Below are 56852 nucleotides of genomic sequence, written 5' to 3'. Positions count from 1 at the left end.
CCCAGCCCGTGCGCGGACACCCCGGCGATGTGCCGCGCGGCCTCGGCGAACGTCATGTTGATGCCGCCCACGAAGGTGGCCAGCACGTACCGGCCGAACGGGTCCTTCAGCTTCGGGTCGCTGCCGGAGGCCGGACCGAACCGGCGCCACCACTCCACCCAGTACGCCGTGCGCGACAGGATGCCCAGCAGAGTCCGCTCCGGCATCCGCGCCTTGACCTCCGCCTCCAGCGCCTCCGCCATCGCGCTGACGCCCTTGGCGCGCTGCTTGCGCAGCACCGGCACCCCGTTCTCGTCGATAACCAGGTCCGCGTTGTCCGGATACCCGGAATCCACCTCCGCCGCGGTGGCCTCCAGCCGCTGGCGCAGGGCCGCGGTGAAGGCGGCGGCCGTGTCCGGCAGGCCGGTCTCCTCGCACAACTGCGCCAGCTTCGGCCCGCACTCCTCCCACTCGGGCAGCGTCTGAAGCCAGTTGGCGAAGGCGTCCGAGCCGGTGACGGCCACATCGCCGGTCCGCAGGTGCTCGGCCAGGTAGGTGAAGACCAGCGTCTCGAAGCGCCGCCGGTCCAGCATGCCGGGCCTGCGCCGGTCCCGTACGGCCCGCTGCCAGTTCTGCGACGCGAAACCCAGGTCCAGCGGCTCCCCCTGGTACAGCTCGGAGACGTACTCGCGGGTCGCGCTCTGGTGGACCCGCGCGGGCGCCAGCGCGTCCAGCACCCGCCGGTCCTCACTGACCGCCTCGAACTCCAGCGTGCCCACCAGGTCGAACATCGGCGCCCGGTCCCGCTTGTAGAAGCGGGCGACCAGAACCTCGTGATTGTTGCCGTGGTGCGCGGCCACCGCCTCGATGTCGGCCAACTCCGCCGCGAACGACCCGGAGGACAAAACTGCCTTCTGCGCCATCGCCAGCGCGGCGGCCCGCTGCGCGGCCAGCGCCCGCGCCGCCCTGCGGCGGGCCTTCTTCCCCACCGGGAACGCAGCCGGGCCCCGTCCGGGCCGTGCGGCAGAAGGCCGGCGGGGTCGATCCGCTCCAGCACCGTGCGGTAGGTGCCGATCATCCGCTCCACCAGCGCCTGCTGCTTGCGGATCTCCTCCAGCTCGCCCTTCGCGTTCTTCAGCTTGGTCGCCACCCGCTTGCAGAACATCTCCGCCAGATCGTCACGGGCCCGCCGCCGGGCCGCGTGCACCAGGCAGGCCAGCAACGCGATGCGCTTGCCCGCCTCGTAGTCCCGCAGCTCCGCCGCGTCCAGCGCGCCGGCCTCGGCCGCGAAGTCGGCGATCTTCCCTGGCGCGATCCCCTCCAGCCATGTATCGGTGTTCCCGAGCCCGTCCACCCACTGAAGCTGCTTGTGCTGCTCCTTCAGGTGGCTCCAGCTCGGGCGCTTCGCGGGCTTTTTCAGCCGGTTCAGCCCGCTCTTGCGGTCCAGGCCGCCCACCTCCAGCAGCCCATGGAGGCGGGCCCGGTCCTCCATGGGCATGCGGGACCGGACGATGGTGAAGATGTCCTCGTTGACCTCTCGGCGGATCCGGGCGGCCATCTCGTCCAGGGTGCGGAACGCCGGCAGTTCGCAGGTCGCCCGGACCAGTTCCTCCAGTGCGACGTTGATCAGGTCCGGCGGGTTGTTCTTCACCAGCGCCGCCCGCCGGATCGCCTCCTCCGCGATTCTCCGGGCCCGTTCCTGGTCGTAGGAGATGCCCTGCCGCTCACGCACCAGCTTGCGGTGCAGTTTGGCGGTATTGGCCGACTCGTAGTGCGGCCCGGTGCCCTCGGGCAGCTCCAGGGCGCGCACGTGCTCCACCACCGTCTCGGGCACCTCGGCGGCCTACGGGAAGTAGCCCAGCTTCTGGTAGCACTTCAGCGCCAGGGTCAGGGCGAGCAGGTGCTCCCCGGATCGGGTCCGCTCCCGGACCCAGTTGATCTCCTCGCGCTTGGGGGTGAAGAAGACGTGCATCTCCCGCGCCGACATCAGCCGCTTGAACCGCGGGTACGCGGTCCGTTCTATCGAAGTCACCCCGCCGGTTCCCGCCCCTTGGTACGAAAACGATCACTTCCGCGCGGGACCGTACCAGGGTGACCGGCGGCCCTACCGATAGCCGCCCCGGAGACACCGGTCACCCTCTCAAGATCGCGCTGCTATCCCTTTCGGCCGTATCTCGGCTGACCCTCGTCCTGGGCTGCCGTTCGAGTTCGGCGGCGTGGACGATCCCGAGCAGGTGGCGGTGACGGTAGAGGAAGCTGCGGTCTACTCCGGCTTGCCGGGCGATGGCCGAGACGCTGATCGGGGTGCCGTTCTTCGCGTCGTTCTTCACCGCAGTTGCCACCCGCTGGCGGCGGCGCTCGGTCTCGGCCTGGCGGCCGTCGCGCATGGCGGGGATCACGGCAGCCTCCAAGGCCTGACATCGGGAAGTGGCTTGCCGACGCGCGGCATGCCCAGCATCACCACGCGGCCGCGGCGGACCACGGCGACGGCTTCCTCGATCTGGGCGCGTTCTTCCTCTGACAGGTCGTCCAGGTCCGCCTTGACCCGGTTGATCAGGCGGCGGACGCGGCGGAGCGCGCCCCATGCAGTGGTACACCGGCACGTTCTCCTGGTGGCGGGACCGCCTACAGCCGCACCGGCGTCCCCGGCCCGCACGCGGACACCGGCCGGAGCCTGAGGTTCTTCGAGTAGGGCGCGGACACAGAACGCGGACACATGCTGTGCCTCGCGCATCACGTCAGGCCGGCGGGGGCTCCCGCGCTGCGAGATGCCGGATCCGGAACGGCGCACGACGATGAGAACGGCGCGCTTTGCCCGTTGCCCGTGGTGTGGAGGAAGCCATGAAGGACCTGAAGTTCGAGCACAAGAAGGCGTTGTCCCGTATCGAGGCCGCCGATCAGCTCGCGGCGCTGGCCCAGGCACTGAGGGAAGGTGGCGAAGCCGAGCTCGAGCTGGGTTCGGGAGTGCTGAGCCTGCGGATCCCCGACGAACTGCGCGGTGAGGTGGAATTCGAGGTCGGCGGTGGCGAGATCGAGCTGGAGATCGAGCTGAAATGGCCGACGGGCCGGTCCCGTCACGCTGCCGCGCCTGCGGCCGGCACGACTGCGGACGCCGAGTCGGAGCGGGCCCCCGCAAGGTCGGCCACCAAGTCCGCCGCGAACAAGCAATCGGCGTCGCCCACCCCGTCCAGGCGTACCGCGGCGAAGCGTAAGTGAGACCTGCGGGCGCTCCGGCGACCTGCCACGGTCCTGGTGAGCCACCGCGCAGGGCGTAGAGCGAGGCGGCGCGGCCGTTCCGGCTGCGATGTCCGCGCGGGTCGGCCGTTCTGGGGCTGTCAGGCGTGCCGCCGCCGGCGCTCCGACGCGGACGCCCCCGGGCGCCCCCTGCCGTGGGCGCCCGGCCGGCCACCCCGGTGCCGCAGTGGACCCGCGCTGGGGCGGGTCTCGTTGCCACGTTGTGGGTCACGCGGAGCGAGAAGGTTGCGCCTGACCCCATGTGACCGTCGCCACACCCCGCCCCGGACGCTGCAAACGCCCTCGAGATGGTTTAGTGTTCAACCTATTCGGCTACCACCCATTGTCGGCGGGTGCCCCGGATCAGGCACGCAGTGTCACGGCTGACCAGCCATCCCCACGCATCCGCCACCGATCACACGGAGTCCACGTAGTGAACAGCCCCGTCAAGCTTGCCGTCGTCTACTACTCCTCCACCGGCACCGTCACCGCGATCGCCCAGGAGATCGCGCAGGCCGCGGAGAAGGCCGGCGCCGAGGTCCGCCTCCTCAAGGCCGCCGAACTGGCCCCCCAGGCCGCGATCGACTCCAACCCCGCCTGGGCAGCCAACGCGGCCGCCACCGCGGACACCGCCGTCGCCACCCCGGACGACCTGGTCTGGGCCGACGCCGTGATCTTCGGCAGCCCCACCCGCTTCGGCAACATCGCCTCGCAGCTCAAGCAGTTCATCGACACGCTCGGTGGCCTGTGGGCGCAGGGCAAGCTGGCGGACAAGGTCTACAGCGGCTTCACCGCCACGGCCACCACCCACGGCGGCCAGGAGTCCACGCTGCTCGCGCTGTACAACTCCATCCACCACTTCGGCGGCATCCTGGTCTCCCCCGGTTACACCGACGCCGTCAAGTTCGCCGACGGCAACCCGTACGGCACGTCCCACGTCGACGCGCAGGGCAACAACCCGGTGGGTGACACCACCCGTGCCGCGGCCCGCGTCCAGGCCGAGCGCGTGGTCAGGATCGCGGCCGGCCTGAAGGCCGGACTCGCCGCCGCCTGACGCCTGCCCCTTCGGCCGAAGGGGAGGAACCTGGCCCGTCAGCCGCACATCGAGGTGCGGCTGTCGGGTCATCGCGGGTTCGGGACCTCCGCGACGCCACCGGCCGGCCGACGGCCCGCCACTGTGCACACGGTGTGATACATCACGCAGACGTGCGATCATATGGGTCGCCGCAACGTGTCACACCGTCGCGAGAACGCCGGCGCCGGCGGGGCAGCAGACCACGGCTCGCGGCATTCCGCCACGGGTTATCCTGGCCTGTCGCTCAACCGTTCCCGTTGCGTGTCTGGAGCCCGCCGTGCCCACCCCCCTCGCCACTCTGCTCGAAGACCACCCCATCGTCGCGAGCGTGAAGGACGAGGCCGGGCTGAAGGCGGTGCTGGAAGCCGAGTGCAAGGTGGTCTTCCTGCTGTACGGGTCGGTTCTCGACCTGACGGAGACCGTTGCCACCCTCAAGGCCGCGGGGAAGATCGTGTTCGTCAACGTGGACCTGCTGGAGGGGTTCGGCGGCAAGGAGATCGTGGTGCGCTACGTCAAGGAGCGCACCGAGGCCGACGGTGTGCTCAGCTCCAAGGCGCACATGGTGCGTGCCGCGCGGGAGCTGGGACTCTACGCCGTGCACCGGTTCTTCCTGATCGACTCGATGTCGTACCGGAACCTGGCGAAGCACGTCGCGATGTCGAAGGCCGACAGCGTGGAGATCCTGCCGGGCTGCATGCCCCGGGTGATCGGCTGGGTGGTCGCGGACATCGACGTCCCGCTGATCGCCGGCGGCCTGGTCTGCGACCGCGACGACGTGATCGCCGCCCTGGGCGCGGGCGCGGCAGCCATCGCCTCGTCGAACCAGGAGGTCTGGACGATGTGACGGCGGCCACCATTCCAGGGATTGACGCCGCGACGCCCGGAACGTAGCTTTGGCGGCGCTCGGCAACAACTTCATATCGGCCGCGGCCTCGCGACGCGGCAGTTACTAGAGACGAGAGAACAGTAACTCCCTTTCCACAGGGTGTTTGCTGTTCTCTTTTTTTGTTTACATTCGCCGTTCTGTCCGAAATCACCACAAGGGAGTGGTCCATGGCGGAGAAGACCGGCCGATCACGGCGGTGGATCGCCTTTCTGATCCTGTCGATGACCGGTGGCATCGTCTACCAGGTGGCGTACATCCGGTTCGTCTTCCTGGGCCCGACGGCCAAGGCGCTTGAACTGTCGGCCCAGGACTACGGAAACATCGTCTCCGTGTTCGGTGTCGTGGCGATGGTGATGTACTTCTTCGGCGGCTGGTTCGCCGACAAATTCTCCCCGCGCCTGCTGATCACGATCGCGTTGGTGGGAACCGGAATCGCCGACATCTATCTGGCCACCGCGCCAGGATATTTCGGCGCTCTTCTCGTCCACATCGCCTTCGCGGTCCTCGGAATGGGCCTCTATTGGCCCGCTCTGGTGAAAGCGATCGGAATGCTGGGCGACGCCTCGGAACAGGGCCGGCTCTTCGGCTTCCTGGAGGGCGTGCGGGGCATCACCTCGACGCTCGTGGGCCTGGTGGGTACCGCGATCGTCGCCATGGCCGTCGTCCCCGCCCACGGGGTCCTGTGGCTGATCCGGATCTACGGCATTCTCTGCTTCGTGCTCGCGGCGGCCGTCTGGCTCTGCGTGCGGGAGGACAAGGGGAAGCTGGCCGCGCTCGGCTCCTCCGCCGTCACGCTGCGCCAGCTGCTGCTCGCGGCGAAGAACAGGTACACCTGGCTGATCGGCCTCACGGTCATGCTGATGTACTGCTTCTACACCACGCTCGGCTACTTCTCACCGCTGCTGGAGTACCAGTACGGGTTGGCCGCCGGGGTGATCGGTGTCATCGGCGTCGTGCGCACCTACGTGTTCCAGTTCGTCGCCGGCCCGGCCGGCGGAGTCCTGGTCGACAAGGTCACCAAGTCCTCCCCGAAGTTCCTGCGCTGGATGTTCGCCGGCTGTGCGGTGATCGCCGCGGCCTTCCTGGTGATGCCGCGCACCAGCGCGCTGATGTGGGTGGCCCTGACCCTGATGTTCGTGCTGTGCCTCTTCGTCTTCGCCGCCCGGGGGGTCTACTGGGCGACGGTGGGCGAAGTGGAGATCCCGGAGAACGAGCGCGGCGGCGTGATCGGCCTCGCCTCCGGGCTCGCCTACCTTCCCGACGCCTTCCTCCCGGCGCTGGCCGCCTGGTGGATCGGCGACCCGACCGCCGAGCCCGCCGTCCCGGAACGCGGCGGCGGCTACACCACCTTGTTCGCCGTCCTGCTCGCCACCGCCGTCCTCGGCCTGATCGTCACGACTCTCACCCAGCGGGTCCGTGCCCGCGAGGTGGCGGCCCGCATCACCGCCCCCCAGCCGCAGCTCGCTGCCGACTGACCGCCCCGACCTGACACCTTCCCGGAGACGAACTGATGGACATCACCGAGTTCAACCGCGACTTCTTCTCCCTGGACGGCAAGAACGCCATCGTCACCGGTGGCAACACCGGCCTCGGCAAGGCGTTCTCGCTGGCCCTGGCCAAGGCGGGCGCCAACGTGTTCGTGCCCAGCGTGACGCCGGACGACGGCACGACCGCGAAGCTGATCGAGGCCGAGGGCCGCCGGATGGAATTCCTCCAGGCCGATCTCACCCAGCCGGGTGTCCCGGCCGAGATCGTCCAGGGCTGCGTGGATGCCTTCGGCTCGCTGGACATCGTCGTGAACTCCGCCGGCATCTGTAATCTCGCGTCCGTCCAGGAGTTCGGCCGCGCCGAGTGGGACCCGATGATCAACATCAACCTGACCGCGCCGTTCGAGCTGAGCCACGAGGCCATCAAGTTCATGATCCCGCAGCGCTCCGGCAAGATCATCAATATCGCCTCGATGTTCTCCTTCCTCGGTGGCCAGTGGTCCCCGGCCTACGCCGCCACCAAGCACGGCATCGCCGGGTTCACCAAGGCCTACTGCGACGAGCTCGCGCAGTACAACATCCAGGTCAACGCGATCGCCCCGGGCTACTTCGCCACGAAGATCACCGAGGAGACGCGCTCCGACCCCGAGACCAACCAGCGTGTGCTCGACCACATCCCGGCCGGACGATGGGGCGACGTCGCCGACCTCATGGGTGCGACCGTGTTCCTCGCCTCCCGCGCCTCCGACTACGTCAACGGGCACGTCCTGCCCGTCGACGGCGGCTACCTGGTCCGCTGACCCGCCCCCCACCTTCACCCCCCATCAGCCTTCCGCCTCCCCCCAAGAAGCAAGAGGAAGATTCACCATGGCACCGTCCGTCTCCAAGCTGGACCGAGAGAACATCGTCGCCGGGCTCACCGACCTGGTCGGCCCCGAGAAGGTCGTCACCGACGAGGAGCAACTGCGCGAGGCGAGCGTGGACCGCTTCAAGAAGTTCACCTCCGTCCACGGCATCTACGACGGCCCCTTCCCCTGCGCCATCGTGAAGGCCAAGAGCACCGCCGACGTCGCCGCCGTCCTGCGGTTCGCGAACGAGAACCTGATCAACGTGGTCGCCCGCACCGGCCGTACCGGCACCGAGGGCGGTCTGGAGACGGCCGTCCAGGACACGATCGTCCTCGACGGCTCCGGCATCGACGAGATCGTCAAGATCGACGCCGAGAACATGCAGGTCACCGTCGGCTGCGGAGTACCGCTGCAGAAGCTCGAGGACGTCCTGCGCGCACAGGGCCTGACGACCGGTCACTCACCGCAGTCCAAGCCGCTGGCCCAGTACGGGGGCCTGGTCTCCACCCGCTCCATCGGCCAGCTGTCCACTCTCTACGGCGCCATCGAGGACATGGTCGTCGGGCTGGAGGCGGTCTTCCCCGACGGCACCGTCTCGAGGATCAAGAACGTTCCGCGCCGTGCGGCCGGCCCGGACATCCGGCACATCGTCATCGGCAACGAGGGCGCCCTGTGCTACATCACCGAGGTCACCGTCAAGGTCTTCCCGTACCAGCCGGAGAACAACGAGTACCACGGCTTCCTCGTCGACGACATGGCCACCGGTGTGGCCATCATCCGTGAGGTGGTCACAGGCGGCTACCGCCCGTCCGTGGTGCGCGTCTACTCGCCCGAGGACGCCCGTCAGCACTTCGCGCACTTCTACGAGGGCAAGTGCGTCGTCGTCTTCGTCGCCGAGGGTCCGAAGGGTCTGGTCAAGGCGACGAGCGAGGAGATCCGGCGGGTCGCCGGACGGCACGAGCACACCGCGGTCGACCCCGAACTGATCTCCACCTGGTTCGCCAACCTCAACTGGGGCCAGGACAAGATCGACGCGGAGAAGGAGACCATGCTCCGCGAGAACGAGCTGGGCTACACCACCGAGGTCTCCGTCGACTGGTCCCACACCGTCGAGCTCTACGACAACGTCATCGACCGGATCCGCGACGAGTACCCGCACGCCGACGACCTGATCATGCTCGGCGCCCACTCGTCGCACTCCTACCAGACCGGCACGAACCTCTACTTCGTGTACGACTACAAGATCAACTGTGAGCCGCGGGAGGAGATCGCGAAGTACCACATCCCGCTCAACGCGATCATCGTCGAAGAGGCCCTCAAGGTCGGCGGCTCCATGGTCCACCACCACGGCGTCGGCAAGTACCGCACCCCGTGGACCAAGGAGGAGCACGGCTCCGCCTATCACATGCTCGCCAAGCTCAAGGCGGCCTTCGACCCGAACGGCATCATGAACAAGGGCACGATCTTCCCGATCGAGGACTGAGCCGCATCCCGGTGCCGGACCGCTCACGGGCGGTCCGGCGCACCGTCGCATCGCCTTCGACCCCCCTCACCTCCCGCCCGGACGACGACGTCCGGGCCCCGCACCCCCGGAGTGGGCATGTCCCGGTACTTCATCGGCATCGACAACGGCTCGCAGTCGTCCAAGGTCAGCGTCTTCGACGAGCACGGCCGCGTCGTCAGTGAGGGCCGCAGCGCGCTGCGCCCCTACGACACCCCGCGCCCCGGTGTCGTCGAGCATCCGGACGACGACCTGTGGACCTCGATCGGCGCAGCGGCCCGCCAGGCGATGGCGGCCTTCCCCGGTGACCCGGCCGACATCGCGGGCGCCGGCCTGTGCACCATCCGGTTCTGCCGCGCGGTCCTGAAGGCCGACGGCACCCTGGCCCAGCCGGTCATGAGCTGGATGGACGCCCGCGTCTCCGGGCCCTACGAACGCGCGACGCCCGACGCCGCCTATGTCACCACGTCCTCCGGCTACATCACCCACCGCCTGACCGGGCAGTTCCGCGACACCGCCGCCAACTACGCCGGCATGTGGCCCCTGGATTCCGACACCTTCGGCTGGACGACCGACGACGCCCGGGTCGCCGAGGCCGGCCTCGACCGCTCGATGCTCTTCGAGCTCGTCCAGCCCGGCGACATCCTGGGCGCCGTCACCGAGGCGGCCGCCGCCCACACCGGCATCCCCGCCGGGCTGCCCGTCGTCGCCACCGCCAACGACAAGGCCGTCGAAGCCCTCGGCTCGGGACTGCGCTCCGCGGACACCCTCCTCGTCTCCCTCGGCACCTACGTCGCCGGCATGACCACCGGCAGCCGCAACGTCAAGCACGGCACCGGCTTCTGGACCAACTACGCCGCCACCCCGCACGCCTACCTCTACGAGAGCAGCGGTGTACGGCGCGGTATGTGGACGGTCAGCTGGTACCGCGATCTGCTCGGCGAGGAAGTGGCCGCCCCGGCCAGGGAGGCGGGCATCAGCGCGGAGGAGTACATCAACCGGCAGGCGGCCCTCGTCCCGCCGGGCTCCGAGGGCCTGATCACCGTACTGGACTGGCTCGCTCCCACCGAGGCCCCGTACCGCAAGGGCTCCATCCTCGGCTTCGACGGCCGCCAGGGCCGCTTCCACATCTACCGCTCGATCCTCGAAGCGCTCGCGCTGACGATCGGGGAGACGGCGGGCAAGATGGCGGCCGAACTCGGCACCCGGTTCGAGGAGGTCGTCGTCTCCGGCGGCGGCTCCGCCTCCGACGTCATCATGCAGATCTTCGCCGACGTCTTCGACGTACCCGCCCGCCGCGCCGCCGCCGGTGGCGCCGGCCTCGGCGCGGCCCTCACCGCCGCCGTCGCCACCGGCACCTACCCGGACTTCGACGGCGCCGTGGACGCCATGGTCCGCACGGGCGAGGCCTTCACGCCCGTCCCGGCCCACCATGCCCTCTACACGAAGCTCCGGAAGATCCACGCCGAGGCCCGCCACCACACCGACGGCCTCTACCGGGAGTCCCACGAGCTGTTCGGCTGAAGGAAGGGAGCTGGTCCTGTGGGCCGGGGACGGCCCCTGTCCGGTGAAAGGCGCCTGCGGCCAGACCGTCCTAGGACCTGTGGTGGTGGGGTCTGAGGTCCTGTTCGGCCCAGACGACCTTGCCGCCCCAGGTCGAGCGGGAGCCCCATCGGCGGGACAGCTTGCCGACGAGAAGGAGGCCGCGGCCGTTCTCGTCCGTGGTGCGCGCCCGGCGCGGCTGGGGGGCACAGCAGTTGGCATCGAACACTTCGCAGGTCAGGACGTTGTGCCGGATGAGCCGCAGTCCGATCGGTACCGTGCCGTGGGTGATGGCGTTGGTGACGAGTTCGCCGACGATCAGTTTCGTGGGGTCCTCGAGATCTTCCAGGCCCCATTCCTTCAGCTGCGCTGCGGCCAGCCTGCGGGCGTCGCGGACGGCGGAGTGATCGCCGGGCAGGGCCCAGGAGGCCAGTTGGCTCTTGTCGAGGCAGCGGGTGCGGACCAGCATGAGCGTGACGTCGTCGAACGGCGCCTCGTCGGGAAGGGTCTTTGTGGCGATGTCGCAGAGGTCCTCCAGGGAACGGCCCGGTTCCGCGAGGGCGGTGGCCAGGCGGTGCATGCCCTCTTCGATGTCCTGGTCCCGCCGCTCGACCAGGCCGTCGGTGTACAACGCGAGAACGCTGCCCTCGGCCAGTTCCAGCTCCACGGACTCCATGGGCTCTCCGAGACCGACACCCAGCGGTGCTCCCGTGGGCAACTCGGGGTAGGTGACCCGGCCGTGCGGGTCGACGATCGCGGGCGGCGGGTGCCCGGCGGACGCCATGGTGCACCTGCGGGTGGCGGGGTCGTAGACCGCGTACAGACAGGTGGCTCCCGTGGTCACGGGAACCTGCTCCGGGGCGTCACATTCCTCCTCGCCCAGCCGGTGAACCGTGTCGTCGAGGTGGGTCAGCAGTTCGTCGGGAGGCAGCTCCATGTCGGCGAGCGTGTGGACCGCGGTGCGGAGCCTGCCCATGGTCGCCGCGGCGTGCAGGCCGTGCCCGACCACATCACCGACGACGAGCCCCACCCGGGCGCCGGACAACGCGATCACGTCGAACCAGTCACCTCCGACACCGTGGTCCATGTCGGCCGGCAGATAGCGCGAGGCCACGTCGACCGCCGTGCCGCCCGTCAGGTGGCGGGGCAGAAGATTGCGCTGCAGCGTGAGCGCCGCGGTCTGCTCGCGGGCATACCGGCGCGCGTTGTCCAGCGACAGTGCGGCGCGGTTCACGAGTTCTTCGGCCAGGCGCAGATCGGCCTCCTGGAACGACGAGGGCTCGTGACTGCGCAGGAACAGCACCGAGCCCAGCACGGCGCGCCGCGTACGGATCGGCACGATCATCATCGAGTGCACACCGTGCCGGTGGATTCTCCGCGTCAGGTCCGGGCTGCGGTCCAGCCACGTCCCGGCACCGATGTCCAGCATCGGCTCCAGATGGGACCTGCCGGTACGCAGGACGGCGAGCAGGGGCGAGGCCGGTGGGACGACGGTCGGTTCGCCGCGCCGCCATGGAGATTCCGGAGCCCCGTGGCGTACCGAGGCAATACCCGCGCGCCGAAGGCTGGGAAGGCGCTTGTCCGTCGCGCCGATGAGCATCGGGGGGCCCTCACCGAAGGCGGCCGAGAGCTCCAGGTCCACGGCGACGTAGTCGGCGAGCAGGGGTACGGCGAGGTCGGCCAGCTCCTGGCTGGCCTGCATCACGTCCAGGGTGCTGCCCAGCCGCCCGCTGGCCTCGCTGACCGTCGCGAGGCGCTCGCGGACCAGCCGGCTCTCGGTGACGTCGGCCGTGATGACGCAGACGCCGAGCGCCTGGCCGTCGGCGTCCACGAGGCAGTGGAACGAGACCGCGAACGGACGGTCCTGGCCCAGGTCGGTCCGCAGCCACGTCCGGTACTCGTGGACCTTGGTGGTGCCGCTCTGGAGCACCTGCCGCATCATCGCCTCGATGACTTCGGACTCGGCACAGGGCTGCGCCTCGGTGAAACGGTGGCCGAGCCGTTGGTCACGGGGAACGCCGTCGTGATGTTCGATCGTGTCGTTCATCCAGACACACCGCAGCTGCACGTCCCGGATGACGACGCCGATCGGCGCCCGCGCGAGCAGTGGCCCTCGCACCGACTCGTCGATCGTGTCCCCCGACACGCCCTCGTCGGCCAGGGTGACGAGCCAGCGCGTCGCGCCACCGAGTCCCTTCAACTCCGAGATCCGCAGGCTGACGTCGAGCATCCGGCCGTCGCGGTGGCGTGCCTGCGTGGTTCCTGACCAGCCGTTCCGGGCCAGGCACCGCTCCACGAAGGCGGCAGTCGTCGGCACTTCCGCGAAGGCCGGCAACGCGAGCCCGGCCGGCCGGCCCACCGCCTCGGCGGCGGAGCGCCCGACGAGCCGTTCGGCGGCCTTCGTCCACCCCACCACGGTCCCCCATTCGTCGAGCAGGGCGATGGCCGCATCGGACAGGGCGTTCGCGTTCAGCTGCTGTTTTCGTATTGTCACGGGACCGTCGCTGGTTGTGGTCATTGCGTTGCTGCCCTCCAACGGCGGACGTACTACGGGAAGGGACCCGGGAAGATTCAGCCCTTTGCCGCATATGACCGGAAAGATGTCTGACTTGTGACAGTGCCGCGTTGCCGCTGACGTTCGCGAACGCCTCGGGCGAGCCCGGCCGCGGGATGGCTCGTAGATTGGAGTACACGGCATCGCGTTCACAGCCCACGGAGAGCGCGTATGACAGCGGACATCGATTTCACGGCGTTCTTCGACGCCACACCGAGCCCGTATCTGGTACTCGACACGGACCTGGTCATTCGTTACGTCAACCCCGCATACCTGCAGGCCACCGGCCGGACCCGGGAGCAGCTCATAGGCAACTGCTTCTTCGACGCCCTCCCGGCGAGTCCCGCCACCTTCGACGACGCACAGCAAAACGTGAAGGCGTCACTGTGCCGGGTCCTCGACACCGCGAAGCCCGACACCCTGGTGCTGCAGCGGTACGACATCCCGGCGCTCGACGAGCCGGGCGAGTTCCAGGAGCGATGGTGGTCGGAGGTCCATACGCCGATATGCGGGCCCGAGGGCAAGGTGAGGTGGATCGTCCAGTGGGCGGAGGACGTCACCGCCTTCGTCCAGTCACGCTGGGCACGCCGGCTCACCGAGGAATTCACCGAGCGTGAGGAAGGGCTGGCGGCCGAGCTGTACGCGCGGGCCGTCGAGCTGCACCGGCTGAACGAGGAACTGCGTCAGGCCCACGCCCGTGAGCAGCAGGTCGCGGTCACCCTGCAGGAGGCGATGCTCTCCGTTCCCGACCTGGACCGGCACCACGACAACATCGCCGTGCGCTACCTGCCGGCGACCACCTCGCTGAACGTCTGCGGTGACTGGTACGACGTCGTCGACCTGCCGCCCGACCGCTACGCCGCCGCGGTCGGAGACGTCGTCGGCCACGGCCTGCAGGCCGCGGCCGTCATGGGCATGCTCCGCAGCGCCCTGAGCGCGGTCATTCGCGCCCTCCCCAGTCCCGCCCAGGCGCTGGAGGTCCTCGGTCTCTACGCCCGTTCCATGGACGGCGCCACGGCCGCGACCGCGGTCAAGGCGCTCATCGACACCCGCAGCATGCTGATCATCTACAGCAACGCGGGACACCCGCCGCCCGTCCTGCTCCACTCGGACGGGACCTGCGAACTGCTCGACCAGGCGACCGATCCGCCGCTGGGCGCCCGTCCGCATCACGTCCCCCGCCCGCAGGCCGGCCTGCCCTACGCCCACGGGGACACCCTGGTGATGTACACCGACGGCCTGATCGAGCGCCGCGACGAGGACATCGACGCCGGCCTGGCACGGCTGACCACGGCCCTGGCCCAGGACAGGGCCCTCTCCCCCGGTGAGCTGGCCGACGCGCTGCTGGCCCGCCTCGAGGTCGAGCAAGGCGCCGCCGACGACATCGCCCTCATCGTGATCCGCCTCTGACCTTTCCTCACCGGCGGCGTCGGTGCCCCGCTCGGCAGCGGTGCCGGAGCCGCACGACCGCCACGGCGACGGCCGCGAGGGCCGCCGCCACGGCCGCCGCCCGTTTGGCCACCGGCAGCCCGGCCGTGCGCAGCAGATCGAGCGGTTCCGGCTCGGGCCTGCCGGGGGGCGCCTGCTCGCCCTCCGCAGGCCGGGCCGGTTCCTGCTCCGCGGCCGGGGCCGGCCCGGCCAGCCGGTCCGCCAGGCACGCCGCGAACTGGCCCACCAGCCGGTCGCCCACCTCCGCCAGCACCCCACGCCCGAACTGGGCCGGCCGGCCGGTCACCGAAAGATCGGTCCGCACCGACACCGCCGTACCGTCGTCCCGGCCGCCCAGCGAGGCGGTGAGCGTCGCCCGGGCCGTGCCCTGTCCGCGGGTCTCCCGGCCGCTCGCCACGAGCACCATCCGGTGCGCCGACTCGTCCTTCTCCGCGAAGACCGCGGTGCCCCGGTAGGCCACCGTGATCGGGCCGACCTTGACCTTCACCGAACCGGTCACGGTCTCACCGTCGAACTTCTCCACGGTCGCACCCGGCAGGCACGGCGCGACACGTTCGATGTCGAGGAGCGCCTGCCAGGCCTCGTCGACCGGGACGGGAACGGTGAACTCGTGCTGCAACTCCATGACTTCCTCCTCGGCTCGGGGGGTGTGGACATCAGGCACGCCGCGCTCCCCGGCCGGCGTCCGCGGCGTCAGCCGTTCCCCGCACCACGGCCGCCAGCCGTTCCAGTGCCGCGAGGCTGTGCCCCTCGACGAAGGCGTCGACGCTGGGCAGGGCAGCGGCCATGCCGGCGGCCAGGGGCGCGTAGCCGGGGCGGGCCTTGCGCGGGTTGGCCCAGACGACTTGATGGGCCAGGGCGTGCAGCCGGCGCATCTGCGCGCCGAGCAGTTCCGGATCACCGCGTTCCCAGCCGTCCGACAGGAGTACGACGACGGCGCCACGCGCCATGCCGCGCTGTCCCCAGCGGTTGAGGAACTCGCGGAGCAGTTCGCCGAGCCGGGTACCGCCGCGCCAGTCCGGCACGGCGGCGGCGAGGGCCGCCATCGCCACGTCCGGATCGCGGTGCGACAGTTCACGGGTCGCTCTGGTCAGCCGGGTGCCGATGGTGAACACCTCGGTGTGGCCGCCACGCACCGCGGCGTGCGCGAACCGCAGCAACGCGTCCGCGTACGGCGCCATCGAACCGCTCACGTCGACGAGCAGCACGACCCGGCGGGGCCGCTCCATGCGCGCGTGCCGCCGCAACCGGGCCGGTTCGCCACCGCGCCGCAGCCACTCCCGTACCGTCCGGCGCGGGTCGAGTCCGCCGCGCCGGGCGGGCCGCCGCCGCGCCGCGCGCCGGGTCTGCCCCTGGAGCGCGAAGGCCGCGAGCAGGCGCCGCACCTGGGCGCGTTCGGCGGCGTCGAGGCCCGCGAAGTCACGGTGCCGCAGCACCTCGGCGGAGCTGGCCAGGGTGGCCGTGGGGGGACCGGACGGCTTGCGGTCGCCCGTGTCGCGCGGCGCCGCGACGGTCTGCCGCGCGGCGAGGCGCAGCCGGGGCGGGAGGGCGGTACGCGACGGGCGTCGAGCCGAGGCGTCACGGGTGGCGAAGTAGGCCGCGAACACCCGCTCGTACCGGTCCAGGTCGTCGTGGCCGCCGCACAGCGTCGCCCGCCCCGCCCAGTAGACGTCCGCGCGCATGCCGGGCCGCAGCAGGTCGACGGCGCGCAGGAAGGCGTACAGCCGTTCCGTACCGGCGTCGAGGCCTGCCGCCCGCAGCGCCCGGACGAATCCCAGCAGCACGGCGTCCGCCGCGAGCCGCTGGGTGCCCGGTCCCCTGGCCGTCGCGTCCGCCGGGGCCGCATCGCCTTCCGCCGTGCCCATCACGTCACGTCCCCCGGACCGTCAGGGCCGCCGCGAGGTCCAGGTTCCGGGCCCGGTCCATGTCCTCCCGGTACTTCAGCACCGATCCCAGCGTGGCCACGGCGAGCTCCGCGTCCACCTCGTCCGCGCCCAGTGCGTCCAGGGCCTGGGCCCAGTCGATCGTCTCGGCCACCCCTGGGGGCTTGACCAGGTCCGCGCCGCGCAGCGCCTGCACCAGCGCGGTGACCTGCTCGGCCAGCCGCGCGGACACCTCGGGGAGCCGCCGCCGCACGATGGCCAGCTCGCGGTCGAAGGAGGGGTGGTCGAACCAGTGGTACAGACAGCGCCGTTTCAGCGCGTCGTGCACCTCCCGGGTCCGGTTCGAGGTCAGGACCACGACCGGCGGCTGCTCCGCCCGGAGGGTGCCCAGTTCCGGGATCGTGACCGAGTACTCGGAGAGCAGCTCCAGCAGGAACGCCTCGAACTCGTCATCGGCCCGGTCGATCTCGTCGACCAGCAGTACCGAGGGCTGTGTCTGCAGGGCGTGCAGCAACGGCCGCGCGATGAGGAAACGGCGGTCGTACAGCTCGCTCTCCAGACGGTCGGCGTCGGTCACTCCGGACGCCTCGGCAGCCCGCAGGTGCAGCAACTGACGTGGGAAGTCCCAGTCGTACAGGGCCTGGGAGGCGTCGATGCCCTCGTGGCACTGGAGGCGGATGAGCGGCGCGCCGAGCACCTCGGCGAGTGCCGCCGCCAGCGCCGTCTTGCCGACTCCCGCGTCGCCCTCGCAGAAGAGCGGCCGGTGCATCCTCAGGGCCAGGAAGCAGGTGACGGCCAGCCCCTCGTCGACGAGGTATCCCGTCTCCTCCAGGCGTGCCCGTACCTGTTCCGGGTCGTCCAGCCGGGCGATGGGCGCTCACCCCCAGCCGGTGGCGGTCAGCACCGCCCGCCGGGTCAGCACGCGCGCGAGGTGACGCCGGTACTCGGGGTCGGCGGCGAGGTCCTGCGAGGGCCGGGTGCCCTCGGCAGCCGTCTCGGCGGCCCGCGCGACGGCCTCGGGACCGTCGGCGCCGGCCATCGCCTCCTCGGCAGCCGTGGCCCGCAGCGGGGTGGAGCCCATGTTGGCCAGTCCGACGCGCGCCTCGGTGACGTGCCCGTCGTCGCGCCGCACCAGCGCCGCGACGCCCACGATGGGCCAGGACTGGGCGACCGGGTGGAACTTCTCGTAGTGGAAGCTCCAGCCGTCCGTCTTCGGGATGCGCACCTCGACCAGGAGTTCGTCGGGGGCCAGCGCCGTCTGGAGGTAGTCGACGAAGAAGTCCCGGACCGGGATCGTGCGCCGTCCGGTGGGCCCCGCCACCACCAGGTCGGCGTCCAGGGCCAGCGCGACGGCGGGCAGGTCCGCGGCCGGGTCGGCGTGCGCGAGGGAGCCGCCGAGGGTGCCCCGGTGCCGGACGGCCGGGTCGGCCACGGTGGCCGTGGCGGCTGCCAGCAGACCGGCGTGGCGGCGTACCAGCGGGTCGTTGACCACCTCGTGATGCGTGGTCATGGCGCCGATGACCAGCATGTCGCCGTCCTCGCGGACGCCGCGCAGCTCGGGGATCCGGCCGACGTCCACGACGAGTTCGGGGAAGGCCAGCCGCATCCGCAGCAGCGGCAGCAGGCTCTGTCCGCCGGCCAGGACCTTGCCGTCCTCGCCCGCGTCGGCGAGCGTGCGCACCGCCTCGGCGACGGTCTCCGGACGGGCGTACTCGAAGGGGGGAGGAATCATGCCGGGCCTTCCTTGTCCGATGCGCCGTACTGGCCCACGTCGCCCGACCTCGCCGCCTGTGCGGACTGGCCGGACTGCGCGGGACCCGTCCCCGCGTCGTCGCCGGACACGCCGGACACGCCGGCTCGCGCCGCCTGGACGGCCTGCCACACCCGGTGCGGCGAGCAGGGCATCCGAACGTCCCGCACGCCGATCGGCCGCAGCGCGTCGACCACGGCGTTCACCACGGCGGGCGTCGACGCGATCGTCCCGGCCTCGCCGACTCCCTTGACGCCCAGCGAGTTGTCGGCCGCCGGCGTCAGGGTCCGGTCGGTGACGAAGTCCGGCAGGTCCGCCGCCGACGGTACGAGGTAGTCCGCCATGGTGCCGGAGACGAGGTTGCCCTCGTCGTCGTAGACGGCTTCCTCGAACAGTGCCTGCGCGATGCCCTGGGCGAGCCCGCCGTGCACCTGCCCCTCGACGATCATCGGGTTGACGACGGTGCCGACGTCGTCCACGCAGACGTAGCGGCGGATCCGCGTCTTGCCGGTCTCCGTGTCGACTTCGACGGCGCAGAGGTGGGTGCCGTGCGGGAAGGAGAAGTTCTCCGGGTCGAGCACCGTCTCGGCGTTGATGGACGGCTCGATGCCGTCCGGCAGGTCGTGCGAGGTGAACGCCTCGAAGGCGATCTCCTGGATGCTCTTGCGGGCCTCGGGTGAGCCCTTGACGGAGAAGACACCGCCGTTGAACTCCAGGTCCTGCTCGCTGGCCTCCAGCAGGTGCGCGGCGACCTTGCGCGCCTTGTCGACCACCTTGACCGCGGCCCGGTGCACCGCCTCGCCGCCGACCGCCAGCGACCGGGAGCCGTAGGTGTCCATGCCCTGCGGCGCGGTCTTGGTGTCGCCGTGGATCACCTCGATGTCCTCGAAGGGCACGCCCAGCGCGTCCGCCGCGATCTGGCTCCAGCAGGTCTCGTGGCTCTGTCCGTGCGGACTGGTGCCGGTGACGACCTCGACCTTGCCGGTCGGCAGCATGCGGATGCTCGCCGCCTCCCAGCCGCCGGCCGCGTACCTCAGGTCGCGCAGCACCCGGCTCGGCGCGAGGCCGCACATCTCCGTGAACGTCGACACGCCGATGCCCAGGCGTACCGGGTCGCCGCGTCCGTTGCGCTCACGCTGCTCGGCGCGCAGGTCGTCGTAGCCGAACAGGGACAGCGCCTTCTCCGTCGCGGCCTCGTAGTTGCCGCTGTCGTAGGTGAGTCCGGCGATCGTGGTGTAGGGGAACTCATCGTGCCGGATCCAGTTCCGGCGGCGCACCTCGAGAGGATCCAGGCCCAGTTCGACGGCCAGCTCGTCCATGATCCGTTCGATGGCGTACGTGGCTTCGGGGCGGCCGGCGCCGCGGTAGGCGTCCGTGGGCGTGCGGGTGGTGAAGACGCCGGTGCAGGTGAACTCGTAGGCGTCCATCTTGTAGATCGCCGGGTACATGAACGCGCCCAGGATCGGGATGCCCGGGGTGACGAGCATCAGGTAGGCCCCCATGTCGGCGAGCAGGTCCACCTTCAGGCCGAGCAGCTTCCCCTCGCGGGTGGCGGCGATCTCGATGTCCTGGATCATGCCCCGGCCGTGGTGGGTGGCGAGGTAGCCCTCGGAGCGGGACTCGGTCCACTTCACCGGGCGGCCGAGCTTGCGGGCCACCGTCAGGGCGAGGGCCTCCTCGCCGTACACCTGGAGCTTGGAGCCGAAGCCGCCGCCGACGTCGGGGGCGACGACGCGCAGTTTGTGCTCGGGGACGCCGGTGACGGTGGCGAGCATGATCCGCAGGATGTGCGGGATCTGGGTGGCCGAGTGGACCGTGTACTCGCCGGAGGCGGCGAGCGGTGTCACGACCACCGCACGCGGTTCCATGGCGTTGGGGATCAGCCGCTGCTGGTGGTAGCGGCGCTTCAGGGTCACCTCGGCGCGTTCCCGTACCGCCTCGAAGCTCTCGCCGGCGGCGAGCGGCCAGGTGTAGCAGCGGTTGGTGCCCTTGTCGGCGTGGACGAGCGGGGCGCCCTCGGCGAGCGCGGCCTCCAGGTCGAGGACCGGGGGCAGCGGTTCGTAGTCGACCTCGACCGACTCCAGCGCGTCGGCCGCCGCGTACCGGTCGCGGGCGACGACGACCGCCACCGGGTCTCCGGCGTAGCGGACCTCGTCCACCGCGATCGGCGGGTGGTCGGGCAGCACGATGTCCTCGGTCACGGGCCAGGCGCACGGCAGCGAGCCGAGCCCGCCGGCGAGGTCGGCGCCGCTGAACGCGGCCACCACACCGGGACGTGCCAGGGCGGGGCCGACGTCCACGCGGGTGACGCGGGCGTGTGCCATCGGGCTGCGCAGTACGGCCATGTGCAGCATGCCCGCGACCTGGATGTTGTCCGTCCAGTTGGTCTGGCCTGTGATCAGCCGGGCGTCCTCCTTGCGGAGCCGGGAGCGGCCGACCTCGTTCTCTACGGCCTGATCGGTCATGCCGTGGCCTCCTCGCCGGCCTGCCGCCCGGAGGTGGTCTCCTGTTTCAGGATGACCTCTCCTTCGGAGACGGCCTCCTGTCCGGCCGCGGCGAGCACGGCGCGGACGATGTTCTGGTAACCGGTGCAGCGGCACAGGTTCCCTTCCAGGGCCTGCCGGACGTCGCCGGGGGTCGGTAGCGGCTTCTCGCGCAGCAGGTCGCGCGCCGCCATGATCATCCCTGGTGTGCAGAAGCCGCACTGCAGGCCGTGGTGCTCGTGGAAGGCGCGCTGCAGCGTCGTCCACTCGCCGTCCTTCGCCAGCCCCTGGACGGTGGTCACGTCGCCGCCGTCGGCCTGCACGGCCAGCACCGAGCAGCTCTTCACGGTGACCCCGTCCAGGTCCACCGTGCACGCCCCGCAGTTCGAGGTGTCGCAGCCGATCGGGGTACCGGTGAGGCCGAGTCGGTCGCGCAGGTAGTGGGCGAGGAGGAGACGGGGTTCCACGTCGTCCTCGTACGTCGTGCCGTCCACGTTCACCTTGACATGGGTCATGCGCCCTCCAGGCCGTGCGGGCAGGAGTGAGGGAATCAGCCATAGTGGCGTGATGTAGGTCACTCTAAGTCCGCCCCTGGGAAGCGGCGAGTGCTGCGGCAGCATCGCGCTGAACGTTGATCCACTGCGGCCGGGAGAGCGCCCGGCCGCCCCGTCCGGGCGCCGGGCACACCGCGAGTGAGCGCAGGAGGGTGAAGGTGGCGAGGCCCCACCCTCGTCACCCTCACTGCTCCCGCATGCCCCAGGGGGACCCGTACTCGGTGAGAAGGTCCAGGAAGGGCCGCGCCGGGAAGGCCTCCGGCCCGAGGACGCCCTTGCCGGTCCAACGGCCCGACGCGAGGAGCTCCAGCGCGACCACCGGGTTGACCGCCGTCTGCCACACCACGGCCTGGCAGCCGTACTCCGTCATGGACCACTGGTTGTCCACCACGTGGTACAGGTACACCTCGCGCCGCTTCCCGTCCTTCAGGCCCCGCACCAGGGTGCCGGCACAGGTTTTGCCCCGCATGCGCTCGCCCAGCGTGGCCGGGTCGGGCAGACACGCCGCGACGACGTCCCGGGGCGAGACGGCGACCGGGCCGTCGGGACCGGGCACGGTGACGGGCTGCGTGCTGTCGAGCCCCAGCAGATGCAAGGTCTTCAAGGTGTCGATGAAGTCGCCGCCCAGGCCGTACTTGAAGGTGACACGCCGCGCGTCGATCCACCGTGGCACGAGGAGGACCTCTTCGTGCTCGACGTTCACACACTCGACGGGGCCGATGCCCTCGGGAAAGTCGAACACCTCGGGTTCGCTGAACGGCGCGGTGGTGAACCACCCGCGCTCCGCCTCGTAGATCACCGGCGGATTGAGGCACTCCTCGATGGTCGTCCAGATGCTGAAGGACGGGGCGAACGCGAGGCCGTCGACGGTGAGGTCGGCTCCGTCCCGAATGCCGATCTCCTCGATCTCGTCGAAGAGTTCGTCGGCCGCGTGGCGTGCGAAGACGTCGGAAAGGCCCGGCTCGACGCCCATGCCGACCAGCGCCAGGGCGCCACTCTGCTCCCACTGTGCCGCCTGCGCGAACTGCGTGTCGCCGAGCTTCACCCCGCACTCCTCGTACGGGCGCTCGGGATGCGGCCGGGACAACGACATCGCCATGTCCAGGTAGGTGACGCCCGCGCCGCGCGCCGCCTGGAACAGGGGCATGACGAAGCGGGGGTCGGTGGCGTTGAGCAGTACGTCGCACTCGTGGCGGCGCAACAGCGCCGTGACCGCCTGTTCGTCCTGGGCGTCCACCTGCTCGGCCCGGAAGCGATCGCCACGATCCCCCAGGGACGCGACGGCCGCCTCGGCCCGCGAGCGGTCGTAGTCGGCCACGACCATGGTGTCGAGGAACTGCCGGCGGGCCGCGATCCGGGTGATCGCCGTGCCCACGCCACCGGCTCCCACGAGTAGTACGCGCATGATCGGTATCGCCTCTCGGTCGGGTGTCGATCGGAACGGGAAGGGGCCCTTGGCCGGAATCAAATGCGCCCCGCCCACATAAGGTCAATGACGTTGGCATAAGACACACCCGTTTCAAGGAGCCGAAGTGCCGAAGCCCGTCGTCCGTGAGGAACACCGACGGCGGCGCCGCCCCACCAGGAGCGGCACCGTGCTGTCCGGCAGCGCGTTCGTCGACGCGGCCCTGCGGCTGCTGCGCGAGCATGGCGGCGCGGGGCTCACCGCCCGCCGCCTGGGCCTGGTCCTCGACTGCGACCCGAGCACGCTGTACCGCTACTTCCGGGGGATGGACGACCTGATCCTCGCCATCGGCGACCGGCTCATCGGGCAGGCGCTCGACGGCTGGCGGCCCACCGGGAACTGGCGGAACGATCTGCGCGGCGTGGGCCTTCGTATCCACGCCGCGTACACCGCCCACCCCCAGGCGGCCGTACTGACCGCGAGCCGCGTCTCGGGACGCGCCAACGAGCTGGCCGCCGACGAAGCGGTCCTGGACATCCTGCGTACGGCGGGCTTCCCCTTGCCGGACACCGTGCGCATCTACCACGCGTTCATCGACCAGACCCTGGCCTTCGCCGCCCTCGACGCCGCGTCGCTCGCCCTGCCGAAGCAGTCGCTGCGCTCGGATGAGGAGATGTGGCGCTCGACGTACGCGACGCTGCCCGCCGACGCGTATCCCCGCATCGCCGAGGCGGCGCCCCTGCTGGCCTCGCGCATGCCCACCAGCGCGTACCCGACCGCCCTGCAGATGATCCTGGACAGCGTGGGTGCCCAGCTGGACAGGCTGGGAGGCCAGGGGGACCGGTGAAGCAGGCGGCGAAGCGGCCCTGCGCGGTCCACTCGTGGGCCGCCTCCGCATCGGACCGGTCATCCTCGGCCGCCTCCGCCTCAGCCCCAGCCTCCAGCTGATCATTGCCGGCCGTCGCCCCGCCCACGCGGATCGCGGCCGCCTGCTGCGGCCCGACGAGAAGGTGCCGGCGACGGGTCGTCCACCTTCCGACGAGCGGTAGGGCGGTTTTCGCGAGACGCTGAGATCAGGGGACGGACCCGGCAGGCGCGACGGGCGGCATTGGAGCGCGCCCTGCGGCGGCGAGGCACAAGCAGCAGACACCCGCACCTAACGAGGAAGGCGGGCCGTTATGACCTCATCGGACACGGGCTCCACCGGGCGGAGCCACGACGGGACGGCTCCGGCCATCGCGGTCAGGCTGAGCGTCAACGACCAGGTACGACGGCTCGAGTTGGATCCACGCACCTCCCTGCTCGACGCGCTGCGCGAGCATCTGCGCCTGAGCGGGACCAAGAAGGGCTGTGACCACGGCCAGTGCGGCGCCTGCACGGTGCTGATCAACGGCCGGCGCGTCAACTCCTGCCTGACGCTGGCCGTCATGCACGAGGACGACGAGATCGTCACGGTCGAAGGCCTGGGCACTCCCGAGAACATGCACCCCATGCAACGCGCCTTCGTCGACAGCGACGGCTTCCAGTGCGGCTACTGCACGCCGGGCCAGATCTGTTCGGCGGTCGGCATGCTCGCGGAGGTGGCGGCGGGCTGGCCCAGTCACGCCACCGCCGACGTGGCCTCGCCGCACATCGCGTTGACGGACGAGGAGATCCGCGAGCGGATGAGCGGCAACATCTGCCGGTGCGCCGCCTATCCGAACATCGTCGCGGCCATCCGGAGCACGGCGGAAGGCGGCACGCCATGAGGTCCTTCACCTACGAGCGGGCGACGGACGCGCAGGCCGCCCTCGCCGCGGTGTCCAGGGACGGCGCCAAGTTCATCAGCGGTGGCACCAATCTGCTCGACCTGATGAAACTCGACGTCGAGACGCCGAGCCATCTCGTCGACATCAGCCGGCTGCCCCTGCGGAGCATCGAGGAACTTCCGGACAGCGGACTGCGTATCGGCTCCCAGGCGGCCAACTCCGACGTGGCCGCGGACGAACGCGTGCGCGCCCGCTATCCGGTGCTGTCGGAGGCGCTGGTGGCCGGCGCCTCGGGCCAGTTGCGCAACAAGGCGTCCACCGGGGGGAACCTGCTGCAGCGCACCCGCTGCCCGTACTTCTACGACACCGCCGCAGGCTGCAACAAGCGCGAGCCCGGGTCCGGTTGTTCCGCCATCGGCGGGTTCAACCGGATGCACGCGATCCTCGGCGCCAGCGACTCCTGCATCGCCACCCAGCCGTCGGACATGGCCGTCGCGCTGACCGCCCTGGAGGCGGAGATCGAACTGCTCGACGCCGACGAGGCGGTACGCCGCGTCGCCATCGCCGACTTCTACCGGCTGCCGGGCGACACGCCGCACATCGAGACCGAGCTGCGGCCCGGCGAGATGATCACGGGCGTCGTCCTGCCACCGCCCCCGCCGGGCCGGCAGAGGTACCGCAAGGTGCGCGACCGGGCCTCCTACGAGTTCGCGCTGGTCTCCGTGGCCGCCGTCGTCTCGGTCGAGCAGGCAACGATCCACGGGGCGCGCGTGGCGTTCGGTGGTGTGGCGCACAAACCGTGGCGGTCGCTCGAGGCGGAGGCCGCGCTGACCGGGCGCCCGGCCACGATGTCCACCTACCGTGCGGCGGCCGAGGAGGCCCTGCGCGACGCGGTCGGGCAGGGACACAACGACTTCAAGATCGACCTGGCGAAACGCACGCTGTGCCGCACGCTGGCGCAGGTGGCCGGGGCGAGCTGAGGAGGCCGCATGATCGGGCGAGCAGTGAACCGGGTCGACGGCCCGCTGAAGGCGACCGGCCGGGCAGCCTACGCCTACGAGCACTGGGAGGCCGGGCAGCCGCTGTACGGCTTCATCGTCGGTGCGACGATCGGCAAGGGCCGCATCACCCGGATCGACACGGACAGCGCCGAACGCGCACCCGGCGTGCACTGGGTGATGACCCATCTCAACGTCCCGGAGCAGGGCCCGCGCGACGAATCCATCTCGTTCGAGTACTGGCGCGCCCAGCCGGAGATGACCGGCCCCGAGATCCACTACTACGGCGAACCGGTCGCCCTCGTCGTCGCCGAGACCTTCGAGCAGGCCCGCGGCGCGGCCGAACTCGTCGAGGTCGAATACCGGGAAGGGCGGGGCCGTTTCGACTTCGGCGAGTACGAGGACGACGCGTACATCCCCAAGGTGGTCAACGCCGGCCTGCCCACCGACACCGCGGTGGGCGACTTCGACGCCGGGTTCGCCGGCGCGGACGTCCAGGTCGACCAGCGGTACTCGACGCCGTACGAGTTCTCGCTGCCCATCGAACCCAACGCCTGTCTGTCGGAGCCGCGTGGCGAGGACCTGATCGTCTACGTCAGCTCGCAGATCGTGGACGCGGCGCGGGCCTCGGTCGCCGGCACGCTGCGGATGGACCCGGAGCGGGTCCATGTCGTCGCCCCGTTCGTGGGCGGCGGGTTCGGCTCCAAGCTGGGCATCCATTCCGAGACCGTCCTGGCGGCGCTCGCCGCCCGCACGTTGCGCCGGCCGGTCAAGGTCGCGATGACCCGCCAGCAGGTCTTCCAGCTCGTGGGCATGCGCCCGATATCGAGCCAGCGGGTCCGGCTGGGGGCGGGGCGCGACGGACGGCTTACCGCGATCGCCCACGACGTCACCATGCACACCAACCCCGACATCGAGTACGCCGAGCAGACCGCCGCCACCGTCCGCAGCCTCTACGCCGCTCCCCACAGGCTGACCAGCCACCGGCTCACGGCACTCGACCTGCCACGGGGCACGGACGTCCGCGCGCCGGGCGAGGCACCGGGCATGCTGGCGGTCGAGTCGGCCATGGACGAGCTGGCCGACGTGCTCCGGATGGACCCGGTCGAGCTGCGGATCCGCAACGAGCCCACCGTCGATCCCGAGCGGGACGTGCCGTACAGCGACCGGCACATGGTCGAGTGCCTGCGCGAGGGCGCGCGCCGGTTCGGCTGGGAGAACCGCCCACTCACCCCGGCGAGCGTCCGTGCGGGACGATGGCTGGTCGGCTACGGCATGTCCGCCGCCATCCGGGGACACTTCCAGGGGCCGACCGCCGTCCGTGTGCGGCTCGACGCCGACGGCACGGCGGTCGTCCTGACGGACATGACCGACATCGGTACGGGCACCTACACCGTCCTCACCCAGGTCGTGGCCGACGGACTCGGACTTCCGCTGGAACGGGTGCGCGTCGATCCCGGCCGTTCCGACAATCCCACCAGCTGGGGGTCGGGAGGCTCGTGGGGCGCCACCAACTCGTGCACCGCCGCACATCGGGCGTGCCTGGCCCTGCGCGAGAGGTTGCTGGACGCGGCACGCCGCGACACCAGTTCCCCGCTGCACGGCCTGGATGCGGCCGACGCCGTGTTCTCCGACGGCGACGTGTCTGCCGGCGGCAGGTCGCAGGCGCTGAGCGCGATCGTCGCGCGCAGCAGTCCCGAGGGTATGGAGGCGGAGGGTCAGGTCCGCTACATGGGCGACGATCCGAACTACTCCGACTACTCGATCAACACCTACGGGGCCCATTTCGCCGAGGTCGGGGTCGACGCGGACACCGCCGAGATCCGGCTGCGGCGCATGCTCGGCGTGTTCTCGGTGGGCCGCGTCTTCAACCCCAGGACGACCCGCTCGCAGCTGATCGGCGGCATGATCTGGGGCGTCGGCGCGGCACTTGAGGAGGAGGCCGTCGTCGACGCGCGGTCCGGCGCCTTCGTCAACCGCGATCTGGCGGGGTATCTGGTGCCGGTCCACGCCGACATTCCCGCGGTAGAGGCCGTGGTCCTCGACGGGTACGACGACAAGGCCAACCCCCTGGGCGCGAAGGGCGCCGGTGAGCTCGGCATCTGCGGGGCCGGTGCGGCTGTCGCGAACGCGGTCTTCAACGCCACCGGAGTGCGGGTGCGCGACTTCCCGATCACCATCGAGAAGGTGCTGCCGGGTCTGCCCCTGCTGGATTCCTGAAACCGGGCCGGTCCGGCCCACCGTCCACGGGCGAGGCCCCCTTCAACGGTCTGGCCAACTGGCGGGCGGTCTTCGCCGACGAGTTGTTCGCCGACGCGCTGTGGCACACGGCGCTCTTCGCCCTCGGCTCGCTGCTCGGCCAGTTCACCGTCGGTCTCGCCCTCGCCGTCTTCTTCTCCCGCCGCTTGAAGCGGTGGGTGCAGTTCGGGCTGCTTTCGTCGCACAGCCGGCTGCACGGCAGCAAGTCGTACCGGGTGCCGTGGACTACGACGACGAGGCGGTCGCCGTCACGCGCGACTTCACCCGGCTGAAGCACCGGCTGATGCCGTACCTGTTCCGCGCGGCACGCCGGGCCGCCGAGCACGGCACTCCCCTGATGCGCGCCATGGTGCTGGAGTTCCCGGACGACCCCGCCTGCCAGTCACTGGACCGGCCGTACATGCTCGGCGACGATCTGCTCGTGGCGCCCGTCTTCTCGGTGGACGGCGAGGTCGAGTACTACGTCCCGGCGGGCACCTGGACACATGTGCTGTCGGGCGACCAGGTCCAGGGGCCCGGGTGGCGACGCGAGCGGTACGGCTTCGACAGCCTGCCGCTGCTCGCCCGCCCCCGGGTCGGTGATCCCGTTCGGCGCGAGCGGCGACTCGGCCGTCTACGACTGGGCGGACGGTGTGACGCTGCGCGTCCACGCACCGGCCGGCGGCATGACGACGGTCACCACGATCCCGGCCCGGGACGGCTCGGCGGGCACCGTGTTCCGTACCCGCCGGGACGGTGACGTGGTGGAGGTCGAGGCGGAGGGCGTGGCGGGTTCTGCTGGTGGGCGCGGAGGCGGAGACCGGCGCCGGGTCGGCCTCGCCGGCCGCCGTCGACCCGGAAACGGTCACGAAGGCCCGTGACCGCTACCGGTGGCAGGACTGACCGACCGTCCACGGGCCGGTCCGCGACTCCCGCACACGGTCGGACGTGTGAGCGAGGATCAGAGAAGAGCACACGCTGTCACACGGGCGGCACATGCGCGGTCATAGTGTCAAAAGACGCTGCCCCCAACCCTTCAGAGGCGGACTCATGTCACTCATGTCCGGACGCACCGTTTCGGTCAGTGAAGGCCCTCGACTCGCCCGCTCCATGGCGATCGGGCCGCACACCCTGACGGCGGACGAGTCCGAGCCGCTGGGCGCGGACACGGGGCCCACGCCCGTGGAAGTGCTCCTCGGCGCCCTCGGGTCCTGCACCTCCATGGCGGTCCGCGCCTCGGCGGACCGGCACGGGTGGCCACTCGACCGCGTCGACGTGGACGTGCGGTTCGACGCGGAAGGGCAGATCGTCAGACGCATCACGCTCGCCGGCGACCTGGACGCCACACAGACGGAGAGACTGCTGGCGACGGCCGGCCGTTGTCCCGTGCACCGCCTGCTGACCGGGGACGTCACGGTGATCACTGTGCCCGTCGTGATGGCGGCGCCCACCGGTTCCGGGGACGGGGCGGCGCGGGAGCGGGGCTGACCTCGTCGGCTGCGGATCGCCGCAGGCAAGGCGGCGGAGGCCGTGCGGAAACGGGGCACGACGAGCTGTGACAAGGCGGAGCGGCGATTCATCGCCTTCCGGATGTCGGGGACCGGTGTGCTTGCGGGTATGAGCGTCAATGTGTGGGACGTGGTCGACTCGATCCGTGCCCTGGTCCTCTCCGGGACCGACGTCGACGAGGCCCGCCTCTGCGACCCGGGTGTCCCCCTGGACACTCTCGTCACCTGACGGCGTTCCGCCCCCGGCCGCCGCGCCGGCAGTCCGCTCGTCTGTCACAGATACCTCGGTCGTCCGGTCGTACTCGGTGACCAACAAGCCGATCGGAGCAATCGTGTCTCTCACCGAACAACGTCTCTCCACCATGGTGCTGGTGATCGGCACCGGTGGTGCCGGCCTGCGGGCGGCGATCGAGCTGGCCGAGGCCGGTGTCGACGTACTCGCCGTCGGCAAACGCTCCAAGGATGACGCGCACACCGCCCTCGCCGCCGGGGGAATCAACGCGGCCCTCGCCACGATGGACCCCGGCGACAGCTGGCAGCAGCATGCCGCGGACACCCTCAAGGAGAGCTACCTCCTCGCCGATCCCCACACGGTCGAGATGGTGACGCAGGGCGCCGCCCGCGGCATCGACGACCTGGAGCGCTACGGCATGGCCTTCGCCAGGGAGGAGGACGGCCGTATCTCGCAGCGGTTCTTCGGCGCGCACAAGTTCCGCCGCACCGCCTTCGCCGGTGACTACACCGGTCTGGAGATCCAGCGCACGCTCGTCGGGCGGGCCGGCCAGCTCGGCGTCCCCCTTCTCGACAGCGTCTACATCACCCGGCTCCTGGTGCACGACGGGGCCGTCTTCGGGGCCTACGGGTTCGACCTGACGAACGGCAAGCGCTACCTCATCCACGCCGACGCGGTGATCCTCGCGGCCGGCGGCCACACCCGCATCTGGCGGCGCACCTCCTCCCGGCGCGACGAGAACACCGGTGACTCGTTCGGGCTGGCGGTCGAGGCCGGGGCCCGCCTGCGCGACCCGGAGCTCGTCCAGTTCCACCCGTCCGGGATCATCGAGCCGGAGAACGCGGCCGGCACGCTGGTCAGCGAGGCGGCGCGTGGCGAGGGCGGCATCCTGCGCAACGCGCTCGGCGAGCGGTACATGAACCGCTACGACCCCGAGCGCATGGAGCTGTCCACCCGTGACCGCGTGGCCCTCGCGTCCTACACGGAGATCAAGGAGGGCCGCGGCACCCCCAACGGCGGAGTGTGGCTCGACGTCTCCCACCTCTCCCGGCAGACGATCATGAATCGGCTCCCCCGGGTCTACCAGACGCTTCTCGACCTGCAGATGCTGGACATCACCCGGGACCCGATCGAGGTCGCACCCACGGCGCACTACTCGATGGGCGGTGTCTGGGTCCGCCCCGAGGACCACAGCACCGACGTACGCGGCCTGTACGCGATCGGCGAGGCGTCGAGCGGACTGCACGGAGCCAACCGCCTCGGCGGCAACAGCCTGATCGAGCTGCTGGTCTTCGGCCGCATCACGGCGCAGGCCGCTGCCGCCTACTCGGAGTCACTGAAGGCGCAGCCGCGCTCGGCGGCCGCCGTGGCCGCGGCCCGCGCGGAGGTCGACGGCCTGCTCGCGGCCGACGGGCAGGAGAACGTCCGGGCCCTGCAGCGCGCCATCCGCAACACCATGACCGAGCATGCCGGCGTCGTACGCGACGAGGAGGGGCTGCGCACCGGTCTGGCGGAGCTGAGCGCGATCGAGAAGCGGATGGATGACATCGGTGTCCATCCCGACATCGCCGGCTACCAGGACCTCGCGCACGCCTTCGACCTCAAGGCCGCGGCGCTCGCCGCGCGGGCCACGCTCGAGGCGGCGCTCGAACGCCGGGAGACCCGCGGCTGCCACAACCGCAGCGACTACCCGGACATGGATCCCGCACTGCAGGTCAATCTCGTGTGGTCCCCGGCCACGGGGGTCACCCGCGAACCCATTGTCTCCATCCCGGAGGAGATCTCGTCCCTGATGCAGGAGGTCTCGACCGAAGGCAAGCTCGCCGAGTAGCGCGCGGGGCGGCCACCCCTGTCACAAGCGCGATCGACGTCCTGTCTTGTCTCCAACAGAGCACGGACGCAGCGCCACGTGCCTGGCCCAAGTGCACGCACCCACAAGGATTTCGAGGTAGATCGCATGAAGGTTGTAGTGATCGGCGGGACCGGTCTCATCGGCTCGCAGGTGGTCGAAAAGCTGAGGAAGCTCGGTCACGAGGCGGTGCCCGCCGCGCCCAGCACGGGCGTCAACACACTCACCGGTGAAGGCCTGGCTGACGTCCTGAAGGGCGCCTCGGTCGTGGTCGACGTGTCGAACTCTCCCTCGTTCGCGCCCGACGCGGTCATGGAGTTCTTCCGCACCTCCACCACCAACCTGCTCTCGGCCGAGGCGGCGGCCGGCGTGTCCCACCATGTCGCCCTCTCCGTGGTGGGCACCGAACGGCTCGAGAAGAACGGCTACTTCCGCGCCAAGCTGGCGCAGGAGGAACTCATCAAGGCGTCCGGGGTCGCGTACTCCATCGTCCACGCGACACAGTTCTTCGAGTTCGTTAAGGCCATCGCGGACTCGATGACCGAGGGCGACACCGTGCGTGCCCCCGCCGCGAAGATCCAGCCCATCTACTCCGGTGACGTGGCCGAGGCCGTCGCCCGCGCGGCCGTCGGCTCGCCTCTGGACGGCATGGTGGAGATCGCCGGGCCGGATGCGTTCGACTTCAAGGAGTTCCTCGACACGGGCCTCGCTCCGGGCAACGACACCCGCACCGTGGTGTCGGACCCGCACGGGCAGTACTTCGGCTCCGAGCTGGAGGAGCGCGACCTCCTTCCCGGCCCCGACGCACAGATCGCCGCGACCCGGTTCACCGACTGGCTCGCACAGCAGCAGTAGCAGTAGCAGTAGCAGTAGCAGTAGCAGTAGCAGTAGCAGTAGCAGCACCCTCCTTGCGGGTGGCCTCTGTACGTCAGGGGCCACCCCTTCCCTCTCTCGGGCCCGATCCGGTACCCGTCGCACAAGGAAAGCGGTCAGTCATGCGCAGGAAAAGCCGGCAGGACACTGTTCTCGGCACCGCCCGGCACGAGGTACTGGCCGGTGTGTACACCATTGACCCGGCTCGCAGCATCTTCGGCTTCTCCGTCCGGCAGGCCGTGGTCTCGCACGTGCACGGGAAGTTCGAATCCGTCGAGGGCTTCCTGGAGTTCGACGCGGCCCGACCCGGCCGGTCCGCGGCCCTGGTCAGCATCCGGACCGACAGCCTGGACACGGGTCTGCGGGCGCGCGACGCGTACCTCACGGGCCCCGACCTCTTCGACTCCTCGACCTTTCCCCTGATGACCTTTCGCTCCACCGGGCTGGCACCGGTCGGAGACGCCGAGTTCCGTATGTCCGGCAACCTCAGGATCAAGGATGTCGAACTGCCGCTCGTCGTCGACGTCGAGTTCGCAGGGGCGACCAGGGACAGCCACGGGCGGAACCGTGTCGGGTTCGAGGGCACCGCCACTCTGCAGCGCTCGGACTGGGGACTCACCTGGGCCCAAGGGCCGGACGCAGGCGGAGTTCTCGTCAGCGACACGGTGAGGCTGACCCTCGGTATCTCGGCCGTGCGGGTCGGCCAGGAGGCCCCGTGGTGATACCACCGTTTCGCGAGAACCCCGTCGCCTTCGCCGCCACGGTCGAGGCACTGACCAACAAGGCCGCCGAGCTCGAGACGCGTGTCAACGAGATTCACCAAGCCCTGGCGGAGATCAACGAGCAGATGCAGTCCGTGTCCGACGCGCTGCACCGCCTGGCTCGCTCGGCGGCCGCCTCCCCCGCCACCGAGGACGAACCTCGATGACGTGTGCCGCACCTCCACGCGGCGGATTCCGGCACGCCCCGCCGTAACAGCAGTTCCGCAGAACGCGTGACACCGGCTCAGCCGGACCGCGGAGGCGGCTCGACCGGCCCGATGTCACAAGGACCGTGTCCATCCGGTCACTCGTCATATACACGAAACATGGGACGAGAACCTGCCGACGAGGCTCCGGCTCTGCCGAGGCTCTCCTTATTCCGATCCAGGTCGGTGGAAGCTGCGGCGTATGACGCCGTGCGAGAGAGGGAGGCTGCCGTATGAACCGTCCCGACGACGCGGTGCCGATCGTGGAGTTGCTGGACGAGCGACGGCATCTGCTGGACATGGCACTTGGGATGCTGGGCGACAGCAGCGAGGCCGAGAGCGCCGTCGACGAGACCTACCGGCGCTGGTACGAGCTGTCCGGTCCGGCGCGGGCATCCATCGTGCATCCAGGTGCCTGGCTCGCCGCGGTCGCCGGCGGCATCTGCATCTCCCGGCTGGCCCGGCCCGTCTGGGGCCAGGGCATGGCAGCCGGGCAGACGGCCCCCGGCGCGCGAGCGGATCCGCACGAGGCGCTCGGGAGAGAGGTCGGTGCGGTTCTGCGGAGTGCCCTGCACTCCTTGTCCCCGGCCGAACGGGCGGCGTACATGCTCAACGAGGTGATCGGATCGGCGCCGCGCCCGGTGGACGACCTCATGGGGCAGCCGGAGCGCGCCGAACCGGCCCAGCCCGGGGCGGGCGGTCCTGCGGTCCGCCGTGGGGACGACGCGGTGGTCCATGCCGTGCAGCAGGCGTGGGCCACGCAGGACGAGGCTCTTCTGGCATCCCTGCTCACGATCGATGCCAGGGCGTGCTTCGACGGCGGCGGCAAGGTCAGGGCCCTGGTCACGCCGGTGTACGGTGACCGGCGGATCGCCCGCAGCCTGATGCTGCTGCTGCCCCACAACCCGCGCACCAGCCTGCACACCCGGAACGTCAACGGACGGACCGGCCTCGTGGTGTACATCGACCGCAGGGTCGCGGCTGTCATCAGCCTGGACATCGCCCGTCACCGGGTCCGGCAGATCTGGGTCATCCTCAATCCGGACAAGCTCCGCAGCTGGAACGACCACGTCTGACGTGGGTACCGGCGTGTGACAGCGCAGTGGTCAGGAGGGCCGCGGGCCTGCCGCACCGGCAGGCCGGGGGCCGGGCGGGCTCGCCACTTCGGCGGAGCCGGGATCACCTGTGCCGGCAGCGCCCTCCACGCACACAGCGCCGGACCGGCGGAACTCGTCCGGCGTCAGCAGTGCCTCCAGCGAAGCGACATTTCCCGTTTGCGCCGCGCCTACGAAGGCGTCCAGGAGCCGCCGATGATCCTCCATGTCGACGGCCCTGCGCCCCTTGCCCGCGAGCCGCCTGCGGGCCCTGCTCACGATCTTCCGTACGTTGACGATATTGGTCTGGAGGATCTCGGCGATCTCCTCGTAGGAGTAGACGAAGGCCTCACGCAGGACGTATGCGGCGCGCTCGGTGGGGTTGAGCTTCTCCATGACGAGGAGCAGGGCGAGTTCGAGTGCCTCCGCCCGCTCGGCGCCGACCTCCGGGTCGGCGCTCGTGTCGATGGGCTCGGGCAGCCACGGCCCTATGTAGGTTTCGCGGCGCACCCGGGCGGACTGAGCCACGTTGATGGCCAGCCGGGTGGCTGTGGTCGACAGGAACGCCACGGGGCTGACCACGGCCGCACGGTCGGTCTTCTGCCAGCGCAGCCACACCTCCTGTACGACGTCTTCCGCCTCGACCGCGCTTCCCAGCACCCGGTACGCGATACCGAAAAGGCGTGGACGGCACTGGACGAAGGCGGCAACGGCCTCCTCAAGGGAGCTCTCCGCGGACGTTCTGAGGTGCATTCGCCCTGCTGTCTCCGTTCCTCCGGGAAATCCGTGCCGTCGGGTGACGCGTTCACGCGGCCCCGGCGTCATGGCCCGCTCGCCCAGTGAGTTCCTGGCAGGGTTCGGCCGTGGGCAGCCACTCCGGATCCGTGGCATCTACATCTACGACCGAGAAGGCGCACATTGTGTGACAACGTCTTGTGCCGGTTACGTGTCAGACGTGTGGTGCGTTCTTTCCCGACGCGGCACCATGTTCACGTGCGCATGACATGAACCGTCTGTATTCAGAGGTTCGCTTTGCCTATGATGAGGGCGCCGACGTCGGTGCTCGGCCGAACGGCGCCGAAGACAAGTCGGTCAGGGACGCGACACAATGGGTCGAGGATGAGAGGAACACATGGTCTCCGGCGCCCACGCTGCGCAGTCCGTCGAGGTCACCGCTGAAAGCCTGCACAAGGACCTGGCCCGCCTCGAGCTGCAGAAGCAGGCGCTGGAGCGGGAACTGGCCGCGGTCGTAGCCCATCTCGGCTCCGTCCAGCGCGCGCTCAATGCCATCGACACCCTGATGCGCAACCCGGCCGCGGAGCTACGGGCCGAGGCTCCATCCGCCGGCCCGGCGCCGGAAGCGAGGACGGCGAACGAGCAAGCCGGGAGCGGGCAGGACGCCGAAGCGCCGGTCCGCTCGGACGCGTCCGCCGACGCGGACGGGAACCGGAAGTACGGTCAGCTCACCGAGCAGATCCTCGAGTACTTCGCCACGGCCGGCCAGGCGGATGTCCGGGCGCGCGACGTGGCCGCGGCCCTGGGCCGCGACACCGACAGCGGGAGCATCAACGCCGTCCGCAGCACCCTGGATCGTCTGGTCGGCACTTCCCGGATCCGCCGGACCGGGCGGGGTCTCTACCGCGCCAAGCGCACCTAGCACCGCTTGACACAAGATGTGACACTGTTTCGCCGGTGACGCGCCCGCCGCCCTGCCCCCGCGGGCGGGGCCGTCACCCGGCGGTGCCGAGGATCACGACGACGCACAGGGCGAGCATCAGCGTGGTGAGCAGGGTCGAGGCGGCGTAGGCACCCCGGCGCAGCTGCGAGTAGCGCTGGGCATGGTGCTCTTCCACCGCTGTGATGTGGTCGGTGATGTGCTGCCTCATCGAACGGCAGACGCACAGTTGCTCCTGCACGTACCACCACTCGATCTCGGCCTTCTGTTTCTCGCTCAGTCCGGACACACGTGCGACGAAGTCAGCCGCGCGGCGGCGAGCTGAGCGGTGATGGGCCTCCCAGTACAGGAAACCCTCGATGTCGGTCAGGCCGCGAGCGGCCTCATGGGAGGCGTCCACAAGATCCTCAGGGCAGGTAATGATCGTCGGCAAGCGCCGCGGGACGGGCACACCGGAATGCTCGGCGAAGCCTGGCTGAACTGCCCCTCTGGGTGATCCTCCGGGCGGACCCGACCCGCGAATCGAGCATAACTCGCGGGAGCGCCGGCGGCCGGATGGTCCCACCGTGTGAAACGTCTCGTCAAGGAAGTCGGGCACCGTGTCGCACAGCAACCTGTCACACCGTGCTCATAGCGTGGACAAGGGTCCCCTCGCGCCCACAGGCCGCGACACCTGTGGGCGCCGAGGATCCCGCCGCCTTCCGCTACTGCTGCCGCTGCAGCCAGTCCTCGTAGCGCGTCGGGGCGAGCTCCGCCCCCTCAGGCGCGGTCAGCACGTCCCCGTTGACCACGGCGAACATCCCCGCCTCCTCGTCCGTGACGACCTGCCGGCCGTCCGAACGCGCCGCCAGTGTGATCCGGCCCAGCTCATCGAGGGCGTAGACCTGCGGGCCCGCGACGTTGCGGATCCCCCGCAACGGGGCTTCCGACGCGGCCTTCGTGACCGCCGCGGCCACGTCGGCGGCGGCCATCGGCTGTACGGGAGTGGAGGGCAGATGAACGGAGTCGCCCTCGGTCGTCCAGGACATGATCGCTTCGACGAACTCGTAGAACTGGGTCGCCCGGACGATCGTGAACGGTGTGGGGCCTTCCCGGAGGAGCTTTTCCTGGAGCATTTTCGCCCGGTAGTACGCGAGCTCCGGCACCTGGTCCACGCCGACGATCGAGGCGATCACATGGTGACGGACACCGGCCGCGTCGGCCGCCCTCAGCACGTTGTTCATCGACGTCTCGAAGAACTCGATGGACGAGTCGTCGAACGTCGGGGAGTTGATCAGGTTGACCACCACATCCGCGCCTTGCAGAGCCTCCTCCAGGCCCTTTCCGGTGATCACGTCGACTCCCGTGGAGAGCGAGGCGGACACCACTTCGTGGCCGGCCGCTGTCAGTCGTTCCCCCACCTGTGAGCCGATCCGGCCGCTTCCCCCCAGAATGGTGACCTTCATGACGCACCCTCTCGCCGAGTTGCGCAAGCGCCCGACCGCTGGAGCCGTGCGCTTCACACGTCTGGTTGTTCTGTACAGAAAAAGAGTAATCTGTCCAGGTATGTCCCACCGCGCGGCGGCACCAGGAGCGGACAGGCGGTCGCGCCCACCCGACCTCGTCCTCCAGTTCGAATAATGATGTGTGAGCCCGGCAAACCCATGCTCGTCCTCGTCGGCGAGGAGGCGCGAAGACGTTCCTGCGCCTGCTGCGCTCCTCCGACACGGCGGACGGCGCCCAGGCCTCCTGCGTGATCCCGGGCTGCTCGACGGGCAGCCCGGGATCACGCACCGGTACGCTCGGCGTCAGGTCACCGCAGCGGCTGTATCCGGATGTTGCGGAACCGGACCTTGTTGCCGTGGTCCTGCAGCCGGATCGCGCCCGCCGCGGGCGTCTCGGGCCGGCCCGACGCGGTCGGCCCGTCGAGAGCGACATCGTCGTGGACCGTCCGGCCGTTCCACACGACCGTCACCCGGGCGTCCGCGGTCTTGCGGCCGCCGGCGTCGTAGCGAGCCGCACGGAACACGATGTCGTACGTCTGCCAGGTCTCGGGCGCCGTCGCCGCGTTCACGTCGGGCGCCTTCTTCAGGTAAAGGGCTCCGGCCTCGTCGGTGCCCGGTGAGGTGTCTTCGTAGGAGTCGAGGATCTGGAGCTCGTAGCGGTCCTGGAGGAAGATGCCGCTGTTCCCGCGGTCCTGGCCGGTCACGTCCGCGGGGAGCAGCGGGACCCGGAACTCCACGTGCAGCGCGAAGTCCTGGTACGCGTCCTTGGTGCGGATGTCACCGCAGCACACCTCCATCGACCTCTCTCCGGTGAGCGGCCATGCGAGCGGGCGCCCGTCCGTGTGCTGCCACCGGGTCTGCGAGGCGGTGGTGCCGTCGAAGAGGCCGACCGGGGCGCCGTGCGGGTGCACGGTGATCAGGTCGAGATTGACGTGGCCGGTGTCGCCGGGGTCGTACCGGTAGGAGATCTCGTTGCGGCCGGAGCGCAGGTTCAGGCGTTCGGTCCGGGTGGACCAGGTGTCCCAGTCGCCGGTGGAGGGCAGTTCCGTCTGCCGCACCTTCTTCCCGTTGGCGTACAGCGAGAGGGACTTGGTGCCCTGGAACGGGTTCGGGCCGTTGGAGTAGCGCAGGTTCACGTCGTAGGCGCCCGTCTCGGGGACCGTCACGTCGAAGGTCGTGGCGGCCTTGCCCTCGGTGGCGTAACGGTCGACGAATCCGCTGCCGGAGTAGCCGGCGTGGTCGGTGTTGATCCCGGCCTTGCCGGTCAGACGTGCCTCCTCTGCCTCGTACAGGGTCGGGGTGGGCGGCTGCTCGCCGGGCATCGCGTTGAGCGTGTACCAGGCCTCGGTGCTCCACAGCGCCTCACCGGCCGCGGATGTGAAGGGGCGTGGGGACCGCACGTGCACCACATGGCCGGGTTTCAGGCCGTCCAGCCGCAGCCGGACGGTACGGCCGTCCTTCGACAGCGTCGCCGAGCGTACGGCGAGCCGCTCCTCGGCGATCTTCGGGCCGCCGTAGTCGGCGGTCGGCGTGTAGCGCCACTGCTCGGCGCGGTAACGCTCGGCGAGTTGCCCGGCGGTCTCGGCGGACACCGGCTGCGTGTACGTCAGGTCGAAGCCGCCCGGTACGGCGCGCATCGTCTTGATGTCGAAGGTGTTGCCACCGTTGGGTGTCAGCTTCTGCAGGCCGAATCTGAGCTTCCCCTCCTGGCCCCAGTTGCCGTCGGCGCCCAGACCGCCCGCGTAGATCGCGCCGTCCGGACCGAGGCTGATCCGGTTGACTCCGGCCTCCAGGCCCTGTGTGTAGCGGAAGACGGCGCCTTGGTACTGCCCCTTCACCTTCTCCAGGTAGGCACGCTGGAGGCCGCCGTAGGTGACGTCGCCGATCAGCATCTGGCCCGCGAACTGACCCGTCTTCAGATACAGGGGTGTGGAGGGCGAGTTGGCGATCTCGTTCTGCGGGAGCCAGAGCACGGGCGCGGTGACGGGTGAGTTCTCGAACGGCCCGGCCGGCTCGGTGTAGTGGTTGAAGAAGCGGTCCTGCTTGATCTGGACGAGCTTTGACGAGGGCAGCCAGCCGCCCTGGTTGTCGGTGGTGAACAGGCCGCCGCCCGGTCCCCACCCGATCCCGTTGGGCGTGCGCAGCCCGCCGGCGACCGGGCTGATCCGGCCGGTCTCTTTGCTCACCTTGTACGTCGTCCCACGGCCGGGCGCCGGCTGCGGAGTGGTGGTCGCGCCACCGTGGTCGATGGCGACGGACAGGTTCACGTAGAAGTACCCGTCGTGATGGAGCAGGCCGAACGCGAACTCGTGGAAGTTGCCCCCGTAGGGCCAGGTGGCGACCGTGCGGTACTCGTCGGTCACGTCGTCACCGTCCCGGTCGACCAGCCGGGTCAATTCGTGCTTCTGCGAAACGTACAGGGAGCCGTCGACGTACTTGATCCCCATGGGCTCGCGCAGCCCGGTCGCGACCTTCTCCACGGTGACCTTGTCACGGCTGGTTTCGCCGGTGACGTTGTCCAGCAGGTACACCTCTCCGGCAACGTTGTCGCTGCCGCCCCAGGTGCTGATCGCGAGACGTCCGCCGGGCAGCCAGTCCATGCCGGTGACCTGGGGCTCGAAACCGTCGGGGCGCAGGTCGGTGAGGGTGAGGTCGGGGCGCACGGAGGTGAGCGGCAGTCCGTCGCCGGGCGAGTCCGCGCCCGCCTCGCACTCCTTGCGGCCCGGTGCCGTCACCCGGACCACACCGGCGTCGGTGCTCAGGGCCTCGCGGGGCACGACGGTGAACTCGTCCGCGCCCGGGGGCTTCCAGGAGAGGTGCAGCTGCTGCCCGCCGTCGCGCTCGAAGTGCTCGATGCGCAGCGGGTGCGAGCCGGCCGTGAGGTGGACGGTGCCGTCCTTCGGTTCGGCTCCGTGGAGTCCGTCGTGGTCGATCACCGTGGTGCCGTCGAGGGTCAGCCGCGAGCCGTCGTCGCTGGTGAGGCGTAAGACGTACGAGCCGTCGCTCGGAGCGAGGAGGTAGCCGCTCGCCTCCGCGACGAAGTGGTCGTCGAGTCCGCCGAAGTCGGTGGCCGTGGACCAGTCGACCGTCGGCATGAGCTTGTCGTGGTTGGGGGTCTGCCCCGGCTTGAGGGTGCACAACTCGCTGAGCGGGGTCTGCACATCGAACACGCGCAGTGTGACTCCGGGCTCCTGCGGCGGGATGCCGGCGGGGGCGGCGGTGGCCGCCGGGGCGGCCAGGGCACCGGCGGCCAGGACGGCCGGTGCCAGCAGCGGAACGAGGGCTCTTCGGGCGAGGGGGAACAGCCGTTGGCGCATGGGTCCTCCTGTGCTGGGGGACCGGAGCGTGCCGGACGTCGTTCCGGTCTTCCGTGACGGAGCCTGCGGTTTCGCCGCAAAGGTAGGAGCCTTCCGCTTGTCATGTCCATACTTTGTCATCGATGTGTTCAAAGTCCGTCGCGTGGCGGCGACATGAAGGCCAGGTGCGGCGGGACGGCACGGGGACGGCGGGCCGCTCCCCTGACGGGCGCCGCGACCGGAACGCATGCGGTGGCCGGTGACCCCGCCGAAGGGGGCCCTTGCTCGGCGGGCACGCCCGGCTCCGGCGTGCCCGTTCGCGGTACTTCGCGTGTCTGCAACCGCGAGCGGCGTTCAGGCACTCATGATCCATGCGTGCCCGCTGCCGGCCACTCGCGGGTGCCGGGGGTCGAGCACCGCGCCGAACCCGTCGAGGAAGAAGTCGAGGAGTCACCGTGTCCCTGTCGCCGCACCGACGTCTGACCGTGAGCGTCACCGTGATCGCCGCACTCGCCGGGGGGTTCGCTCCCCTCACCGGTGCGTCGGCCGCTCCCGTCGCGCCCGGCCCCGTCCCCGCCGCCGTCGAACCCACCACGCACGCCCCCGACATGGACGGGGTGGCCGCCGCGCTCGACGCCGCGATGGCCAAGGGCGCGCCGGGCGCGATGGCGCGCTACACCGCACCGGACGGCGTCAGGAGCCGCGCCGTCGGAGTCCGCGACAGAGTCTCGGGGGCACCCATGGACATCGACGCGCGGTTCCGGGTCGGCAGTGTCAGCAAGACGTTCTCCACCGTCGTGCTGCTGCAGCTGGCCGACGAGGGCAGGGTGGAGCTGGACCGTCCGGTCGGTCATTACCTGCCGGGGCTGCTGCCCGACGAGCGCATCACGGTCCGTCATCTGCTCACCCATCGCAGCGGCCTGGCCGACTACACCGAGGCCATGTTCGAGCAGACCGTGCCCGGCTTCGAGGCCGTGCGGAACCGGGTGTTCGGCTACCGCGAGCTCGTCGGTCTCTCCCTCGCCGAGCCGCCCACCACCGAGCCCGGCGCCGCGTACAAGTATTCGAACACCAACTTCGTGGTCGTCGGCATGCTCATCGAGAAGCTGACGGGCCGTCCGGTGGGCGACGCCTACCAGCGCCGCATCATCAAGCCGCTGGGGCTGCGTCACACCTCGTACGTGCATCCCGACACCCGCATCAAGGGGCTGCGCGTACGTGGCTACCTGCACCCGGACGAGGCCGGCGCGCCGCTCGTGGACTCGACCGAGCAGACCGTGTCCTGGGCGCAGTCCGCCGGGGCCGTGATCTCCAGTGCCGCCGACCTCAACACCTTCACCAGCGCGCTGATGCGCGGCCGGCTGCTGTCCCCGGCCATGCGGGAGGCCATGACGACCGTGACACCGACGGACCCGACCAACACCCGCTTCTACGGGCTCGGTCTGCGCCGTTACGACCTTTCCTGCGGTACGCGGGTGTACGGCCACACGGGCACGGTGCAGGGCTACTACACGTACGCCTTCGCCACCCGGGACGGCCGCCGCAGCCTGTCCGCCATGGCGAACACCTCCAACCGCGGCGAGGCCAACACAGCGCTCGGCGGCACGCTGGAGGCCGCGTTCTGCGGGACACGGCCGACGCCGCTGCCGTCCGCCCGCAACGCCACCACGGTCACGCCCGGCGCGGGGTCGCTGCCCGCCGAGCGCGACCTGCCCGAGCGGCGCTGAACCGCCGCGCGTGAAGCGCACGTCGGCGGGGTGGTGACGGAGCACCTCCTGCACCACCCCGGCCCGGCGGCACGGCTGCGGGCCGGCCTCGGCGCGGCGCCTGGCGCCACCGGCGGCACCGTCCGAGGCGGTCTTCCGGTCGTGCCGTCCATGACCCCGGAAATCGGGGGCACCCGCCTGTCAAGCCATACAGGGAGGGGAAAGCCCGTGCTGATGCTCGCCATCCTGCTGCTGCCCGGACTCAGCCTGCTGCTGATCGTCATGAGCCGTATCGAGGACAAGCTCCACGAGGCCCCCCGCCCCGCCCGGCACGCCCGGCCGGGCCATCTGAGGCTCCTGCGTGGTGGCGCGGCGGCCGCAACCCCCGCGAGCGAGACCGATCAGCGGTCCGCGGCGCGCAGCACCGCCGCCTGACCCGTCCCCCCGGGGGGAGTCGTCCCCGCGGTCAGGCCTGCTCGTCGCGCAGGGTCACGTGCTCTCCGACGTCGTCGGCGACCGCCGCGGACAGCAGCGCCGGCAGGAGGCAGGGGGAAGCGGGCGTCGAGGGTCTCGCGTCGCAGCGTCACGTAGCACCGGGTGCCTTCCTGGCGGGTCTGCGTGACGCCCGCCTCGCGCAGCACCTTGAGATGGTGGCTGAGGGTGGATTTGGCGACGGGGGCGCACAGCTGGCCCCACCCCCGTTCGGCGCCGTCGGACAGCACCCGCACGATCCCGATCCAGGTCGGATCGCTCAGCGCTCCCAGCAGGCGCGGCAAGGTGATCTCGCTGTCGGGGGGTGACGAGTGGTCCGGCATGCCACGAGATGACGTCGTCCGATTGCGGTCGAACGCCCGTCCAGACGCGCGCACTTTCCGGTGCCGGTGACGCGGGACACACGCCGTCGTGTCACATCGGGCGGGGCTGTCCGGTCAGAAGTGTGTAACCGCAACTCGACCAGGAGATGGCAATGGATCCGCGTCTGAACTTCTTCGGCAACGCCTTCGCGGGCAAGGTGCTCAAGCACATCAACTCGGCGAACAAGGTGGTGTCGGAGTCCGGCCTGCCGCACACCACGCAGGAGCTGGTCAAGATCCGCGCCAGCCAGATCAACGGCTGCGGCTTCTGCACCGACATGCACACCAAGGACGCCACCGCCGCCGGCGAGACCCAGCAGCGGCTGAACCTGGTGGCCGCATGGCGGGAGGCCACCGTGTTCACCGACGCCGAGCGCGCCGCGCTGGAACTGGCCGAGCAGGGCACCCGGCTCGCCGACGCGGCCGGCGGGGTCACCGACGAGGCATGGCAGAACGCCGCCAAGTACTACGACGAGGAGCAGCTCGTCGCACTCATCTCGCTGATCGCGCTCATCAACGCCTACAACCGCATCAACGTCATCAACCAGCAGCCGGCCGGCGACTACCAGCCGGGCCAGTTCGGCTGAACCACCCGCTGCGCCCGGGCCGACGTGCGGCCGGCCGTCTCCGCGCCACCCCGGCCTCCGGCGCGGAGACGGACGGCCGCACGTCGGCCCGGGCGCACACCTTTGGTACGTTGTTCGATGGTTGATGCCCCTGGCGGAGACCGACCGGTCCGTCATCGCCAAGCTGTTCGAGCTGAACGTGACGGCACCGAGCCTCCTCCCTCACGCGGCCTTGCCGTATCTGCGGGAAGCCTCCGGCTCCATCGTCAGCGTCTCCAGCACCTACGGCCATCGGCCCCTGGCCGGAGGGGCGCACTACGCGGCCACGAAGAGCGCACTCGAACAGCTGACACGAAGCTGGCCACTCGAGCGCGCCCGCGACGGAGTGCGGGTGAACGCCATCGCGCCCGGCCCCACCGAGACCGGCGTGCTGGCCGCGGCGGGCCTGACCGAAGAGGCGATCGACAAGGTGCGGTCCTACGAGCGGGAGCGCATCCCCACGGGCCGTCTCGGCGACCCTCGGGACGTCGCGGAGTGGATCCTGCGACTCGCCGACCCTCAGGGCACCCACCTCACCGGGCAGGTGCTCACGATCGACGGCGGGCTCGAACTCTCCTGATCCGACCGGTGGTTGCGACCCACCGCCCCGAGCCCCCGCGTCCCCCGCGGGCGGCCCTGGACACGACTGGACGCGGTCTCGGGCGATACCGTATCGAATGAGACGGTCGCTGGTAGTGTGCCTGCATGGCCGCCAACGCTGCTGACAAGCCCACCGCCTCGCGTGCCACCGGCCGCCACGGGGACACATCGCCTTTCGCCCTCGGGCTGCTGCTGCGCCGTGCCCACTGGCGCGCGGCGGCGATGGCGACGGAGGCGCTCCGACCGCTCGGCATCGAGCTGCGTCACTTCGCCGTGCTGATCGTGCTGATGGACCGCGGGCCCACGATGCAGCGGGATCTGGCCGCCGCCACGGGGGCGGACAAGGCGGGAATCATGCGGGTCGTGGACGACCTGGAACGCAGGGGGCTCGCCGAACGCAAGGCCGTCCCCGGGGACCGGCGGGCTCGGGCGGTGGAGATCACGCCCGCGGGCATCGAACTCTTCGACGCGGCGCATGTGTCGGCGCAGCCGCTGGCCGGGCGGCTTGTCGCCGAACTGGGTCCCGGTGAGCCCGAGAAGCTGATGGATCTGCTGACCCGCTTCGCCTATCCCGCGGACGAACATCCCTGAGCCCACTCTCGCCACGGGCGGGCGCGCGGCGGGCGGCTCCCCGGCGTCGCGTTCGTCCTGAGCTGCCGTAGCAGCCGCAACCGAGGGTGCGCGACGAGGACCCCCTGGCGTCCTGGACCAACCGGCAGACGGTGCGTCGGCCCGGTGAGCCAAGGGCCGACGACAGGAGTGTCATGTACGCGGCAAACACACGGGTTCACTGCTGGCCGAGCCGGGCGGGCCGGGACGGCTGCACGGCAGAGATCGTTACACGCGAGATTGTATTGAATGATACTATCGCAAGTGCAACGAGCTTTGGCTCCTGAGCAAATGGGAGGTGGACGATGTTGGATGTCTACGAGGCGGTCACCAGCCGGCGGGCGACACGGTGCTTCACCGACCAGCACGTCCCACGGGAGGTGCTGGAGCGCGTGCTGTCCGCCGCGGCCTGGGCGCCCTCCGCGTCGAACCTCCAGCCGTGGCAGTGCTACGTGCTGACGGGCGAACCGCTGGCCGAGCTCAAGAAGCGCACCGGCAGGCGCCTGGCCGCGGAAGACCCCTGGGACGAACCGGAGTACCAGCAGTACCCGCCCGTGCTGAAGTCCCCGTACTGCGAGCGCCGAGCCGCCTTCGGTGCGCAGCGCTACGGCGCACTCGGCATCGCACACGGGGACCTGGAGGCCCGCCAGCGTGCCGCCGCGGCGAACTGGGACTGCTTCGGCGCCCCCGCCGCCCTGTTCTGCTACGTGGACCGCGACATGGGTCCGGCTCAGTGGTCCGACGTCGGCATGTATCTGCAGACGGTCATGCTGCTGCTCCGCGCCGAGGGACTGCACAGCTGCCCGCAGATGGCGTGGGCGAAGTATCACCGGACCCTCGCGGACGTCCTGGCACCGCCGGACGAGCTCATGCTCTTCTGCGGCATGTCGATCGGCTACGCGGACGCCAGGGTGGAGCACCCCCGTACAGGCCGGGCGCCACTCGGCGAAACGGTCACGTTCGTCGACTCGGTGGCCGCCGCGCCCCGGTCGCGCGCGCCGCAGCGGACGGCGGCGACCGGCTCCTCCTCGCGGTCTCAGCCCCACCGCCCGGGAGGCACGCATACGGAGGGCACCAGGCACCCCGCACCCCGCTCGCGGGGACTGCGGGGTGTCGTCGCACGCCTCAGCGACGCCTTCACCAGGCGCGCCGGGCGGTTCGTCTCCCAGATCGGGTTGCCGCCCTGAGCCGGTCGCGGGACCGGTCCGACTGCTTGCCTTGGTGAGAAAGGTTGATCATGACGAATGCCTGTGGCCGGACTCCGGTCTCATGGGCACGCCGGAGATTCAGCGGGGGCGGCTCGACGAGAGGTCGTGACCACGCGAAGCGCCGGACCCCGACGGGCGGCGGGCGGACGCCTTCCCTGCCGGGCCCGCTGCCCGAGAGAGAGATGCCGCCCGGTCTGCGCGCCCTTCCCCGCCCGGTGGCCGTGGTGGTGAGCGCGGGCGGCGTGCTCGGGGCGGCGCATGTGGGCGTGGGATACGCGCTGTCGGAACGCGGATTCGCCCCGGACATGATCATCGGTACATCCGTGGGCGCCCTCACCGGCGCCATCGTGGCCGCCCACCCCTCCGGGGCCGCGCCTTGGCTGGACGGCGTGTGGACCCGGTTGCGACGCCGTGAGGTCTATCCGCTCGGCTACCTGCCCTCCCGGGCAAGCATCTTCACCGATCGCGGCCTGCGCCGGCTCATCGCCCGCTCCGGACTGCCGTCCCGGATCGAGGACCTCCCCGTCCCCTTCACCGCCGTAGCCATGGATCTGGCCACCGGCGCGCCGGCGCTGCTCGACCACGGGGACCTCGAGTCCGCGCTGCTTGCCAGCGCGGCCGTGCCGGGGATGCTGCCCCCGGTGCGTCGCGAGGGCAGAACGCTCGTCGACGGCGGCCTGATCGCCCACGTGCCCGTACTGGCGGCACTTCGGGCCGGGGCGGCCAGCGTGGTGGTGCTGTCGACCGGGCCGGGGGGCTCGGTGTCGCGGCGGGCCGTCCCGCACCGCCGGGCCGGCGCGATCGCCGCCAGGGCCTGGATGCTGGCACTGCATCACCAGATCGAACGCGATCTCGACTCCGTGTCCCGGCACGTGCCGACCGTCGTCCTGCCGACCGGCATCGAGACCTGGCCCGCCCCGTGGGACTTCGGCCATGCCCAGCGGATGATCAGCACCGCGCACCGCTCGGCGGGACAGTTCCTCGACGGGCTGCGCGTGAGCGGGCCTGGCCTGTACCGACTCGAGGGCCCTTCGGCCGGGTCTCCCGGCGCGGGCGGGGCAACGACTCCTTCCCTGTCGCGGAGCGCTCTGTGAGTACCATCGCCTTCCTCAACATCGCCATGCACGGGCACGTGAATCCGACGCTGCCGCTGGTGGCCGAGCTCGTGCGGCGCGGCCATTCCGTCACGTACCACACCCTTCCCGCCTTCCGTGCGGAGATCGCGGCGGCCGGCGCACAGGTCTGCCTCTACCCCGGCGACGACCAGCCGCTCCCCGATCCGCCGACGCCGCTCACCCTGATCGAGCGACTGACGGGCGCCACCGGCCGCCTGTTGCCCGCGGTGCTGAACGACCTGCGACGCATCCGGCCCCACCTGATCGTCCACGACAGCACCTGTCCGTGGGGAGCGGTCGCGGCCCGCGAACTCGGGGTGCCGGCGGCATCGTCGTTCACCACGTTCGCGTACAACCGCCGGGTGCCGAGCCCCACCCGCGTCTCGCGGGACCTGCTGGCCGCGGCAGCGGCCCGGCCACACAGCTTGCGCCATCACCTGCGCTCCCGCCTGTGGCTGCGACGGCACTTCGACACGAGGGGGCTGCCGTGGTTCGACATGGGGAACATCCGCCAGCCGCTCAATCTCGTCTACACCGCGCGGGCCTTCCAGCCCTTCGCCGCGGACTTCGACCAGAGCTACCGGTTCGTCGGCCCGAGCATCGGCGGCCGCCCGGCGGATCCGTCGTTCCCGGCCGACCGGCTGCGTGACCCTGTGCTGTACGCGTCCCTGGGGACCGTGTTCAACGCCGCTCCGCGGCTGCTGCGGAGTTTCGCCACCGCGCTCGCGCCTCTGGGCGGCACCGTCGTCGTCTCCACCGGGCAGACCGATCCCGCCGCGCTGGGCCCGTTGCCGGCCAACGTGCTCGCCCGCCGATTCGTCCCGCAGCCCGAGGTGCTCGACCGTGCGGCGCTGTTCATCACCCACGGCGGTATGAACAGCGTCAACGAGGCCCTGTACGCCGGGGTTCCCATGCTGGTGGTGCCCCAGGGGGCGGACCAGCCCGTGGTGGCCCGCCGCGTCGTGGAGCTCGGCGCGGGACTGTCGATCCGTACCCAGGACGTCACCGAAGGCTCCGTGCGTGCCCTCGCCCGGCGACTGCTGCACGACCGCCACTTCCGGGCGTTCGCCGGGGCCCTGCAGGTCGCGCAGCGCGAGGCCGGTGGGCATCGGCGCGCCGCGGACGAAGTCGAGCGGTACCTGCGCGCCGTCCGGCCGTCCGGCCGGCGCACTCCCGGCGGACAGGCGCGGCGAGGCTGAGAGATGTCACTTGCCGTCGCCCTGCTCCTGCTGCTCGCCGGGGTGTCCGAGGCCGCCGGGCGCGTCCTGCCTCTGGTGGTGCGCCGGCCTGGCATGCCGCGGGGTCTGGTGGCCTCGTGGCTGCTGGCCGGTGGCCTCGTCGAAGGTGCCGTGTTCGGGCTGTGGCCGCTGACCGCGTGGACCCTGGCCGAGTTCGTCGTGTCTTCTCCACCGCCCGGCGACGGGCTGGTATGGACACCCGGCCTCGTGGCTCCCCTGGTGCTCGCCGCCGTCCTCGCGTTCCCCTGGCTCGGCCCCGGACTGCACCTGCTGCTCTTCGTCGGGGTCGGGGCGGGCCTGGCCGACCCTCTCGCCACCGCCTCCGGGCTGGGCTGGTGGAGCGCCGTCGGCTGCGTCGCCCTTGCCGGGGCCGGGCTCGGTGTCGCCGTGGAGGCCGTTCGCCGGCTGGTCGTCGGTCTCAGCGCCGCCGACGCCCGGGAGGCGATCGCATGAACGGTTTCGTGCTCTGGGCGTTCGCCATCGGGCCGGCCCTGCTCGCCGAAGCGCTGCTGGCCCGCTACGAGGTGCTGGCCTACGGCGCCGGCTGGCGGGCCCCCGCCAGCGTGCTCCCCAAGGGTGTGCCCTACGCCCGGGGCGCGGAGCCCGACGCTCCCCCGGGTGCCTACCTGGTCTACCTCGACGGCATCGGCAAACGGCGCGTCCGCGACAGCCGGGACGGCGGCCAGCTGGTCAAGGCCCTGCTCGCCGGAGCGCCGGAGCTGCGGGTGCTGGGCCAGGTGCTGCCCTACTCCCCCCTGGCCGACCCGCTCGCCGACCGGCCGGTGTGGGCGTGGCTGCGCCGCCGCGTCGGGCTGCTGCTGTTCCTGCACAACGTCATGCAGATCTTCGTTGCCGCCGACCGCCGGTACCGCCCGCTGTACAACCGGGCCGTCGGCTCCCAGATCGCCACGCAGCTCCGCCTCGCCGGCTACCGGGCCGACAGCGGTGTCCCCGTGGTGCTGCTCAGCTACAGCGGCGGCGCGCAGGTCGCCGGAGGGGCTGTCGGCGAACTGCACGCACAGCTGCGCTCCCCGCTCGTGCTGATCACGCTCGGTGGGTTCCACAACGGGGCCAACGATCTCTCCCGTGCCGAGCACCTCCATCGGCTGACCAGTGGGAGCGACCGGATCGAGCGGATCGGCACCTGGATCTTCCCGCAGCGCTGGCCGCTGTTCCGCTTCAGCGCCTGGAACCGGGCCCGCCGCTCCGGCAAGATCACCGTCCACCGGCTCGACCCGGCCACGCACGTCGGGCCGCTCAGTTACATCAGCGCGGCGGCGCACCTGCCCGACGGCCGCAGCCACCTCGCCCGGACGGCCGACACCGTGATCGCGCTGGTCCGGGCCCACTACAGGGCGAGTGCGAGGACGGACGGGCCGGAGCACAGGGTGGGCACGGCCCGAGCAGGCGGGCCGGTCGGGCCTCCCGGGGCCGGGGCCGGGCCGTGACGCGTGAGAACGGGGCCTCGCCGAGCCGGACATGACGAGATCGAGGACCCCATGGCGGCGGCCTCAGGCCTCCGGTCCCGAAGGTGAGTCGAGGGCGGAGGCCGTGCAGGAGCGGGCGCGGGGGGCGACGACCGCCGGCCCGGATCCGTCGGGTTCCTGACGGATCCGGGCTCGTGTCACCCGCCGGTACGTGGACGGGCAGTCGCGAGTTCGTGCACCGCGGTGAGCCAGTGACGGCCGAGGCCGTCGATGCCGGTGAGGCCGTCATCGTGTACGACCGTCAGCCGGGCGTTGTCGTGGTAGGTCGTCAGGGCGGTGTAGCAGCGAAGTCCGCCGGCCAGGGCGATGAACATGGCGGCGCGGGTGGCCTGCCGGCCTTGGTGGGTGAGCTCGGGCCCGACTTCCATGGTGGACGCCAGGGCCGGGACCGCCCGGGCGTCGGCCAGACGCAGCGCCGCCCGCATCCCGATCGCCGCGGGCAGGCCGCCGAGCATGAGACGCGCGGCGTGGCGGTGATGGCTGCGCCTGAGGGGTTCGGTCTGTGAGATGACGTGCTCGAGCGCCCTGCGCGGATCGCTCTGCGCACAGGGCAAGGTCACCCGGGCCGTCACCAACGCGTTGCCGACCGCCAGTTCCTGGCCCGGCGCTCGCACCGACAGCGGCATGGAGATGGGCATCGGGGGGTGCGCCCGGCCGCTGTCCTCCTCGTGCCAGCGCCGGACGGCCTGCGAAAGGGCGGCCAGGTAGACGTCGTTGACGGTGCCGCCATGGATCCGGCGGGCCGTGCGGAGGTGGTCGAGGGCGGTGTCGGCGTGGAACATGCTCTGCGTCGCGGCGGGGCGGGCCGCGAAGGCCGGGGGGACACCGGGGGAACGCAGCGCGCGCAGGGCTTGTCCCGTCACCGACGCGAAGCCGCGCGGACCAGGGGTGACCGCGGGGTGCATCCGTGGTTGCCAGCCGGGCCGGTCGTCCAGGAGCGCACGGGTGATGCCGACGGCGGCGGCCCCGTCCCTGAGCGCGTGGTCGGACCGGAAGCACAGGGAGTGGCCCTTCGCCCTGGGGATCAGCCACAGGTCCCACGGCGGCCGGCCGGTCGCGGGCAGTGCGCTGATCATCATGCGGTCGGCTGCCCGGCCCTCTCCCTCCGGGCCCGTGTCCCGGCCTTGCGGCAGGCCGAGCTGGTGTACGTGGTCGTCCACCACCAGTTCCCGGACGGCCGTGAGCCCCCTCCCGTCCCTGTCGACCTCGTAGTGCAGGGACGCGATGTCCGGGAGGCGCTCGGCGACCCGGGCCCGCACACTGGTCAGCGACGGTGCCGGGCCGTCGAAGTCCAGCATGATGCCCATCGTGAGAGGACCGGCGGCGACCGCCCGGAAGGCACGGTCAACTGCCCCCAGCCTCTTCGGTGGAGGAGACGAGGCAGCGGGGTGGGAACGCATGGCGGACCTCTCGGGGCGGGGGTGGTGGATCTTCGCGCGAGCAGCCTGTCAAGCATGTCCGGCGAGCGAGCGGAGCATGCGGCCCGTACGGGCGAGCGGCACGCGTGGCCGCGCCGGCCGGGGCTCGCCGCCGGGCGGTGGGTCGGCGAAGATGGTGGGGTCAGCCGTTCCCGTTCGCCCGGAGTGTCCGCGCAGATGACTCCGTCCGCCCCAGGTCCGAGGCCGCCGACGATCGCGGATGTCGCACTCGCCGCCGGGGTTTCGCGTACCACCGTGTCGCACGCCCTCAACGGGCTCGGCAAGGTCGACCCACGGACCCGCATCAAGCAGGTCGCGGCGGAGCTCGGCTACCGGCCCGATCTGCGGGCGCAGCGGCTGCGGCGCGGGCAGGACAAGGCCATCGCACTCGCCTCCTCGATGCCGTTCGCGGTGGCGGGCGGGCCGTCCAGGCTCGGTTTCCACAGGGAGGTCGCCGCGGCTGCCGCGGAGAGCGCCCTGCTGCACGACTACGCGCTGGTGCTCGTGCCGCCCGTGCAGTCCGAGAGGGCGCTGTACTCCGTCGACATCGACGGCGCCATCGTGGTGGAGCCCGACGTGGCGGACGCGGCGGCGGCCCAACTACGCGCCGCGTACGAGCGTCTCGCCGAGGAGTACGGCTGGACACCGGCCGCTATCCGGCCCTGGACGGAGAGCCAGTATCTGAGGCCCCGCACCCACCGTCAAAGGCGCCGTCCAGAACGCCGGCTCGGCCGCGCCACGCCGACGGGCGGGACCGCCGGCCGCGGTCCCGCCCGTGTGCGTACTGCAGGGAGACGTCAGCGCAGCCCGAAGGCCCGGATGATCGTCTGTGAGACGGTGTTGCCCGCGCTGTCCCGGGCGCCGACCCGGAGGCTGACGAAGTCCGCTGCCCTCGGGGCATGCAGACGCGTGCGCCATCCGTCGCCGTGCCGGTCCGGTTCGGCCCGGTGCCAGGTCGCCCCGTCGTCGTAGGAGACCTCGACGGCGAGCCTGCCGACGCCGGCCGTCGTCCCTGGCATGTGCGAAGCCGAGACCGACATGCCGGTGCGCCGGTCCGCACGGCCCGCCTGGTCGGTGTCCACGTCGTAGTCGAGCTGGATCAGCGGCAGGGGTTCGGCCGCCTCGGTGCCCGTGACCCCGGAGGTGAAGTTCCACTCGGTCAGCGTGCGGGTCGAGTACGGGTGTTCCCAGGCACCGCGCTTGTTGTCGACCACCAGCCGGTACGGCAGGCGCTCCGGCGCGAGTTCGCCGGTCGTCAGCCGCTCGGCGTTGCCCCAGTCGAGCTCGCGGCCACCCTGGTGGAGCGACACCCGGTTGTCGGCGTCGTAGTTGGCGTAGGCGTCTCCGACATGGCCGGCGCCCGAGTCGCCCCAGCCCGGCGCGGGGATGTACATCGTGTCGAGATAGCGCACCGGCTGGAAGCCGCGGGCCATCCGGGGCCGCTGGACCGGACCGAACCAGCCGACCTCCGCGGTCTTCCTGGGCGCGTAGCGCAGGATGTCGATCGACTGCTGTCCGGTCTCCCCCGTGATGCCGGCCGCCTCCACCCAGGAGGCGCCCGAGGTGACCCAGTCGGTCCGCTCGCCCTGGGCGGGAGCGATGAGCCGGTTGCCGGCGGTCCAGCCCTCCCAGAGGTCGTAGCGGTACTCGTTCGCCTTGCCGGGCCGGTGGTTGCGGAACGAGACGTCCACCCGGCCCAGTTCGCCCGGCTCCACCCGCCAGGTCGGGTCCGCCGGGACCGCGCCGGACCAGTGGCGCACCACGTCGAAGACGTACGCGGTGGTGGGATGCGAGGTCACCTTCAGCGTGACGCCGCCGCGCCGCAGCCGCTGGATCAGGTCGCCGCCCTGGTCGGCGTCGAGCGTCGCCACCGTCAACGGCGCCGGGCTCAGCGGGCTGTACGCGTGTTCGTCCCAGGGCTCGAGCCGGCCGATGCCGTCGTTGACGACCAGGAGCAGGCGCGCGCCCGCGGCCGCGGCCGCCTCGGCCTGCTCACGGATCGCGGCGGTGTCGCTGCGGCGCACCACCACGGCCTTGCCGCGCACGTCGTGGCGGGCCGGTGACCCGGCCGTGCCGTCGTCGGCGAGGACCGCGGTCAGGGTCCTGGTGCCGGCCGGGAGCGGCTGGGCCGCGCGCTTGACCAGGAGGTCGTCGTAGGTCCGCGTACCCGTCGCCACGGTCAGGGCCGGCTGCGCGAGGCGGAAGCGGGCACCGAACGCGAACGCGCCGTCGGTGACCTTCCTGCCGGTGGGCAGAGCCCAGATGCTGTCGTAGGACGGGTCGGGCAGCATGGAGGACGCGAACAGGCTGTCGCTGAAGGACCGCTGGACGTCCAGCCGTGGCGCCACGGCCGTGGTCTGCCTCGGTGCGCGCGCGAGGATCCGACGTGCCTTGCGGCCGTCCAGGGTGACGGTACGGTCCTGGTCGAGCCGCACGTCGTTGAAGCCGAGCAGCGCCATGCCCCGCGAGTGGGGGCCGCCTGCCCCCTGTACATCGGCGACGGTCCATCCGCTGTAGTCGCCCTCGGGGAGCCGGGCCGTACCGGTTCCGGACGCGTCGAGGTCCATGACCTGGAAGCGGCCCTCGGACAGGAGGTAGACCCTGCCGGTCAGGGGCGCGCCCGACCGGTCCCTGGCGACGACGGTCAGGTCCCGCCGCGCTCCTTCCCTGGCGCCGCCGATCAGGGTGCGGGCCCGTACCTCTCCGGAGTCGTCCGTCGCTCTGATCATGCCGCTGACCGGCTTGTCGGCGGGCAGCCGGGCCAGGTCCGCGGTGAGGGAGACCGAGGTGGTGCCGTGGGCGGGAACGGTGACCCGGGCGTCGGAGAGGCCGAACAGCCCGGCCGGGGCGGTGGCGGCGTCGATCGCCAGGTCGAGGCCGACGGGGGTGTCGCCGACGTTGGTGTACGTGACCTTGCGGACGTCGGTCTCCCCCGGCTTCGGCGGCCAGAGGTGGAAGCCGGAGTGGACGCTGACGGTCGCGAAGACCGAGGCACGCACCGCCGCCTCGGCGTCGAGCCGCCCGGCACCGGCCTGGTGCGGGGTGTACGACGGGGTGGCCTTGGCGCTGCTGACCAGTGCCTCCTTCAGCCGCGCGCCGGTCCAGTCCGGGTGGGTGGCGGCCAGCAGCGCGGCAGCACCGGCGACGTGCGGTGTCGCCATCGACGTACCGCTCATCGTGGTGTAGTAGCCCGAGCCACGCCGGTAGTGGGTGCGCGCCGCGAGGATGTCGACGCCGGGTGCGGTGATCTCGGGCTTCAGGCCGGCGTCTCCGTCACGCGGTCCCTGGCTGGAGAACTCGGCGAGCCGGTCCTCGGAGTCCACGGCGCCCACGGTCAGCGCGGAGTCCGCGGCACCGGGACTGGTGATGGACTTCGGGCCGCCGTTGCCCGCCGCGACGACGAACAGCGCGCCCGTCTCGCGGCTGAGCCGGTCGACGGCCTCGCTCATCGGGTCGGTGTGGTCTCCGGCGCCGCCCAGGCTCATGTTGATGATCTTGGCCTGCTGGTCCCGGGCGGCCCATTCCATGCCCGCGATGATCCAGGACTCCTGGCCCCGGCCCTCGTTGTCGAGCACCTTGCCGATGCCCAGCCGGGCACCGGGTGCGACGCCCCGCTCCTTGCCCTCGGAGGCGCTTCCCGTGCCGGCGATCGTCGAGGCGACGTGCGTGCCGTGACCGTGGTAGTCGATGACGTCGGCCTCGTAGGGGACGAAGTTGGCCCCGGCGTCGATCTGTTCGGCCAGGTCGGGGTGTTCGGGGTCCACCCCGGTGTCGAGGACGGCGACCTTCACGCCCTTGCCGGTGTTGCCCTTCGCCCAGACCTGCTGGGCGCCGATCTGCGCGGTCGAGTCGGACAGGTCGGCGCTCACCTTGCCGTCCAGCCACACCTTGGCGATGCCGTTCGTGAAGGCCGGCTTCGCGCCGCGGGCCGCTGCCGTGGCCTTGCCGCCCGTGAGTGCGGACCAGAACGCCGTGGCCTTCTCGCGGGGCTGCGCGAGGGAGGCGCCCCGCATGCTGTTCAGCGGGCGGACGACCGTCGCCCCCGCCATCTTCGGCCGCGTCCGTGACCTGGCCGCGGAGTCGGTGTAACTCACGATGAGCGGCAGCCGGTCGGCGTGGGCGTCGTCGTAGCCGTCGGCGATCAGCTGTGTCACGTTGAACAGCCGCTTGTCGAGCGTTCCGGCGCTGACGTAGGGCAGGACGGCGTCGGGATACACGTACGTCGCGCCGTCGAGGACGGCGCGGTGGAAGCCGGTGGTGGTGCCGTTGGCGCCTTCGAAGGACCGGATCACGGTGCCGTCATCGGCCGTACCGATCGTCACCTTGTCGCCCGTGATCAGAGTGACGGTGTGCGTGCTGCCGTTGCCGGGTGACCGTTGTGCGGTGCCGGAGAGCGGCACCGCATCGGCCGGGTGCGCGGGTACCGCGGTGGCGGCCGGTATGACCCCGAGTACCAGGGCCGTGACCGCGCCGAGCGCGATCAGCCCGGGTCTGGGGAGGGGGACCATGCGCAAGGGGGCTCCTCGGGCTCCTGTGCAAGGGAAAGAACCTTGATCGTCCGGCCGGTCCCCACCCCGCTCAAGGGCCTGGTCGCGTCGCGGTTGTGCCATGGCGCAGTTGTGACGAGGTTCGCCGCCGGTCGGGTTCGGGGTACCTGGACCGCGAAGGGTCCGCCGACGGCCGGGAAGCAACCGGGCCCGAGAGACAGAAAGGGTGTGAGCATGCCGGACATGGACGCGTTCACCGACCGGCTCGATCCCGACATGTGCGTGGTGACCGCCGTCGCGGGCGGGGAGCGCGCCGGGTGCCTCGTCGGGTTCGCCTCGCAGTGCTCGCTGCGCCCGGTGCGGTTCGTGGTGTGGCTGTCCGAGACCAACCGCACCTTCCGGGTGGCGCGCTCCGCGGAGTTCCTGGCCGTCCATCTGCTCGCCAGGGACCAGTTGGGGCTGGCCGAGATCTTCGGGGGGCGGACCGGCGACGACGGGGACGACAAGTTCCAGGACGTCCGCTGGCGGCAGGGCCACGGCGGCGCCGTCGTCCTCGAGGACACCGAGGCATGGTTCGTCGGCCAGGTCGTGGAACGGGTCAGTGGCGGCGACCACGTCGGGTTCGTCCTCGACCCCGTCGAGTGGGGGGCGCGGAAGCGATCCGGCGGGCCGCTGCTCCGGCTCAGCGACGCCTACCGCATCGAACCCGGTCATCCCGTGGACTGACCCGGCGCCGCCCCTCTTCCCGGCATCCCGGCGGCGCCGGTCCGGCGGACCGTCAGCAGGGTTTGCGCCAGGTCCCCAGCTCCGGCTTCTTCAGCATCGACGACAGCCGCATCTCCCGTGCCGCCGGGCAGAATCGGTCCGTGGGCTCCGCGTACTCCACATGGAAGACCGCCTTGCCCGCCGCGATGAAGGGTGCGAGGCGCGCGC

Annotated in this window: 48 protein-coding genes and 5 pseudogenes (2 of these 53 only partly in view); 34 read left to right on the top strand and 19 right to left on the bottom strand. The window is 71.0% G+C overall.

Annotation, left to right across the window (positions count from 1 at the left end; genetic code table 11):
• From ACIHCM_RS10360 to ACIHCM_RS10350, 3 genes and pseudogenes are all read right to left on the bottom strand, one after another.
• A protein-coding gene (locus ACIHCM_RS10360) for a transposase (RefSeq protein WP_399892153.1) crosses the window boundary here: on the bottom strand, positions 1-968 show its start. The gene continues 1078 nt to the left of window position 1, outside the view; the window shows 968 of its 2046 coding nt (coding positions 1-968); the start codon lies at positions 966-968; its stop codon lies beyond the left edge, outside the window.
• Positions 969-1537: 569 nt separating this feature from the next.
• Positions 1538-2011 (bottom strand): annotated as a pseudogene (locus tag ACIHCM_RS10355) (DUF4158 domain-containing protein); the annotation flags it as partial.
• A 100-nt stretch (positions 2012-2111) separates the two neighbouring features.
• Positions 2112-2378, bottom strand: coding sequence for a DUF6262 family protein (locus tag ACIHCM_RS10350; protein WP_399892150.1), 267 nt, complete (start codon positions 2376-2378; stop codon positions 2112-2114).
• Between the two features lie 442 nt (positions 2379-2820).
• Here ACIHCM_RS10350 and ACIHCM_RS10345 point away from each other — a divergent pair, with 442 nt between their 5' ends.
• The 7 genes from ACIHCM_RS10345 to ACIHCM_RS10315 all read left to right on the top strand — a co-directional run bounded on the left by ACIHCM_RS10345 (position 2821) and on the right by ACIHCM_RS10315 (position 10534).
• On the top strand, positions 2821-3195 hold the full coding sequence (locus ACIHCM_RS10345) for an amphi-Trp domain-containing protein (protein WP_399892146.1): 375 nt from the start codon (positions 2821-2823) through the stop codon (positions 3193-3195).
• A gap of 451 nt (positions 3196-3646) precedes the next feature.
• A complete protein-coding gene (wrbA, locus tag ACIHCM_RS10340) occupies positions 3647-4267 on the top strand; it encodes an NAD(P)H:quinone oxidoreductase (RefSeq protein WP_399892143.1) in 621 nt (206 codons plus the stop codon).
• A gap of 298 nt (positions 4268-4565) precedes the next feature.
• A complete protein-coding gene (locus ACIHCM_RS10335; protein ID WP_399892140.1) occupies positions 4566-5132 on the top strand; it encodes a glycerol-3-phosphate responsive antiterminator in 567 nt (188 codons plus the stop codon).
• A 209-nt stretch (positions 5133-5341) separates the two neighbouring features.
• On the top strand, positions 5342-6649 hold the full coding sequence (locus tag ACIHCM_RS10330) for a nitrate/nitrite transporter (RefSeq protein WP_399892136.1): 1308 nt from the start codon (positions 5342-5344) through the stop codon (positions 6647-6649).
• 35 nt (positions 6650-6684) lie between these two features.
• Positions 6685-7461 (top strand): SDR family NAD(P)-dependent oxidoreductase, encoded by a 777-nt coding sequence (locus tag ACIHCM_RS10325; RefSeq protein WP_399892133.1) that lies wholly within the window; start codon positions 6685-6687, stop codon positions 7459-7461.
• A 67-nt stretch (positions 7462-7528) separates the two neighbouring features.
• Positions 7529-8992, top strand: coding sequence for an FAD-binding oxidoreductase (locus ACIHCM_RS10320; RefSeq protein ID WP_399892130.1), 1464 nt, complete (start codon positions 7529-7531; stop codon positions 8990-8992).
• A 117-nt stretch (positions 8993-9109) separates the two neighbouring features.
• A complete protein-coding gene (locus ACIHCM_RS10315) occupies positions 9110-10534 on the top strand; it encodes an FGGY-family carbohydrate kinase (protein WP_399892127.1) in 1425 nt (474 codons plus the stop codon).
• 70 nt (positions 10535-10604) lie between these two features.
• Here the strand turns inward: ACIHCM_RS10315 and ACIHCM_RS10310 are convergent, their stop codons facing one another.
• A complete protein-coding gene (locus ACIHCM_RS10310) occupies positions 10605-13070 on the bottom strand; it encodes a SpoIIE family protein phosphatase (protein ID WP_399892124.1) in 2466 nt (821 codons plus the stop codon).
• Between the two features lie 207 nt (positions 13071-13277).
• Here ACIHCM_RS10310 and ACIHCM_RS10305 point away from each other — a divergent pair, with 207 nt between their 5' ends.
• On the top strand, positions 13278-14516 hold the full coding sequence (locus ACIHCM_RS10305) for a SpoIIE family protein phosphatase (protein ID WP_399892121.1): 1239 nt from the start codon (positions 13278-13280) through the stop codon (positions 14514-14516).
• Between the two features lie 7 nt (positions 14517-14523).
• On the opposite strand, the gene ACIHCM_RS10300 is transcribed toward ACIHCM_RS10305, so the two are convergent.
• The 7 genes from ACIHCM_RS10300 to ACIHCM_RS10270 form a co-directional block, all read right to left on the bottom strand.
• The gene (locus tag ACIHCM_RS10300) at positions 14524-15180 is read right to left on the bottom strand and encodes an SRPBCC family protein (protein ID WP_399892118.1); all 657 of its coding nucleotides are present in this window, start codon (positions 15178-15180) and stop codon (positions 14524-14526) included.
• 31 nt (positions 15181-15211) lie between these two features.
• Positions 15212-16420 (bottom strand): VWA domain-containing protein, encoded by a 1209-nt coding sequence (locus ACIHCM_RS10295; protein ID WP_399892114.1) that lies wholly within the window; start codon positions 16418-16420, stop codon positions 15212-15214.
• 4 nt (positions 16421-16424) lie between these two features.
• Positions 16425-17207 (bottom strand): AAA family ATPase, encoded by a 783-nt coding sequence (locus tag ACIHCM_RS10290; protein ID WP_399892111.1) that lies wholly within the window; start codon positions 17205-17207, stop codon positions 16425-16427.
• A 108-nt stretch (positions 17208-17315) separates the two neighbouring features.
• The gene (locus tag ACIHCM_RS10285; RefSeq protein WP_399892108.1) at positions 17316-18170 is read right to left on the bottom strand and encodes an FAD binding domain-containing protein; all 855 of its coding nucleotides are present in this window, start codon (positions 18168-18170) and stop codon (positions 17316-17318) included.
• On the bottom strand, positions 18167-20653 hold the full coding sequence (locus ACIHCM_RS10280) for a xanthine dehydrogenase family protein molybdopterin-binding subunit (protein WP_399892105.1): 2487 nt from the start codon (positions 20651-20653) through the stop codon (positions 18167-18169). Before ACIHCM_RS10280 ends, ACIHCM_RS10285 begins: the two co-directional genes overlap by 4 nt.
• Positions 20650-21186 (bottom strand): (2Fe-2S)-binding protein, encoded by a 537-nt coding sequence (locus ACIHCM_RS10275; protein WP_399892102.1) that lies wholly within the window; start codon positions 21184-21186, stop codon positions 20650-20652. Before ACIHCM_RS10275 ends, ACIHCM_RS10280 begins: the two co-directional genes overlap by 4 nt.
• A gap of 223 nt (positions 21187-21409) precedes the next feature.
• Entirely contained in the window at positions 21410-22630 is a 1221-nt protein-coding gene (locus tag ACIHCM_RS10270) for a saccharopine dehydrogenase family protein (protein ID WP_399892099.1), read from the bottom strand.
• Between the two features lie 127 nt (positions 22631-22757).
• Between ACIHCM_RS10270 and ACIHCM_RS10265 the strand changes: the two genes are divergently transcribed.
• The 13 genes and pseudogenes from ACIHCM_RS10265 (at position 22758) to ACIHCM_RS10205 (ending at position 34119) form a co-directional block, all read left to right on the top strand.
• Positions 22758-23477 (top strand): TetR/AcrR family transcriptional regulator, encoded by a 720-nt coding sequence (locus tag ACIHCM_RS10265; protein WP_399892096.1) that lies wholly within the window; start codon positions 22758-22760, stop codon positions 23475-23477.
• A 331-nt stretch (positions 23478-23808) separates the two neighbouring features.
• Complete coding sequence (locus ACIHCM_RS10260) at positions 23809-24378, top strand: 2Fe-2S iron-sulfur cluster-binding protein (RefSeq protein ID WP_399892093.1); 570 nt, start codon at positions 23809-23811, stop codon at positions 24376-24378.
• Positions 24375-25358 (top strand): FAD binding domain-containing protein, encoded by a 984-nt coding sequence (locus ACIHCM_RS10255; RefSeq protein ID WP_399892090.1) that lies wholly within the window; start codon positions 24375-24377, stop codon positions 25356-25358. Before ACIHCM_RS10260 ends, ACIHCM_RS10255 begins: the two co-directional genes overlap by 4 nt.
• A 9-nt stretch (positions 25359-25367) precedes the next feature.
• Positions 25368-27596, top strand: a complete 2229-nt coding sequence (locus ACIHCM_RS10250) for a molybdopterin cofactor-binding domain-containing protein (RefSeq protein WP_399892087.1) — start codon at positions 25368-25370, stop codon at positions 27594-27596.
• A gap of 26 nt (positions 27597-27622) precedes the next feature.
• Positions 27623-27781 (top strand): annotated as a pseudogene (locus ACIHCM_RS10245) (sugar ABC transporter permease); the annotation flags it as partial.
• Between the two features lie 74 nt (positions 27782-27855).
• A complete protein-coding gene (locus ACIHCM_RS10240; RefSeq protein WP_399892084.1) occupies positions 27856-28374 on the top strand; it encodes a hypothetical protein in 519 nt (172 codons plus the stop codon).
• Between the two features lie 299 nt (positions 28375-28673).
• The gene (locus ACIHCM_RS10235; protein WP_399892081.1) at positions 28674-29102 is read left to right on the top strand and encodes an OsmC family protein; all 429 of its coding nucleotides are present in this window, start codon (positions 28674-28676) and stop codon (positions 29100-29102) included.
• A gap of 42 nt (positions 29103-29144) precedes the next feature.
• Positions 29145-29351 carry an oxidoreductase C-terminal domain-containing protein gene (locus tag ACIHCM_RS10230; RefSeq protein WP_399892078.1) on the top strand — a complete coding sequence of 69 codons (207 nt, stop codon included), beginning with the start codon at positions 29145-29147 and terminating at the stop codon, positions 29349-29351.
• A gap of 133 nt (positions 29352-29484) precedes the next feature.
• Positions 29485-31185 (top strand): L-aspartate oxidase, encoded by a 1701-nt coding sequence (locus tag ACIHCM_RS10225; protein ID WP_399892204.1) that lies wholly within the window; start codon positions 29485-29487, stop codon positions 31183-31185.
• A gap of 126 nt (positions 31186-31311) precedes the next feature.
• Entirely contained in the window at positions 31312-32058 is a 747-nt protein-coding gene (locus ACIHCM_RS10220; protein ID WP_399892074.1) for an SDR family oxidoreductase, read from the top strand.
• A gap of 140 nt (positions 32059-32198) precedes the next feature.
• Positions 32199-32798, top strand: coding sequence for a YceI family protein (locus ACIHCM_RS10215; RefSeq protein WP_399892071.1), 600 nt, complete (start codon positions 32199-32201; stop codon positions 32796-32798).
• Positions 32792-33004, top strand: coding sequence for a hypothetical protein (locus tag ACIHCM_RS10210; RefSeq protein ID WP_399892068.1), 213 nt, complete (start codon positions 32792-32794; stop codon positions 33002-33004). The genes ACIHCM_RS10215 and ACIHCM_RS10210 overlap by 7 nt, the downstream gene beginning before the upstream one ends.
• A gap of 272 nt (positions 33005-33276) precedes the next feature.
• The gene (locus ACIHCM_RS10205) at positions 33277-34119 is read left to right on the top strand and encodes an RNA polymerase subunit sigma (protein ID WP_399892065.1); all 843 of its coding nucleotides are present in this window, start codon (positions 33277-33279) and stop codon (positions 34117-34119) included.
• Positions 34120-34197: 78 nt separating this feature from the next.
• Here ACIHCM_RS10205 and ACIHCM_RS10200 read toward each other — a convergent pair.
• Positions 34198-34890, bottom strand: a pseudogene (locus ACIHCM_RS10200) (sigma-70 family RNA polymerase sigma factor); the annotation flags it as partial.
• Between the two features lie 379 nt (positions 34891-35269).
• Here ACIHCM_RS10200 and ACIHCM_RS10195 point away from each other — a divergent pair.
• A complete protein-coding gene (locus tag ACIHCM_RS10195) occupies positions 35270-35794 on the top strand; it encodes a hypothetical protein (protein ID WP_399892062.1) in 525 nt (174 codons plus the stop codon).
• A gap of 73 nt (positions 35795-35867) precedes the next feature.
• Here the strand turns inward: ACIHCM_RS10195 and ACIHCM_RS10190 are convergent, their stop codons facing one another.
• The 3 genes from ACIHCM_RS10190 to ACIHCM_RS10180 all read right to left on the bottom strand — a co-directional run bounded on the left by ACIHCM_RS10190 (position 35868) and on the right by ACIHCM_RS10180 (position 40613).
• Complete coding sequence (locus tag ACIHCM_RS10190) at positions 35868-36212, bottom strand: hypothetical protein (RefSeq protein ID WP_399892059.1); 345 nt, start codon at positions 36210-36212, stop codon at positions 35868-35870.
• Between the two features lie 304 nt (positions 36213-36516).
• A complete protein-coding gene (locus ACIHCM_RS10185) occupies positions 36517-37257 on the bottom strand; it encodes an SDR family oxidoreductase (protein WP_399892056.1) in 741 nt (246 codons plus the stop codon).
• 347 nt (positions 37258-37604) lie between these two features.
• A complete protein-coding gene (locus ACIHCM_RS10180) occupies positions 37605-40613 on the bottom strand; it encodes a family 16 glycoside hydrolase (protein WP_399892053.1) in 3009 nt (1002 codons plus the stop codon).
• Positions 40614-41047: 434 nt separating this feature from the next.
• Here ACIHCM_RS10180 and ACIHCM_RS10175 point away from each other — a divergent pair, with 434 nt between their 5' ends.
• Positions 41048-42319, top strand: a complete 1272-nt coding sequence (locus ACIHCM_RS10175; RefSeq protein WP_399892050.1) for a serine hydrolase domain-containing protein — start codon at positions 41048-41050, stop codon at positions 42317-42319.
• A 207-nt stretch (positions 42320-42526) separates the two neighbouring features.
• On the top strand, positions 42527-42733 hold the full coding sequence (locus tag ACIHCM_RS10170) for a hypothetical protein (RefSeq protein ID WP_399892046.1): 207 nt from the start codon (positions 42527-42529) through the stop codon (positions 42731-42733).
• Here ACIHCM_RS10170 and ACIHCM_RS10165 read toward each other — a convergent pair.
• The gene (locus ACIHCM_RS10165; protein ID WP_399892043.1) at positions 42700-43113 is read right to left on the bottom strand and encodes an ArsR/SmtB family transcription factor; all 414 of its coding nucleotides are present in this window, start codon (positions 43111-43113) and stop codon (positions 42700-42702) included. The genes ACIHCM_RS10170 and ACIHCM_RS10165 overlap by 34 nt on opposite strands.
• A gap of 152 nt (positions 43114-43265) precedes the next feature.
• On the opposite strand from ACIHCM_RS10165, the gene ACIHCM_RS10160 reads away from it, so the two are divergent.
• From ACIHCM_RS10160 to ACIHCM_RS10125, 8 genes and pseudogenes are all read left to right on the top strand, one after another.
• Positions 43266-43739 (top strand): carboxymuconolactone decarboxylase family protein, encoded by a 474-nt coding sequence (locus ACIHCM_RS10160; protein WP_399892040.1) that lies wholly within the window; start codon positions 43266-43268, stop codon positions 43737-43739.
• A 124-nt stretch (positions 43740-43863) separates the two neighbouring features.
• Positions 43864-44337, top strand: a complete 474-nt coding sequence (locus ACIHCM_RS10155; protein ID WP_399892037.1) for an SDR family NAD(P)-dependent oxidoreductase — start codon at positions 43864-43866, stop codon at positions 44335-44337.
• 125 nt (positions 44338-44462) lie between these two features.
• Positions 44463-44948 carry a MarR family winged helix-turn-helix transcriptional regulator gene (locus tag ACIHCM_RS10150; protein ID WP_399892034.1) on the top strand — a complete coding sequence of 162 codons (486 nt, stop codon included), beginning with the start codon at positions 44463-44465 and terminating at the stop codon, positions 44946-44948.
• Positions 44949-45274: 326 nt separating this feature from the next.
• A pseudogene (locus tag ACIHCM_RS10145) lies at positions 45275-45934 on the top strand (nitroreductase); the annotation flags it as partial.
• A 422-nt stretch (positions 45935-46356) separates the two neighbouring features.
• Positions 46357-47268, top strand: coding sequence for a patatin-like phospholipase family protein (locus tag ACIHCM_RS10140; RefSeq protein ID WP_399892031.1), 912 nt, complete (start codon positions 46357-46359; stop codon positions 47266-47268).
• Complete coding sequence (locus tag ACIHCM_RS10135) at positions 47265-48488, top strand: macrolide family glycosyltransferase (RefSeq protein WP_399892028.1); 1224 nt, start codon at positions 47265-47267, stop codon at positions 48486-48488. The genes ACIHCM_RS10140 and ACIHCM_RS10135 overlap by 4 nt, the downstream gene beginning before the upstream one ends.
• Positions 48489-48491: 3 nt before the next feature.
• Complete coding sequence (locus ACIHCM_RS10130) at positions 48492-48980, top strand: hypothetical protein (RefSeq protein ID WP_399892025.1); 489 nt, start codon at positions 48492-48494, stop codon at positions 48978-48980.
• Complete coding sequence (locus ACIHCM_RS10125; protein WP_399892023.1) at positions 48977-49975, top strand: hypothetical protein; 999 nt, start codon at positions 48977-48979, stop codon at positions 49973-49975. The genes ACIHCM_RS10130 and ACIHCM_RS10125 overlap by 4 nt, the downstream gene beginning before the upstream one ends.
• 176 nt (positions 49976-50151) lie before the next feature.
• Here the strand turns inward: ACIHCM_RS10125 and ACIHCM_RS10120 are convergent, their stop codons facing one another.
• Complete coding sequence (locus ACIHCM_RS10120) at positions 50152-51312, bottom strand: condensation protein (protein WP_399892020.1); 1161 nt, start codon at positions 51310-51312, stop codon at positions 50152-50154.
• Positions 51313-51609: 297 nt separating this feature from the next.
• Here ACIHCM_RS10120 and ACIHCM_RS10115 point away from each other — a divergent pair.
• Positions 51610-52038 (top strand): annotated as a pseudogene (locus tag ACIHCM_RS10115) (LacI family DNA-binding transcriptional regulator); the annotation flags it as partial.
• Between the two features lie 191 nt (positions 52039-52229).
• On the opposite strand, the gene ACIHCM_RS10110 reads toward ACIHCM_RS10115, so the two are convergent.
• Positions 52230-55940 (bottom strand): S8 family serine peptidase, encoded by a 3711-nt coding sequence (locus tag ACIHCM_RS10110; RefSeq protein WP_399892017.1) that lies wholly within the window; start codon positions 55938-55940, stop codon positions 52230-52232.
• A 213-nt stretch (positions 55941-56153) separates the two neighbouring features.
• Here ACIHCM_RS10110 and ACIHCM_RS10105 point away from each other — a divergent pair, with 213 nt between their 5' ends.
• Positions 56154-56645 carry a flavin reductase family protein gene (locus tag ACIHCM_RS10105; RefSeq protein WP_399892014.1) on the top strand — a complete coding sequence of 164 codons (492 nt, stop codon included), beginning with the start codon at positions 56154-56156 and terminating at the stop codon, positions 56643-56645.
• Positions 56646-56697: 52 nt separating this feature from the next.
• Here ACIHCM_RS10105 and ACIHCM_RS10100 read toward each other — a convergent pair whose 3' ends face one another.
• Positions 56698-56852, bottom strand: the final stretch of a protein-coding gene (locus ACIHCM_RS10100; protein WP_399892011.1) for an endo alpha-1,4 polygalactosaminidase. The gene runs 634 nt beyond the window's last position; the window shows 155 of its 789 coding nt (coding positions 635-789); its start codon lies off the right edge, out of view; its stop codon occupies positions 56698-56700.

Origin of the sequence: Streptomyces sp. NPDC052023 (assembly GCF_044548465.1) — a bacterium.
Classification (GTDB): domain Bacteria; phylum Actinomycetota; class Actinomycetes; order Streptomycetales; family Streptomycetaceae; genus Streptomyces.
This window is presented reverse-complemented; position numbering and strand designations above follow the sequence as displayed.

Excerpts from the sequence above, each read along its gene's own strand:
- ACIHCM_RS10305 (WP_399892121.1), top strand. The coding sequence starts at position 13,278 with ATGACAGCGGACATCGATTTCACGGCGTTCTTCGACGCCACACCGAGC.
- ACIHCM_RS10220 (WP_399892074.1), top strand. The coding sequence starts at position 31,312 with ATGAAGGTTGTAGTGATCGGCGGGACCGGTCTCATCGGCTCGCAGGTG.
- ACIHCM_RS10290 (WP_399892111.1), bottom strand. The coding sequence starts at position 17,207 with ATGCACCGGCCGCTCTTCTGCGAGGGCGACGCGGGAGTCGGCAAGACG.
- ACIHCM_RS10130 (WP_399892025.1), top strand. The coding sequence starts at position 48,492 with ATGTCACTTGCCGTCGCCCTGCTCCTGCTGCTCGCCGGGGTGTCCGAG.
- ACIHCM_RS10300 (WP_399892118.1), bottom strand. The coding sequence starts at position 15,180 with ATGGAGTTGCAGCACGAGTTCACCGTTCCCGTCCCGGTCGACGAGGCC.
- ACIHCM_RS10320 (WP_399892130.1), top strand. The coding sequence starts at position 7,529 with ATGGCACCGTCCGTCTCCAAGCTGGACCGAGAGAACATCGTCGCCGGG.
- ACIHCM_RS10125 (WP_399892023.1), top strand. The coding sequence starts at position 48,977 with ATGAACGGTTTCGTGCTCTGGGCGTTCGCCATCGGGCCGGCCCTGCTC.
- ACIHCM_RS10185 (WP_399892056.1), bottom strand. The coding sequence starts at position 37,257 with ATGAAGGTCACCATTCTGGGGGGAAGCGGCCGGATCGGCTCACAGGTG.
- ACIHCM_RS10330 (WP_399892136.1), top strand. The coding sequence starts at position 5,342 with ATGGCGGAGAAGACCGGCCGATCACGGCGGTGGATCGCCTTTCTGATC.
- ACIHCM_RS10270 (WP_399892099.1), bottom strand. The coding sequence starts at position 22,630 with ATGCGCGTACTACTCGTGGGAGCCGGTGGCGTGGGCACGGCGATCACC.
- ACIHCM_RS10280 (WP_399892105.1), bottom strand. The coding sequence starts at position 20,653 with ATGACCGATCAGGCCGTAGAGAACGAGGTCGGCCGCTCCCGGCTCCGC.
- ACIHCM_RS10165 (WP_399892043.1), bottom strand. The coding sequence starts at position 43,113 with ATGCCGGACCACTCGTCACCCCCCGACAGCGAGATCACCTTGCCGCGC.
- ACIHCM_RS10255 (WP_399892090.1), top strand. The coding sequence starts at position 24,375 with ATGAGGTCCTTCACCTACGAGCGGGCGACGGACGCGCAGGCCGCCCTC.
- ACIHCM_RS10310 (WP_399892124.1), bottom strand. The coding sequence starts at position 13,070 with ATGACCACAACCAGCGACGGTCCCGTGACAATACGAAAACAGCAGCTG.
- ACIHCM_RS10215 (WP_399892071.1), top strand. The coding sequence starts at position 32,199 with ATGCGCAGGAAAAGCCGGCAGGACACTGTTCTCGGCACCGCCCGGCAC.
- ACIHCM_RS10345 (WP_399892146.1), top strand. The coding sequence starts at position 2,821 with ATGAAGGACCTGAAGTTCGAGCACAAGAAGGCGTTGTCCCGTATCGAG.
- ACIHCM_RS10120 (WP_399892020.1), bottom strand. The coding sequence starts at position 51,312 with ATGCTGGACTTCGACGGCCCGGCACCGTCGCTGACCAGTGTGCGGGCC.
- ACIHCM_RS10195 (WP_399892062.1), top strand. The coding sequence starts at position 35,270 with ATGGTCTCCGGCGCCCACGCTGCGCAGTCCGTCGAGGTCACCGCTGAA.
- ACIHCM_RS10250 (WP_399892087.1), top strand. The coding sequence starts at position 25,368 with ATGATCGGGCGAGCAGTGAACCGGGTCGACGGCCCGCTGAAGGCGACC.
- ACIHCM_RS10150 (WP_399892034.1), top strand. The coding sequence starts at position 44,463 with ATGGCCGCCAACGCTGCTGACAAGCCCACCGCCTCGCGTGCCACCGGC.
- ACIHCM_RS10180 (WP_399892053.1), bottom strand. The coding sequence starts at position 40,613 with ATGCGCCAACGGCTGTTCCCCCTCGCCCGAAGAGCCCTCGTTCCGCTG.
- ACIHCM_RS10225 (WP_399892204.1), top strand. The coding sequence starts at position 29,485 with ATGGTGCTGGTGATCGGCACCGGTGGTGCCGGCCTGCGGGCGGCGATC.
- ACIHCM_RS10160 (WP_399892040.1), top strand. The coding sequence starts at position 43,266 with ATGGATCCGCGTCTGAACTTCTTCGGCAACGCCTTCGCGGGCAAGGTG.
- ACIHCM_RS10325 (WP_399892133.1), top strand. The coding sequence starts at position 6,685 with ATGGACATCACCGAGTTCAACCGCGACTTCTTCTCCCTGGACGGCAAG.
- ACIHCM_RS10205 (WP_399892065.1), top strand. The coding sequence starts at position 33,277 with ATGAACCGTCCCGACGACGCGGTGCCGATCGTGGAGTTGCTGGACGAG.
- ACIHCM_RS10140 (WP_399892031.1), top strand. The coding sequence starts at position 46,357 with ATGCCGCCCGGTCTGCGCGCCCTTCCCCGCCCGGTGGCCGTGGTGGTG.
- ACIHCM_RS10260 (WP_399892093.1), top strand. The coding sequence starts at position 23,809 with ATGACCTCATCGGACACGGGCTCCACCGGGCGGAGCCACGACGGGACG.
- ACIHCM_RS10295 (WP_399892114.1), bottom strand. The coding sequence starts at position 16,420 with ATGGGCACGGCGGAAGGCGATGCGGCCCCGGCGGACGCGACGGCCAGG.
- ACIHCM_RS10275 (WP_399892102.1), bottom strand. The coding sequence starts at position 21,186 with ATGACCCATGTCAAGGTGAACGTGGACGGCACGACGTACGAGGACGAC.
- ACIHCM_RS10155 (WP_399892037.1), top strand. The coding sequence starts at position 43,864 with ATGCCCCTGGCGGAGACCGACCGGTCCGTCATCGCCAAGCTGTTCGAG.
- ACIHCM_RS10235 (WP_399892081.1), top strand. The coding sequence starts at position 28,674 with ATGTCCGGACGCACCGTTTCGGTCAGTGAAGGCCCTCGACTCGCCCGC.
- ACIHCM_RS10315 (WP_399892127.1), top strand. The coding sequence starts at position 9,110 with ATGTCCCGGTACTTCATCGGCATCGACAACGGCTCGCAGTCGTCCAAG.
- ACIHCM_RS10105 (WP_399892014.1), top strand. The coding sequence starts at position 56,154 with ATGCCGGACATGGACGCGTTCACCGACCGGCTCGATCCCGACATGTGC.
- ACIHCM_RS10285 (WP_399892108.1), bottom strand. The coding sequence starts at position 18,170 with ATGATTCCTCCCCCCTTCGAGTACGCCCGTCCGGAGACCGTCGCCGAG.
- ACIHCM_RS10110 (WP_399892017.1), bottom strand. The coding sequence starts at position 55,940 with ATGGTCCCCCTCCCCAGACCCGGGCTGATCGCGCTCGGCGCGGTCACG.